Origin of the sequence: Tabrizicola fusiformis, assembly GCF_013328815.1 — a bacterium.
Lineage (GTDB): Bacteria > Pseudomonadota > Alphaproteobacteria > Rhodobacterales > Rhodobacteraceae > Fuscibacter.
On the sequence record NZ_JABUHN010000018.1, the window covers coordinates 1 to 50,823 of the forward strand.

A 50,823-nucleotide genomic window follows, 5' to 3' on the forward strand; every position below is an offset into this window, starting at 1 on the left:
TACGACCGCTGCCCGATCCTCTTCCTCTCCGCCTGCGCCCTCGCCGCGACTGTCATCTATTGGTTGTGAGTCCTGACCCTAGACTGCCCCGAACGAGTAGTTCAGTTACAGTCTTGTCGCTACAGGTGCCCGCATTCTGGTAGGCATCGACATTTCCAAGAATTGAACCGCGTCGGGTTTGCGGGAGGCTGATCTTCGTTGTGCAAACCGCTCGTGCCACGTCGTTCATCAAGTGTGACGAAAGCCAACCCGGGAAGAAGCTCGAGGCCCAATGAGCCGCCTTTCCTGTCTGTCTTTGCCCGGTGCGGTTTTCGCGCGTTTCTGATCCTGCCCGCCTACTATCCCACTGGAATCGCATGCGGAATTCGTCCGTTTGTTGACCTATTGTTGACCTGGGATTTTGAACGCAAGAAGCCGCCTGTGAGGGCGGCTCTTAAGCGATTGAACTGTATAGTATAAGCTGGTTGCGGGGGCAGGATTTGAACCTGCGGCCTTCAGGTTATGAGCCGAACCTATTGATTTTTTTGACTCTTTTGTTTTCAGGGACTTAGTGGACAAGCCTTTGGAATGGCGGATTCTTTTGCGAACTCTCGACGTTTCTCGCCGGATTTGGGCGGATCGACGTGCGCTCAGGAAGGCATTCGCGGGTTGACCAGACGTTGACAAGCGATGCTCATCAACTGTGATAGACCATCACCACGGTCGCATACACCGATCATGACGCGAAGGGCGGAAAGCTGACTCACGCAGTGTTGCCAGCCAGCGTCTGCCCAATTTCGTGTCAACGCAACAAATCGTGACGTTACGTGAGCCAAACCCCAACAAGGGTCACAGCGAGGCCCGCGAACATGACGAATGTGAGCGGCTCGCCGAACAGTGCCCATGCCCAAATCATCGTCACGGGCGGGCTGAGATAGATGGCCGCGCTGACCTTGGCGACGGGGAACAGCCGAAGACTTGTGTAATAGACGGCATAGGTCATGAAAGTGGCGATCAACACCAGCCATGCCATGCCGATCGCAAAACTGGTTGTCATCGGTGGCGCAAGGCCATCGCCCGCAAGCAACGCGCTGACGCCGAACAGGAAAGCGCCGGTCAGTGTCTGGATGCACAGCGCCTGATACCAGGGCATGCGCAGTTCCTCGCGCCCTTTGTGCAGGACCGACGCCAGCGCGAAGATCAGCATCGACGCCACGGTCAGGCCGTAGGCCCAAAGCGGCGCTGTTCCGAAGGTCAAGCTGTGGAACGACACGATCACCACCCCAACAACGGCGATCGCGGTTCCGACCCATTGCCGCCCTGACAGACGCTCGCCCAGCACCGGCTGCGACAGGGCCGCAATCGCTAGCGGCAGGAGGTCCGAGATCAGCGCGACCAGCCCTGTCGGAACACGCTGCTCAATGGCAAGGGCAAAACCGCCAAGGTAGAGAAACACCGAAAGCACCCCGAACGCCATCTGGAACCCGATGGCGCGCAAGCGAAGCCTCGGTCCGAAACACAGGGCGAAGGGCAGCAGGATCAGACCCGACAGAAACGTGCGCCAGAACAGGAGCAGAAAGACGCTGGCCTCTTCATTTGCAAAACGAATGCCGACAAAGCCTGAACTCCAACCGATCACCAGTAATGTCGCCATCACCGGCCACAGGAGGGGGTGCAGGGTCGGAGACGAGGTGCTCAGGGTGGTCATTCCGGTCTTTCCGTTCGGTTGCCTAACTGGAATACGCGGAGCGCCGGGATTGTTGGTATGACAAATTTCGATGAAGCAATGAAAGTTATGTCATTCATGTAATGAGGATTTGCCGTCTTTTAGCTTTTCTGTCACCTTTTGGGCAGAAACACGGGAAGCCGCATGTCTGATCTGTCCACCCGCCGCCTTGACATCGATGCCTTGCGGGCGCTGCGTGCGATCCAGCAGCACGGGGGCGTGACCCGCGCCGCCGAGGCACTTGGGCTGACTCAATCCGCCGTCAGCCATAAGGTGAAGCGGTTGGAGACCAGCCTCGATTGCGACCTTCTGAACCGTCGCGCTGGCGCGCCGATGTTCACCGGCGCAGGACAGGACCTTCTAGACTACGCCGCCCGCATCCTAGGCCTGCATGACGAAGCGCTTCTCAGCCTCACCAAGACCGATCTTGCCGGTCGCATTCAACTGGGCCTCACCGAGGACACCACCTGCACGGATCTGTCGCGCATCCTTGGTCGTTTCCACCGTCTGCATCCGCAGGTCTCGGTGCGGACCAAGGTCAGGATGAGCGTCGTCCTGCGCGGCATGTTGGACAGGGGTGAGCTGGACGCCGCCATCGTCCAGATCTTCGCGCATGAAGTGCGACCAACCGATGTGGTCTTGTTCCGTGAAGGACTGCACTGGGTGAAGCTTGCGGGATCGCCCCTTCCGGTTGACGGTCCGATCCCGTTCCTGTCCTTCGATGACGACTGCTTTTACCGCCATTGGGCATTGGACATTGGACAGGACGATGGTGCGCTTCTGGAAACCGTGTTCGAGTGTTCCAGCGCCGCGGGGATCGTGGCGGGTGTTCTCGCGGGCCTTGGCGTGGCGCTGCTGAGTGATCGTCACATCCGGCCGGAAATGGAGATCATCCGTTCACGCCTTCCTCCGCCGCCCGACCTTGCCTACGTCGTCCGCCGCGCCCGCAAGGCCCGCAATCCAGCCCTCGACAGTCTGATTGCCGAGGTGGAAGCGGAGGTCAGCCGGTACGGTGGGCTATCGCTTGTGGTGTGACGCCTGCAGACGACGCAGCGGCAACCTTTTACCCAGAAGCGGGCGCAGCTAACGGTTGCCTGGAACGCCTGCAAAGGGCCGAAAGCCCCTCCCCTACCCCTTCGGCGTCACATCCTTCATGCCTTTTTGCAGCAACAGCGCCACCTGTTCTGCGGTGAACTTGAACCCCTGGCCGTCCGGGATTCGCTCGGCTGACACCGGGTACTTCGGGCGGCGGGGGTCGATGCCGGTGATGCGGAACTGCTCGCGCCCGGTGCTGAACAGGCGGCCGTAGTCGGCGGGGGAAAGCCCGAAGGCCTCAGCCAGCGCCTCGAACCGCAGCCGCTCGGGGTCGAGGGCTGTGCCATCTGGCAGTGGAATCGAGATGCGGAACGTGGCATCGAACCCCCAGCGCAGGTCGACACCGGTGATGTCGCGCGGCTCGACAACCAGGCCATGACGAGCGGCGACGGCTTCGCAGGCCTTCAGCATCTCGGCTTGCAGGCGCTGACACAGCACGGGCGTCAGGTTTCTCGGGGGCTTGGCGCTGGGCATGGCAGTTTCGGGATAGGGGCGTTCCGACAGGATTACCTCATGCGCAGATCCCGATCAAACCATCGGCGAAGATGGTGGAGTGCGTCCGTCTTTTCCCAACCCCGCGCACTGGGCCAAGTCGCGTAACACCTTGTTTTTCCTTTCCGGAATTTTCCCCCGGCATCCAGTTCCACCTTCCGCCTGTATTCCGGTCCCTGCCCCGTGGTCCGACTTGATAGTGGCGCGGGTCTACGCCTGTGTCGTCAGGCAAGGAGGCGGAATGGATGGTCAAGAGACTGAAACTGAATGAGAAAACCCTGCGCGAGGCGGAGCCGAAGCCCGGCGTCAGCTATCAGATCTTCGACACGGAGGTGATCGGCTTCGCGGCCCGGGTTCAGGCCTCGGGTGCGCGGACCTTCACCATCGACTACCGGCACGCCGGGCGGCAGCGGCGGATGACCATCGGGCGCTGGCCGGAGTGGAGTGTCACGGCCGCACGCGAACGCGCCAAGGAACTGCGCCGCTCCATCGACGAGGGGCAGGATCCTTTGGCGGCGCGCGACGAATGGCGCGGGGCCCCTCGGATCACGGACATGATCGATCGCTACATCGCCGAGCATCTGCCGAAACTCGCCAAGACCAATGCGGGCGACCAGGTGTCGATGTTGAAGAAGATGGTCGAACCGGCCTGGGGCAACCGGCTGGTGACGGAGATCACCAAGTCCGACGTCGCGAAGTTCCTCGATTTCGTGGCCGAGGGGCGGCCTCGCCCCTGCAAGGCGAAGCCCAACAACCGGGCCCGTAAGTTGCAGGGTCACAAGCCCACCCCGATCCGCGCCAACCGCATGGGCGAGGTGCTGCGCAAGATGTTCACGCTGGCGATGGAGTGGGAATGGCGGACGGACAACCCGGCGCAGGGGTTCCACCGGCGCATCGAACATGCCCGCGAACGGTTTCTGTCGCCCGAAGAGCTGACCCGGCTGGCGGCCGTGCTCGATGCCGCCGAGGATCAGCGCGCCGCGGCGATCATCCGGATGTGCATGCTGACCGGCGCCCGGGTGGGCGAGGTCCGGACGGCCCGGTTCGAACAGTTCAACCTCGACTACGCCATCTGGTCGAAACCCGCCTCGACCACCAAGCAGCGCAAGATCCACCGCGTGCCGATCTCGCAGGACGTGGCGGCCATCGTGCGGCTGCGCCAGCAGGCGGTGCCGAGCGGGAACCCGTGGCTGTTCCCCGGCGACACCGTCGGCCAGCCCGTGCGGGAAATCCGCCGCTTCTGGGCCAAAGTGCAGAAGGACGCCGGGCTGGCCGACGTCCGCATCCATGACCTTCGCCACACCTTCGCCTCGCTCTTGGTCAGCGGCGGCGCATCGCTGGAAATGATCGGCAAGCTCTTGGGCCACAGCCAGATGCAGACCACTCAGCGCTACGCACACCTGATGGATTCGCCCCTGCGCGCGGGCGTCGACACGGTGGCCAGCCTCCTGCGCCCGCGGCCACGCCTTGTGCATGACGCGGCACAGGACGGAGCCGACCTGCCGAAGTCGGCCTGAGCATCAGATCGGCTCCTCGCCGCGCAACTTGCTCCAGAGCGAGGTCAGCCGCTTGCGGATGGTGCTTTCATCGGGGACCTCCCCGGACTTCGAGTTCTGCACGAACCAGTCCTGCACCAATGAGACCAGCGCGGTCTTGGTTTCTGGAAGCCCCTTCTCGTGGGCGAACCAGAACAGCCACGCATACATCGCATCCCAGTCGTAGCGCGGCGTGGCACCGATGGTGGAAACCAGACGCGGCAGCAATTCCCGCTCGTCCTCGAACTGATGCAGATTTCCGGCATCCACCAGCAGGTCGAAGGACCGGACCAGCAGGCCCTCGGCCGGGTCCGTGATCGCCAGCCAGGTCGTCGCCCCAAGGGGCATGACACGCTTGAGGCGCGCATGCTCGTCGCTCGGGCCGATCCTTCGAAACAATCCCATGAATTCGGCCATCGGCACCTGCACCATTCCTGCGACGGTTTCCGCTCCGCAGAGCACCGGGGGAATGCCGGTCACAACGTTCAGGTGCCCCGCCGCCGCCCAGCCCGCGACGTCGGCCGGATGACGGTTCCAGCGAAAGGCCAGCTCATAGATCGAATGGAAGGCAACAGGCGGCAGAGGCATCGGGAAACGCCTTTCAGACATGCGGCATCCTTCGGCCAGGGCCGTCGGCATGCAGGTTACAAATGACCCGCCGTGCCGAGCACGTGGGCAGACTGGGGTTCAGAGCACGTCGTCGAGGAAAACCGCCTGTAGGCCAGAGGCACACCGTGACCGGCGCGCACATCCGACTGTGTTCGTCTTTTCGATTCTTATGGACTGCTCAACCATGAATCTATGCATCCGGAAGGCGAGCACGCAACCACAATCCTGTGCTGTTCGTCACGAACAAAGAAAGAACCTGTGGATATCGTCGAGTGCCTGCGGAACCCGACCGGAACGACCTATTCCGGTCGTTCCGGTCCCCTCGGAAGCGCCGAATCCGTCCGAAGGCCGGTCAAAGCGCCCTCCCCGGAGAGAGCGGTGACGCTGGTGCATGGATCGCCGCCCGGAACCGCCTCAGATGACGGCCGCGGAGGCGTTTGCCTGGGGTGGCTCCGACTCACAGAATCCAGAAAAGTCCAATGAAACAAGGGGTGGAATAGGTCGGAGGACTGCAATTCCACCTTCCGCCTGTCTTCCGGTCCTCGCGCTCTGCTTCGCTGACCCGGCCCCCGCCAGAGGTGCGAAAGGCGAATGGAGCAGCCCATGAAGGACATTCAGACCGATCTTGACGAGGACATTCCCGACTTGCTGTCCGACTGGATCAGCCGGGAGCAGCTGGCCCGGGCGCTGGGCCTGACGGCCGACACGCTGTCCCGGTGGGAAGCCCGCCGCCAGGGGCCGCCCTGCACACGCATAGGTCGCAAGACCTTCTATCGCCGCGCCGCCATTCAGGAATGGATCCGCGCGCAGGAACAGGCCCATCCGGTGCGCAAGACGCGGGGGCGGTCATGACCATCCAGCCCCGCACACCCGCCTGGCCCGCCGACCGCGTGGCCGAGGCCCGCGCCGTCATGGCCGATGTCGCACATCACAGCGATCTCCTGATCCGGCTCGCCTGCAACGTGCTGGTCCAGCATGGCGAGACCTCGTCCGAGCGGGCCGAGGCGCAGCGCCTGCTGGTGGTGATCGAAGCGCGGCGACCGGTCAGCCGCGCCCAGCGCGAGGATCAGGGGAGGGCCGCGCGATGATGCGCCGTGGCACCCCCGAGGCCGATTTGCAGCGTACCGTCGTCCAAGCGCTGCGCATCGCCCTGCCCCGCACCGCCATCATCCATCACTGCGCCAACGAGGTCACCGAGTCCGGGCCCCGCGGGGCCAAGCGCCAGGCGATCCTCGTCGGCATGGGCGTCCATGCCGGGTTCGCCGATCTGATGGTCCTGTGCGATGGGCGCGTCCTGTTCCTCGAGTTGAAGGCTCCGAAGGGGCGGCTGCGGCCGGAGCAGGAGGCATTTCGCGATGCCGTCCGGGCGCAGGGTTTTGGCTGGGCGCTGGTCCGCAGTCTCGACGATGCGCTGGGCGCGCTGGCCGATTACGGCTTCACCACGCGCATCGCCGCTGCCCCACGGAGGCCCGCGCCATGAGCCACGAGGCCACCAACTGGGCCATCAAGCAGCGCGGGCTGAAGCCGACGACCAAGATCGTGCTCTGGCACCTCTGCGACCGGTTCAACCCGGATTACGGCTGCTTTCCTTCGCAGGACCGGCTGGCGCATGACTGCGAGATCAGCCGGTCCACGCTGAACGATCACCTTGGCCAGCTCGAGGCGGTGGGCCTGCTGCGGCGGGTGCCGCGGCTTGACCCCGTGACCAAGCGCCAGCTGCCGACACGCTACATCCTGGGGTTCGAGCCGGGCTTCACACCTGTGGCTGTGGTGCCGTGTCCGGAAATCGGGCACGGGGACGACGGTGCCGCGGAAAGCCTCGACGATGCCTATGGTTGTGATGTCGATGGAATGGCCGATGCCTTGCCGTGTCCGGATTTCGGACACGGCACCGATGCGGAAGCCGTGTCCGATTTTCAGGCCGAGCCGTGTCCGGAAAATGCCGAAAGCCGTGTCCGGATTTCGGACACTAACCCTGTAAGGGAACCTCTAAGTAAACCAGTAAAGGAGGAGGAGGGCGCGCAGGCGCGCGAGGCGATTTCCGATGAGGTTTTCGGAGACCTGCTGGCAGCGCTGGGCCTCGACCCCGCCGCCCTGCCCGGCTGGTGGCAAGGCTGGCCGCCCCGGCTGCACGTCCAGCGCTGGCGCGACGAGTTGGGCCTGACCGAGGCGGAGATCATCGCTACGGCCGAGGCCAGCCGCGAGGAGCATCCCCAACCACCCGATGGGCCGAAGGCACTGGACCGGGTGATGCAGCGCGCAGCCCAGCGCAAGGTCGAGGCTGTGGGCCGGAAGCGCAGGACGCCCAAGACACCCCCTGCCCCGGCCGCAAAGCCGATCACCGACTTGCCCGCCTTCTACGCCGATCTGGTCAATTCCGACCGGTACTTGCCGGTCAGCGCGATCAGCAACACGATGCGCGATGCCATGCTGGCCCGCGGGCTGGTCACAGCCGAACGCCTGCGCGAGCGCGGGGTGCGGTGAATGACATGGTGTCACGTCCCCGGCACGGATTGTCCCTCTGCGCAGGCGGCGGAGGCCTTGATCTGGGCCTCATGCTCGCCGAACCCGGCTATCACACCCGCGCCTTCGTCGAATGGGAGAGCTGGCCAAGGGCGGTGCTCATCGCCGCCCAGCGCGCGGGATACTTCGCCCCGGCCCCGATCTGGACCGACCTGCGCAGCTTCGATGCCCGGCCCTTCCGCGGCGCCTTCGATGCCGTCCTGGCCGGATACCCTTGCCAGCCCTTCAGCGCGGCCGGGAAACGTGGCGGCGCCGACGATCCTCGCCACCTTTGGCCCGACGTCGCCCGGGTCATCGGAGAATGCCGTCCCGAATGGGTCTTCCTCGAGAACGTCGCCGGTCACGTCACCCTCGGCCTCGAGACCGTCCTGCGAGAGCTTTGGGGATTGGGCTATACGCCTGCGGCGGGCCTGTTCTCGGCGGCTGAGGTCGGCGCGCCGCATGAACGGCTGCGCATCTTCATCCTGGCCCACACCGATGAGCCTGCATCCCGGCACCGACCGCTACAACCCGGCCGGGAACAGCGACTTTACCCGGAAGGCCGAGGCGCTGGCGCTGGGCATCGCGAAGGCGTTGCCAAACCAGTGGCCGACGCCTGCGGCGCAGAACTGGAAGGGCAGCAGCGCGGACAGCATCACCCGCATGGACGGCAAGTCCCGGATGGACCTGCTTCACTACCGAGCGGAGCAGGGCTTCACCCGCCCGCGCCCGGTGACCTTGCAGCATGGGCAGCGGTCCTCGCCGCACGCCCCGATCTCGCGCCCGCTCTGGGCTTCGATGATTGCCTCGCATGGGCGCGCTGTCTCGCGGCGGATCCTGAAGGGCCGGTCGCGGCGGCGGCTGAACCCGCTCTTCGTCGGATGGCTGATGGGCTGGCCCATCGGGCACGCGCTCTGCGCCTGCTCGGCAACGGAGTTCACCCTTTGGCAGCAGCACATGCGTGGCGCTCTCTCGCAGCTGCCCACGGCCTCGGGCCCGTGGATCTGGCAACCGACCGATGCGGCCCAGCGCCCGGCGCAGATGGATTTCCTTGAAGGATTGCAGACATGAGTTTCCACGGCCGCGTCAGCGGCACCAGGATCAAGCGCGCGCTGGGCGTGCAGGCGGCGCTGGAATGGGCGTTCCGAATCGAACAGGCGCAGCTGGAACTGCCCCTGCCCCCGGACGTCACCGAGGAAGGCTTCGGCTTCGGCCTCGAATACGTCCTCCTCCAACGCGCCGTGCTGGGCTGCAAGATCGACGGCGGCCAGCACAAGATCGGCGGCTACACCCACGAGGACGCCGAGGTGATCGCCGCCACCGTCGCCGGGATCCCCGACAGCCTCGGCGGCAAGCGCATGGCGATCCGCGTCGCCGAACTGGCCCGCGCCGGGCTGACCCCGGACTGGATGCCGGGCGCTGTGCCGCGCTGCGTGCCGACCATCGTGAAGCAGAACCAGCATGGCACGCATGCGGGAACCATCATCGTGGGCGTCGAACGCATCCGCGTGCGCGGCGCGAATGCGCGCGCCACTTGGAAGACAATCGACATCCTCGCCTGCCCGGTCACATTCTCCCCCCACCCGCAGCAGATCGAGGCCGCCCGGCGGGGATATGACGACTGGCGGCAGGCGCTGGGCTGGGTTCGGGACGGGCTTATCGCGGGCGGGATGCTGCGAGAGGTCGAGGTGACAGGGGCGATGCCCCGTCCCGCCCCTTGGGCGAGGGTGCGTCCGTCCGGGTAACGGATCGCCATTGCCTTTTGGCACATAATGACTATATTGATGCCAAAGGAGAACGACCATGCAGTTCGCCACGGTCCAGCCGATCATCGCCCGACCCGACCTTCCTGTCATCACCGACGAGGAAGCGGCGGCGCTGGCACGCACCACCGTCAACCTGTTCCGCGCCTGGGGCCTGACGGACGCTGAGGCGCGCGTGCTCTTGGGCGACATGACCCAGCGCACATGGGCGCGCTGGAAGGTTGGCGACATCGGGCGCATCGACCGGGACCTGCGCGCGCGGATGGCGATCCTGATGGGCATCCACAAGTCGCTGCGGTATCTCTTCACCGAACCTGCCCGCGGTTATGCGTGGATCCGCAAGCCCAGCACGGCCTTTGGTGGCCGCAGCGCGCTGGACATCATGTTGCGGGGCGAGATCACCGACCTAATCGACCTGCGGGCCTATCTGGATGCCGAACGGGGTGCCTGGTGAATGTGCCTGTCCGCCGCGTGACATGGCCACGCACTGTCCGCATCATCCGCTCCATCCATCCGCCCATCGACCTGTTCGAGGACATCGCCGACCCCGCCGATTGGGAGGCGTTGGCCTCGGCCGAGGCCAAGTTCAACCCGCGCATCCGCGACAGCATCGGTGATCTGTCGAAGGTGCCGGTCGCGCGCCGCGTGACCGGGCCCGGCGCGAGCTGGGTCATGGCGCCTTTCGTCCATTGCTCGCCCCTGCGGCCGGGGCGGTTCTCAGACGGCAGTTTCGGCCTCTATTATGCGGGCGACCGCACCGAAGTGGCCATCGCCGAAACCATCCACCACCACGCCCGCTTCATGCGTTCCACGAACGAGGCCCCCGGCTGGACGTCGCAGTTCCGCGAACTGATCGGGTCCATCGATGCCGATCTGGACGACGCCACCGGCCGTGCCGATCTACTGGATCCCGACGATTACCGCGCCTCGCAGGTCTTCGGGGCCGAGCGGCGCGCAGCCGGGTCAAACGGCATCACTTGGCCCAGCATCCGCTATCCCGATGGTCAATGCATCGCCGTCTTTTGGCCCGACGTGATCCCTATCCCCACCCAAGGCGCGCATTTCGCCTATCACTGGAACGGGACGGCTGTCGACTATGTCAGGAACATCGAAACCAAGGAAATCATTCAAGTTGCATAGCACACCCTTTAGCAGTTCTGTTGCGCACCCATGACTCGAAAGAGCTTGTCCAGCACATCCGTAAATCCAAACCAGCTTGACGCTATTGAGGCTGTGGATGGACCCGTACTAATCATCGCGGGCCCAGGTTCGGGCAAGACATTCACCTTGGTGGAACGAATTGTTCATCTGATCATTGAGAAGAAGATCGCCCCGGAAAGCCTGCTCGTCGTCACATTCACTGACAAGGCGGCCCGAGAGCTGACCACCCGGATATCGAACCGGCTCTCTGAACTGGAAATCAGTTTCAATCTGAATGAGATGTACCTCGGGACATTTCACATCAAATCCGCCGCGGTCCGGGCGACGGAAGGCCGCGGCAGGGCCGCCCCCTAACGGTTGCCGTCGATCCATTTCGACATCAGCCCCTTGTCGCGGAAGCATTCCTCCGGCACCGCGCGGCGCTTGATCCGGGCCAGCCGCTCGGCGAAGGCCACCTGCTTGGAACTGGGCAGCCGATCGGTGGGCGACAGCGGCCGCAGCCGCGCCTGCGCGTCGATCCAGGCCGAGAGGCTGCGGCGGTCGCGCTGCACCTCCCAGGGCAGGAGCGTCTGGTTCCGCAGCGCGAGCGAGCGGGCATAGGCCATCTGCCGCGGGGTGGGGGACAGGGGGAAATCGGGGTCTTCCATGGCGGAACTCCCTTTGCTGATCGGCCCCCTGATATAGAACGAACAGGGAACATTTTCAAGCCGCAAGGGAACAGTCCCGGCAGGAGGCCGGAAAGCGGCCCGCGCACCCCAAGGGCGCGCGGGGACCGGGGTCACTTCATGGTAGCCAGGTAGGCGGCCACGTCCTCGTTGCCCTTGTTCAGCTTGAAGGTCATTTTCGACTTGGCGGCGTCATCGCCGGTCTCGGCCTTCAGCCAGGCGGCGGGGTCCTTGGTGTATTCGACCAGCGAAGCCTCGTCCCAGATCTTGCCGGCCGCGCCGACCGACAGGATGGAGTCGCCGTATTTGAAGTCGGGGTCCGAGGCCACCTGACGGCCGACGACACCCCAGAGGTTGGGGCCGGTCTTGCCGCCCTTGACGACCGCGTTGCCCTCGGGATCGACGATGGCATGGCAGGACTTGCACTTGTTGAATTCCTTGGCGCCTTTCTCGGCGTCGCCCTGGGCAAGGGCCGGCAGGGCGAGGGCGAGGAAGGCAAGGGTCGTGGTGCTGACTCGGAGGATCATGGTTTGGTCCTTTCAGGCTGGCGTTATGGATTCGGGTCTGGTTTCGGCGAATTTCTCGCATAGGGTTTCGATGCCCGCCTTGACTTCCATCAGGCAGGCGGCGGTGGACAGCGCGTCCGCCAGCGCGGCGGAGGGGGCCGAGATGCTGACCGCCCGCCAGACCGGGACGGCGGGGGTGCCGGTGCGCGGGTCGAGGATATGGCCGACCCGGCCCGCGGCATCGAAGGTGGTGCCGAGCGGGGAAGAGGTCGCCAGCGCCCGGCCGCGCAGGCCGACCTGCCCTCCTTCGGCCAGATGCACCGGCCAGTCGCCGCCGCGCGGATCGCCGCCGAGGGCGCGGAACTCGCCGGTGTCGATCAGGATGTCGGCCAGCCCTTCGGCCTCCAGCAGCGCGGCCACCCGGTCGGCGATGTAGCCCTGCGCGATGCCGTTCAGCGTCAGCGCCATGCCGGGCGCCAGCGCGATCCGGTCGGGGCCGATCCGCAGGTTCTGCCAGCCGGTCCGCGCCAGCGCAGCCTTGCGTTCGTCCTCGGTCGGCAGGCGGCCCTGCACCGCAGTTTCGGCGTAGAGCGCCCACAGCGGCTGCACCGTCGGGTCGAACAGCCCGCCGCTGGCGGCATGGACCGCCCCGGCCAGCGTCAGGCATTCCAGCAACTCGAAGGGCGGGACCTCCAGCGTGCCGGAGGCATTCAGCCGCATCAGCGCCGAATCAGTGCGGTAGAGGCTGAACACCTGCTCCAGCCGGGAAATCTCGGCCAAGGCGCGGGCGGCGATGGCGGCGGCGTCGGGATGCGACAGCCGCAGGGTGACGCGGGCGCCGAGCGCCTGCCCGGTGGCGACATGCAGTTCTTGCGCCAGCGCCGGCACGGGCAGGCAGCAGGCGGCGGAGATGGCAAGGAAGCGGCGGCGGCTCAGCATCGGGTCATCCTCCGGTCTGGTCGGACAGGTCGCGCAGGCGGCGTTCGTAATCCGGGTCTTCGCCGGTATCCGGCTGTTCGGGCGGGATCACCAGCGCGTCGGGAATCTCGGCAAGCCGCATCACGCTGCCGCCGTTGGCCTCGGCGAAGGCGCGGGCCTCGTCGCGGTCGGCGAAGGGGACGAATTCCTGTTCGCCCATGCCGCCCTCGATGGCGGCGCCGACGACATAGAAGGCAGTCGTGGCGTCGATCCAGTTGGCGGCGCCGGGGTCGTCCCAAGTCGCGCCGGGGGCGCCCATGTCGCTGACCCAGAGGGCGAGGATGCGGTGGCTCTGCTCGGGCATCCGCACATAGGCCACCACGTCGCGGATCTGGCTGAAGAACAGCGGCGTGCCGGGCAATCCTTCAAGATGCGCCTGCCCCTTCGGGCCGGGATGTTCCAGCATGTTCATCTGGCAGAAGTAACCCACCGCCTCGGGGGTAAGTTCCACCGGATCGGTGTTCTGGGTCACTTCCTCGCGGCAGGCCGCCAGCGCCAGCACGAAGATCAGCGCGCGTTTCAGGGTCATGGGATCACCTTTCGGAAGGCGGCGATGGCCAGCGCCAGCGCCAGCACCGGCCAGAGCAGGATCGAGGTCAGGGATTGCCAGACCGGCACCGTGGCCGCCGCGCCGCCCACGCCCGCCGCCGCCGCCGTCGCCTCGGAGGCGGACAGGTTGTAGAGCCGGAAGGCATCGGCCGGGTTGGCCAGCAGGGCGGCGGGGAAGCCGTGGACGGTGAACCAGCCGCCGTTGTCGGCGACGATGGCGGCAAGGAGGCCGAGGTCGTAAAGCACCACCAGCCCCAGCCACAGCCCGACCGCCAGCCCGGCGGCGCCGGAGGGGCGGCGGGACAGGGCGGAAAGGGCGTAACCGATGCCGATGAAGGTGGCCCCCAGCAGGACCGAGGTTGCCAGGAGCCGCAGCATTGCGGGCAAGCCGGCGCTGGCCGCGGGATCGGCCCAGAGGGCAGCGGCGGCGGCCAGCCCGTAGCCCACGGCGCAGGCCAGCGCCAGCACCGCCAGATGGGCGATCAGCTTGCCCGCCAGCACCTCGGCCCGGCTGACGGGATAGGTCAGCAGCAGCGGCAGCGTGCCGCGCTCCAGTTCCCCGGCGATGGCGTCGAAGCTCATCAGCAGCGCCAGCAACGGCACCAGATAGACCGCCAGCGAGGTCAGCGAGGCGACGATGACCGACAGCCTGTCCACGCCGAGGCCCCCGGTGGGGGCCGATCCGGCGGCGGCCAGCACCAGCGAGAACAGCGCCATCAGCACCATGGCGATGGCGACCCAGCGGTTGCGCAGCGCGATGCGGAATTCGGTTCCGGCGGTGGCGAGGATGCGGCTCATTGCCCGTCCCTCTTGCTGAAATGGCTGTAGAGGTCCTCCAGACTGGGCGGGGCCACGTCCAGGTCGGCGACCAGATCGCCAAGCGCGGCAATGCGCGCCAGCATCGCCAGCTTCTCGCCCTGCCCGCAGGACAGAACCAGCCCGTCGGCCCGGGGTTCCGCCCCCGGCAGCGCGGCGGCGACGGCCTCGCCCGCGCCCGGACGCGGGGTGACGTGCAGCATCACCGGCAGGTCGGCGCGGCGGCGCAGGTCGGCCAGACTGCCCTCGGCCACCATCCGGCCCTTCGACAGGATCAGGATGCGGTCGGTCCGCGCCTCCACCTCGGTCAGCGCATGGCTGCTGAGCAGGATCGAGGCCCCCCGCGCCGCCAGCCCGTCCAAGAGCGCGTAGAAGTCGCGCCGCGAGACGGGATCGAGGCCCGAGGTCGGCTCGTCCAGAACCAGCAGTCGCGGCGTGCCGATCAGGGTCTGGGCCAGGCCGACGCGCTGGCGCATCCCCTTGGAATAGGTGCCGATGCGGCGGCGGGCGGCAGGACCGAGGCCGACCTGCTCCAGCAGCTCCATCGCCTTCGACGGGCTTTCGCCGCGCAGCGACAGGTAGTGCCGCATCTGCTCCAGCCCGGTCAGGGCGGGGTGGAAGGCGGCGTTCTCGGGCAGGTAGGCCACCTGCCGCCGCGCCCCGGCGCTGCCCGGCGCGGCGCCGCAGACCTCCACCTGCCCGGCGGTGGCGGGGATCAGGCCGAGGATGATCTTCATCATCGTCGACTTGCCTGCGCCGTTGTGACCCAGAAGCGCCACGCGCTCGCCGGCCGCGACGGTCAGCGACACCTCGGTCAGCGCCGCCACCTCGGCGAAGCGCTTAGTGAGTGCCGAGATTTTCAGCGTCGATGTCATCGAAATTGCCTTGCGCCCAACGGCCGGCCACCAGGGCCTCCATCGCGGCGATGTCTTCTGGAACGGGGATGGCGATGGGTGCCATCAGCGGGTGGCTGTCGACCACGCCGCCGGGCAGCGTGGCCGGGAAATTCGATTGCGACCAGCGGATCAACTGCACCGAGGGCGCGCCGGTCAGCAGCTTGGCCGCGGGCTGGGACCACAGGATATGGTCCATCAGGTCGTTGGGGCGGAACACCCCGTCGGCGATGCCGTCGCCGTTCAGGTCGAAGGCCGGATGGTCCGACCAGTAGTTGCCGCGGCCCTCGAAGCTCCACTCCAGGAAACGGGTGCCGACGTATTTCACCTGCTCCTGGTTGCCGAGGAAGGCATTGCCGGTCAGCACGTTGCGTTCCGACCCGGCGGTGAAATGGATGCCGATGCCGCAGTCCTGGAAGCGGTTGCCGACGACAAGGTTCTTGTGGGCGTTGTAGACGAACAGGCACTTCTTGGTGCCGCCCCGGACCAGGTTGCCGGTGACATCGGAATTGTTGGTGTAGTTGAGCATCACCCCGTGCTCGCGGTCGCCCAAGCTGAGGTTGCCGCGCACCACCGCCCGGTCCGAGTTCATGATGGCGAAGCCGAGGTGGTTGCCGATCGAAATGTTGTCGATCACCTCGGTGCGGTGGGTATACATGAAATGGACGGCAAAGCGCAGGTCGCGGAACAGGTTGCCGCGGTAGGTGCTGTCCTTCGAGGTGTTCGAGAAGATGCCGTCGCGGCCCCAGCGGATGTCGTTGCCCTCGACCAGCGCGCCGGGGCTGTTCCAGACATAGACGCCGTTGCCGCGTTCGTTCATCCGCGGGTCCTGCCGGCCCTCGATCACATTGCCGGCGACGCGCACGTCGCGGCCGCCGTGGATGTCGACGCCATGCATGTTGTCGGTCAGGTAAAGCCCTGTCACCAGCACCCGGTCGGCGCCCTTCAGGATCTTCACCCCGGCGTCGAGGTCGGCGTTCACCTTGCCCGATCCGGTGACGGTGAAGCCTTCCAGCACCACGTCTGGCGCGGTGACGGTGATCACGGTGCCCTGCCCGCCGCCGTCCACCACGGCGCCGCGCGGGCCGCGCACAGTCAGGCTGCGGTCGATGGTGACGGGGCCCGGATAGGCCCCGTCGGAGAGGATCAGCACATCGCCGGGGGAGGCCCCGGCGACGGCTTCGGCCAGCGCGCCCGGCCCGGGCACGACCTGCAGGTCCCGCGCCCAGGCGGGCGGGGCCAGGCAGGCCAGCGCAAGGATCAGGGCGCGCAGCATCGGTCTCAGGCGTCCCTGGGTTCCACGAACATCCGGCCGCGCATCTCCATGTGCAGGGCATGGCAGAACCACTGGCAGTAATACCAGTAGACGCCCGCCGACCCCGCCACGAAGGTGACCGAGGAGGTCATCTGCGGCCCGATCTCCATCGCCACGCCATGGTTGCCCATGGTGAAGCCGTGGGTCAGGTCGTCGATGTCGTCGAGGTTGGTAACGACCACCGTCACCTCGTCGCCTTCCTTCACGGTGAACTCTTCCAGCGCGAATTGCGGCGCCTGGCTGGACATGTAGACCCGGACCTTGTTCGGGTCGTCCTTGTCGCGGATCACCATGTCCTGCCAGTCGTCCAGGTTCACCCCGTCCGCCTCGGCCTGCTTGCGGGTCTCGGCCCACATCGGGTCCTGGCGGTCCCAGACCGACTTGATGTTCGACAGGATCGACGGGTGGACCGAGATCGCGTCATGCGGCTCGGCGAAGGTCGGGCCGTCGTGGACCAGCACCATCTTGTCGCCCGAGATGTCGATCAGCTGGTCGTTCTCGGCCTTCAGCGGGCCGACGTTCAGGAAGCGGTCCTTCGAGAACTTGCACAGGCAGACCAGCCAGTCGTTCGCCGCATCCAGCGTCTCGCCCATCACGGTCTTCAGGTGGCCGGGCTGGTAATGCACGTCCAGCTTGTCCTTGATCGGGTCGATCTGCTCGCCGGCATAGGCCTTGATCGCGTCCTCGATGTTCCACTTCACCACCTGGCTGTCCAGGAACAGCGAGGTATAGGCATTGCCGCGCCCGTCGAAGGCGGTGTGCAGCGGGCCGAGGCCCAGTTCCGGCTCGGCCACCACGACGCTGCGCAGGTCGACCTCGGCCTCGGGCTTCTCGAACAGGGCGTCGAACTTCGTCACGTCAAGCACGGTGGCGGTCGGCGAAAGCTTGCCGTTGATGACAAGGTGCTTCCTGTCCGGCGCCATGTTGCAGCCGTGCGGGTTGTTGGCGATCGGCACGTAGCGGGTGAACTGGCTTTTCGCGTCCTTCCGCCCGTCCAGCACCTTGACGCCGTTCACTTCCTCGAACCGGCCCTCGGCCACCGCCTTCTCGATCTCGGCGATGTTGAAGATGACCACATGGTCCATCTCGGCCGCGGTCATGTCGGCCAGGTTCATCCCCATCTCCGAGTTGTAGGAGGTGGAGAAGGCCCATTTGCCCTCGTAGTCGGCATCGGTGTTGTCGAGGTTGCCCGAGACCATGACCTGCCAGGCCACGTCGAAGCTTTCGGTGTCCACGGCGGTGAAGATGTTCACGTAGGTGGAGACATCGGTCATCGTCGAGCCGTCGTTGACCAGCGGCGCCTCGTCCTCGCCGTTGCAGAAGATGTAGTTGGAGCTGGGGAATTTCCGCGGCCGCATCCCGTGGATGCCCTTGGCGTTCGGGATCTCCAGGATGGCGTCGCACTTCATCACGTCGCAGCGGACGCGGGCGACGCGGGTGTTCGCCTTGTCCTGCATGAACAGGTATTTCCCGTCATACTTGCCCTCGGTGTAGGACATGTGGACGTGGTGCAGGTCGCCGTTGTCGTGGATCTTCTTGCCGTTGGCTTCCAGCAGCTTCTTGGTCTTCTCGGTCATCGACCGCTGGTGGATGCGGATCGATTCGTTGGTCTGGCCCCAGCCGGTGGCCGAGCAGCGGTTGAACACCGGCACCCGCATCAGCTCGCGCATCGAGGGGATGCCGAGGATGCGCATCTCGCCGGTCTGGCCCGAGGACCAGAAGCCGTAGTAGTCGTCCAGCTGGCCGGGCGCGATGCCGCCGTCCGCGCCGGCCGCCAGCGCGGCGGTCGAGCTGCCGGCGGTCAGGCCGGCCGCGGCGCCCAGGCCCAGGGCCGCAGGGCCGAGCGCGAGGCGCCCGCCAAGCGCGCCCAGGGCGGCACCGCCGGCGCCGGCGCCAAGCAGGCCGCGGCGGCTGAGACCTTTCGTATCCTTCGATTCCATGATCGAACTCCTTCGGTTGAATTTTGTCAGACTGCGGTGCGGGCGGCGTTGGGATGCCCGGCAGGCGGCCGCCCCAGAGTCGGCGGAGTGCTTTCCGCCAGTTTCTCCCGCCGCTTCAGCTTTCTGATGACGACGGGGCATTTGGTTTCGGACTGATACAGCACCTGGCAATGCAGGCAGTTGATGCACTCGTTCGGGTTGATCTCTCCGGTCGGGTGGATCGACTGGACCGGGCATTCATGGGCGCAGGTCTGGCAGGGGTTGCCGCATTCGTGGTAGCGCTTCAGCCAGTCGAACATCCGCAGCCGCGCCGGGATCGCCAGCGCCGCGCCCAGCGGGCAGAGATAGCGGCAGTAGAACCGTTCCACGAACAGCCCGGCGATCAGCAGCGCGGCGGCATAGGCCACGAAGGGCCAGGCGCGCATGAACTTCAGGATGATCGCGGTCTTGAACGGCTCCACTTCCGCCAGATGCTCGGCCTGCTCGATGCTGACCAGCGACGCGCCGAAGAGGCCGAGGAAGATCATGTATTTGACCGGCCAGAGCCTTTCGTGCAGGCCCCAGGGCAACGTCCATTGCGGCACCCGCAGCTTTCGGGCGATGTGGTTGGTGATCTCCTGCAAGGCGCCGAAGGGGCAGAGCCAGCCGCAATAGGCCCCGCGGCCCCAGAACAAGAGCGCAGCGGCGACCGAGAACCACAGGATGAAGGTCAGCGGGTCGAGAAGGAACGCCTGCCAGCTGAACCCGGTCATCAGGCTGCCGAACAACGCCATCAGGTTCACCACCGAAAGCTGGGCGTTGAACATCCAGCCCAGCACCACCAGCGTGACCGCCAGATAGGCCATGCGGAACCAGTAGAACCGGCGTTCGTGCCTGACCGCGAAGCTCTGGAAGAAGAACACTCCGGTCAGCACCGCCAGCATGGCGCCTAGGACGGCGATCTTCAGCTTGGAATCGGTCCAGATCCGCTTCCACAGCTCGGCCTGCGCGGTGTCCTCGTCGCGGTCGGCGACGGCGGCGGCCACTTCGGGCACCTCGGCGGGGGCGGTGGCCGCCACGGCGCGCAGGTATTGCGGCGGCAGCTGGTAGCCCAGGTCGAAGGTGGTGAACAGCTTCTCGATCGGCCCGACCTCGCGCTGCACCAGAAGCTGGATGCGGAACGGCTTGGTCGGGTCGAAGCCCACGTCGGCCGGGATCTTGAACAGGTCGGCCTCGGTGAATTCCGGGTGTCCCTCGGCCGCGATGCTGCCCAGCCGGCGGTGCTGGCGGTCGCGGAAGCGGACCGACACGTCGTCCTGGATCAGCACGATCCGGTCGAAGATGCCGCCGCGGACATAGCCCGAGCCCTTGAAGCTGTAGAGCCCGCGGCCGACGACGACCAGCGCATGTTCGCCCGGTTGCAGCCAGTTCTGCAGGTTGGCCTGTTCGGCCTCGCCCAGCATGGCCTCGCCGATGGCGGGAACCGAGACCAGCGCCGCCTGCATCTCGATGAAGGTGGTTTCCGGCGCCTCGGTCAGCGCGCGCTCGGCGGCGCGCTTGTCGTCCAGCGCGGCGAAGGCGGCGTTGACCTGGCCCACGTCCAGCGACAGCCGGCGCAGGGTGCCGTCGCCCTCCATCTCCATCCAGCTGGCGGGAACCGGGGCATCGGGGTTGATCTCGAAGGCCGGCCCCTGCGCCGCCGACTCGGGCTGCAACCCGCCAAGGCCAAGCGCCCGCGCCGCCTTCAGGCCGGACCGCACGATGGAATCGTCGATCACCATCACCGTGACGGTGGCGCCCGAGATGATGTCCACGTCATGCGCGGTGCCGCCCGAATTCGCCTCGGCCACCAGGTCGAGACCGATGTAGCTGTCGACCAGCGCCTTGATCTTGGCCTCGGGGATGCCGATCAGCACGATCGGCTCGGAATGCTTGACCAGATCCATGCCGATGATCCGCGCCTGCGGGTCCACCGCGACGAGGGTATGGATCGGCTTGCCGGAATAGCCGGTGGTGCCGACGAAATCCGAGGTGACGAAGGCCCAGCCGATGGTCTCGCCGCCCTTCAGCACCGGGGCGACCGGCAGGTCCTCGCGGATCGGGCCGTAGCCGTCGGCGCCTTCCACCAGTTCGGCCGCGGGCACCTTGCCCAGCCATTCGGGCAGCACGCTTTGCGCCAGCGCGGGCAGCGGACACAGCAGGGCGAGGACAAGGAGGATCAGTCGGACGAGCGTATTCATAGGGCAACCCGTTGGCGTTGCCCGCTGCCTGCCATCGCACAGGGACCGATGGCTTGACCAAACTCAAGAGGTTCGGCGAAAGCCCGGGCCTGCGGCAAGGAGCCGCAGAATTGACCGGGATCAAGCGCTTGGACCTGCGCAGCCGGGGGGCCGCGGGACAAGGGGCGAAGGTGGATCCGGGGCGCGGGCAAGACGGCCGGGGCCAGCATCCGGGCCGGGCGCGGCGGGGCCTTTTCCGCTGCGGGGCCGGCCGGCAGTCCGAAAGCCAGGACAAGGCAGTCCGGGCAGTGGAAGCAGTCCGAGGAATCGACCGGATCGCCCTTGGCGTCCAGCAGAACGGTGGCGATCCCGCCCTCGGAGCAGATGACCATCTCCATCGCCGGTCCCCTGGCCACCATGGCGCCGGCCGCCGCGCCGTAAAGCGCGACCGCCAACAGGGCCAAAAGGCAAAGGAATCGGGTCAGGGCACGGGTCATGGATCGATTGTTAGCGGTAGGGGGAAAATATGAAACTGATATAGACCGACATTCCCCAAGTGGCCTGCCGCTTGACTTCAAGATCGCCTGATTTTGCTCGCTGGGCAAGCGTTTCTCGCCCCGAGCGGTGTCTGTCGTCGCGCAAACGGCCGAAGTCGGGTGGATCAAGCCTCGAACCCGCAGCATTCTGGCCCGGCAGAGCCGCTTTTCCGCGCGGCAGACGGACCTGTCCTGCCGCTTTCGTTCAGCTTGGGCATGGATCGTGGTCATGCGCATGACGGAGGCGTTCGAAGACGGCGGATGGCGGCAAGGACGGCCCGCACCATCGGGCCGGTGACGGCGACCTCGGCCAACTGGAAGGTAATGGCGCGGGCGTGGCGGACGACGCGGGCGCCGATCTTGATCAGCTTGAGTTGCAGGCTGGTCAACGACCAGTCCGCCATGGCCTCGGGCAGTTCGATGCAGCGCAGGAAGGTTGCCAGGTTGTAGGCCAGCGCGTGCAGTTGCAGCCGCACCTCGTTGTGCCGGAACTTCCGGCATGACAGCCGCGTCCAGCGAAAGGCATATTTGCCTTCCTTGATGTGCTGCTCTGCGGTGCCGCGCTGGTTGTAGAACCTCACCACCCAGTCTGGCTCCATCGGCAGGTTGGTGACGATGAAGCCGACTTTGGGGAACAGCTCGCCCGGATGCCATTCGATCTTGGCGATGACGCGGCGCGGCTTGTCCCAGGACGCCGCCTGATACTCGAAGTCCTCGAAGAACCGTTTGACCTTGGTCAGCGAAGGCCGTCCCACGGGCCGTGTCAGCCGATGCGCGATCTTCTCGCGCAAGACGGCGTTGGCGGGCAGACGGATGGCGTAGAAGAACCTGGCTTCTTCCAGCCGCATATAGATCGCGGGGATCGCGTAGGCAGCGTCGGCCCGGAAGAAGCGTCCACCAAGGTCGCGGCCAGCATATCGGGCAATGACGGGATCAAGGACATCCCGCCAGCCATCGGCGCTGTGGACATTGCCGTTACGCAGGGCGCAGCGCTCCAGCATGCCAAACTGGTTGAACAAGAAGATGGGGTGATAGCAGGTGCAGTCGAAATGCCCGTTCCAGGCAGCACCTTCCTGATCGCCGTGGGTGGGGCTGACCGAGCTGTCCATGTCCAGCACGATGTATTGCAACCCGTTGCGGTCATGAAACCGGTCGATCCATTGGCCGTTCAGATCGGCCAGCGCCGCCCGGTTCGCGGCCAGAGCCAGCGTCTCGGTCTCGAACCGTCCCAACCGACGCTGCACGTGCGTCCTCGAGCCAAACTTTCGACCTTACTGAGCGCCGAAAGAAACGAGTGTACTCACAGATCAGCTTGGTAGCTGAGATCGCCCGATATCTGAACCAATCGCCATTCAGCATAGAGGAATTGCTGGAAACAACAAAGGAAGGCAGTGCAAAGCTCGTTGAAATCGTAAACGATTTTAACGAGCTGCTCTATGACGAGGTAATACCGCGCCTGTTTGCCAAAGTTTTCGAATTGGATGAAACAAGCAAATCAGAAGAACATGAAGTGGAACTCATAAAGGTCCCATCAAGTGGGTACTATGAGGTTACCGCGGCAAAAGACAAGATTGTTCGCAGGGCCGACGCCATTGTCAAAGACAATGAAAGAGAAAAGAGCTTTCACCTTGATGCATACTGCTTTGATTCCAATTCTGAGAGAACCCTCTTTTGGGACCTTCTTCGAGAAAAACGCGTAAAGCAAATCTACTTCACTGGCATGCTGACACATGGCCAGTCTGATTTCTTTGTTCAATATATTGACCCTGAAAGCCGCACAGTTCGGAGCTACTACCCTGACTTCATCTTCTTGAGAGAGGAGCCAGATGGTACCGAGAAGTATGTCATTGTGGAGGTAAAGGGGGATCATCAGGTTGATGATGCCGTCGTTCAAGCCAAGAAGGACTTTGCGCAGCAGATCGCTGCGGCCAGCGGCATGGAGTATCAAATCATCAAATCCACTGATGCCGACCAGAACAGGTTCAGGATGTTGTTGTAATCCCCCCTCCTCTGGTTCCTCCCCGGTCCAGAACGTATGCGGGGGGGCGCAGCGCGGCGGTTCGCTAGCGTGAGGCAGTTTCACCGGGGAAGCCAGGCGGAAGCCACCTGTTGGACAACACCGTTGAAAGGTAAGCCTTATCATAGACTTACAGAATCACGACCGTGGCGCGCTGGATTCTTTTGTGGAATCCAGGGAATCCACCTCTCGGAAGCCAGCTTGGCAAGAATCCAGACTGTTGAAGCCACCCTTTTCGATCCGTGATGGATTGGCCAAGGCCACGCCTGAGCACGGACGTCAGCTGCCGTTCTGATCCAAGATGACAGCTTGCGCACCTGCTTCAAACACCAGTTCGGGCAGGACCACCTCCCACTCGTCGCGGCGGAGCAGGTGGTTGTACTCCTCGTCGCCATCCTCGCGCCGCCAGTTCAGGATGGCAGAAACCTCGCCGCGCACGAAAGTGCTGCCGTCGGGCGGGGCAAAGGCCCGGGAGAGGCGGGCAAGGGTCTGGCCCTGGGCGTTGTCGATCCGCCAGCGGTCGCCGTCGCGGATCAGATGAACCGGGTCGCCGGGGCGGGCAGCGGCGATGGCCTTCAAGGCAGGATCAAGTTCACGAAGGCGCCCGGCGAAAGACAGGTCCACCAGCTTTGGGTCCGGCGGCAAATAGCGCAAGCGGGCCCGCGGCAGGGCTGTGGTATCGGGGGTGACGCGGCGGGCAAGCACCGCATCGTCAGGGCGAACAAAGAGATGGGGGCCGTCGGTCAGGACGGTCAGCGTCGATCGCGCCCGTGTCATGGCGACATAGAACAGGCGCCGAGGGGCATCGGCATCCTCGCTGCGCGATGGGCGATCCCAGCCACCGTTCAGGATTGCCACATGATCGAACTCAAGTCCCTTGGCGCGGTGTGCGGTCATCAGAAGAAGGCCCCGCTGTTCGCCCCGCACGTCCCGGGCCCATTCGCCCAACCATTGTACGACATCGGGCACCGGTGCCGCCTTCTCGACGAGCTCGCGTGCAAGAGTGCCGATGCCTTCGCCAATCAGGTCAGTCCAGCGCGATTGCGGCTGGGCGTTCAGGATTGCGACCAGATCGGGTATGGTGAGCAGCCGGGTCCGATCTGTCAAAAGGGCGCGGACAAATCCCTGCATTTCGCGCATACGCCACAGGGTGAGCGGCTTTTCGTTGGCCATGTCGATGGGGATGCCCAGTGCCTCGGCATAGGCGCGAACAGGTTCCAGTCGCCGCCAGTCGCGGGCAATCACGGCGGATCGGCGCCAGGACCAATCGGGGTCCAGCCGTGACAGGCGAAGCAGTTCGTCCAGTGCAGCCACCGCTTGCGCCGCATCGCCCCCTGCCTCCAGCAGGGTGACGCGCCCTTGCGCCACCGGGTCCAGCGCCGCCCAATCTCCGCCCGGCATCGATTTGGCACGGGCGCGGTTCACGGTGATGTCATGGCCCGCCTTCATTCGCTCGGCGGCGGGCGCGATCACGGCGTTTGCCGCAGCAATGATATGGGCGGTGGAGCGGTAGTTCTCGGTCAGCCAGACCGGCTTGGCGGCATAGTCGGCCTCGAACCGGCGGATGAAGTCGATGCTGGCCCCGGCGAAGGCGTAGATGTTCTGATCGTCATCGCCTACGGCAAAGAGGCTGATGCGCAGGTCATCTTCCAGCGACCGCCCCGCCACGGCGCCAATCAGGGCGTATTCCTCGGGGCCGATGTCCTGATACTCGTCCACCAAGAGCCAGCGATAGCCCTGAATCAGCGTCTCGCGCAGCGCCTCGGCCTCTAGCTTACTCAAACCATCGCCACGCAGCAGGGCCACGGCCTGCATGACAATGCCGTCAAAGTCGCGCGGGCCCTCGTGATCGCCAGCAAAGCTCGCCCCCATCAGCCGCATCGCCAGCGCGTGGCAGGTCGACACCGTCACCCCCGCCGCATCATCCCCGATCAGGCGGCGCAGGCGTTCGCGGATCTCGGCAGCGGCGTGGCGGTTGTAGGTCAGAACCAGAATGCCGCGCGGGTCCTCACGCTTGACCCGGATCAGGTAGGCAATCCGGTGCACCAGCACCCGCGTCTTGCCCGACCCCGGCCCGGCAAGCACAAGCACGTTCGTCTGTTCGCGGTCATCGCGCACGATCTCGGCCTGCACAGGGTTATCCAGTGCGTCGACAATCGTCCTCCACGACGTGCCGGTGGTCTGTCGCCGGATTTCCGTGCCGCGCCCCGGCAGCCAGCGGCGCAGGAAAGCGTCGCGGTCCAGCACGAAGTAATCTTCGGAAAGGCGCTGGGCCTGATCCATCGCCTCCAGCCCCTTTTCGGCATAGGCGGCCATCACATGGGTCTGGATCGTTGTCTCGCCGTAATGCTCTTCGAGGGGCGCGAAGTGCTGCACGGTGAAGGGGCCACCCTTGGGGTTCAGATGCACAGTGATCGCCGGGCGGAACACCGTCAGGCCCCGGCCCAAGGTGGCGACTTGCTGTTCGTGCAGCCACAAGAGCGCGCGGTCCATCAGGCGGGTCATGTCCTTGACCTCGGCCCTCAGAAGGGCATCGCCGTTCAGCGCGTCCAGCATCGCGCCGAGGGTGGTTTCGACCTGAACATCCTTGCCACGCGTGCCCTTCGCCACTTTTCCGGTGAGATGTGCCAAGAGCGCCCGCGCCCCCTGCCGCCGCAGATCGGCGGTGCGGGCGACAACGGGCCATGACCGCTCAAGCCGCACGAAGATCGTGTTCCGGCTGACCTTGCGCAGAGTGAGGTTCCCCCGCCCGCCATCCTGATCGCGCCCATCCTGCGCCATGCCGCGCAAGGCCGTTTCCACCAGATCGGGCCGCACCTGCACATGCCCCTTGTCACGCAAGGCCTGACAGGTCTCGGTGAGATTCAAAGGTTGCGCCTCGGACCCTTCGGCATCCGGCACGGCCTCTTGCATCATGGCGATCAGGTCAGCCTCCAGCCGGGCCACGTGATCCAGACGGCGGGCCGAGGCATCCTCGACACCTAGATGAACATAGACCGTGATGCCTGTGTCGTTGCTGGCGATCCCCAGCGCCTCAAGATCGGCAAAGGCCCGGTGCAACTCGCGCCCCGACAATCCACAAGCGCCCGTCAGATCGTCCGTCGAAACCCCAGCGTCGACCGGCGCATTCATCACATGGCGAACAAGGTCCATCAGTTGCGTGCGCCTGACCCCGGTGATACGCGCCTTTTCCAGGATCGCCGCCGCCTCATCCACCGACCGGATGCGCAGTGAGGATGGAAACACCTGCACCCGGTTTTCCTCGCGGCTCAGCAGCGTCGCCTCCTCCAGCCAGGCCACGGCGGTTTTCACGCGGGTGTCGTCGGTGGTCTTGTCGCGCTCGAACTCCTGATCCTTCTCCTCGCGTACGATCTCGCCCGGGGTGGCGACCACCTCGCCCGACTTGTGTTTTTCCATCCGACGCAGCGCCTTCAGGATCGCGCCGATCTCTTGCCGTGCCAGACGCGAGCGGGCGGAAAGCGAGAATTGCCGCTCCACATCCTCGGGGCTGAACAGCAGCACACAATTGGCGGGCGCGCGATCCCGCCCGGCGCGGCCCGCCTCTTGCAGGTAGTTTTCCAAGGACCCCGGAATATCGCCATGCACAACCAGCCGGATATCGGGCTTGTCGATCCCCATGCCAAAAGCGTTGGTCGCGGCGATCACCCGCAACTGGCCGGTGCGAAACGCCTCTTGCACATCGCGTTTGCGGTCGGGCGGCAGGCCCGCATGGAAGAAGTCCGCCGCCAGCCCCTGCCCTTTCAGGAACTCAGCTACCTTTTCGGTCGCCCCGCGTGTTGCACAATAGACCACAGCCCCCGAGGCGCCTTCGGGCGGCAGGTTCGCCTCGATTGCCGACAGGATGTCCGTCAGCTTGGTCGCTTTCTGCGTGGGCAGCACCGCGAAAGAGAGGTTGGTCCGCACGGCACCGCCATCCAGCAGCAGCAGGTCCACCCCAAGGCGCGTCTGGAAGTGGTCACGGATGTCGCGCACCACTTCCGGCTTGGCCGTGGCGGTCAGGCACAGGACGGGCGCTGGGCTATCGCCCGAGAATTCCTTGATGAAGCGGCTGACATAGCGGTAGTCGGGCCGGAAATCGTGGCCCCATTTGCTGACGCAATGCGCCTCGTCCAGCACCCAAAGCCCGACTTCGCGCTGTTGCAGCACGGTGCGGATCGACGGTGACCGCAACTGCTCGGGCGAGATCAGCAGCATCGCCGCATCGCCCATCCGCACCTTTTCCAGCGCGTCATGACGTTCCGGCAGCGACAGCATACCGTTCACCGTGACCGCCGCCGATATCCCGGCCCGTGCCAACCCCTGCACCTGATCGGCCATCAGCGCGACCAGCGGCGAGATCACCACTGTCAGGGCACCGGTCTTGTCGAACCGCGACAGCGCCGGGATCTGGTAGCAGACCGATTTGCCTGTGCCGGTGGGCAGGATGCCCAGCACCGATTTGCCTGCCATCGCCTCGGCCACGATGCGTTCCTGCAACGGGCGGCCCATTTCATCGACCGGCTGGGGGCGGAAGGACGGAAAGCCGAACCACCGCTCCAGCGCGGCATTCGGGTTGTTTTTCTCGACGCACCAGGCGCAGCCCGGATCGCCGCAGTTGGTATCGCGCAAGTGCCGCACGATCCGCCCCGCCTGGGGAAACTGTAGCCGCACCCAGGGCGGCATGACCGAGTCTCCGCCCGCAACCGAAATCCACGACAGCGCATAGGCCATCGGCCAGCCGTTGCGCGGGTCGGACAGGCGGCCAAGGGTCTGGTCCAGCCGGTGATTGCAGGCGCGGCCATCCAGCAGGCGACGGATGGCTTCATGGGCAGCGGCCTCACTGGGCGCTGCGCCGCGCATGAACCGGAACAGTGCATCGAACCCGCCAGAGGCTTCGCCCCGAATTGTCAGGTGATGATAGGCCAGCAGCGCGTCCGGCGCATCCTGCCCCAGCCGGGAAAAGGCCTCGATCTGATCGGCCAGAACCTGCAGCGCCAGCCGCGCATCCTGTTCGGGGTCATTCACATGCCCGACCTGCAGCCGCCCGTCCTGATAATGTTTAACCAGATGGTGGTAAGGATTGCGCGGAAAGGCCAAGGGGTTCAGCCAAAGAGTATCGATCGGCGCCACCCCCAACCCCGCCAGCCGCGCTCGGTTCGCCACCAGATGCGGCAGATCGTGCCGCAGGATGTTGTGGCTAACCAGATGCGCAGCCCCTTCACAAAGCGCCTCCAGCCGGTCCAGCGCGGGCTCCAACGCCGCGCCCTTATGGACCAGCGCCCGTTCACCTCGCACCGCCGCAAAGGCAAAAAGCCGCGCAGATTTCGGGTCGACCTCCAGATCAACCGAGACGCAGCACGATAAGAAAGGGGCGGGATCGAGGGTCAAATGCTACGCGCCCGAATTCAGGTGACAACACGGCAGTTGCAACCCATTGATAACTCTGTTGCCTACGGAAGCAATGCTGCCGATTCATCCATGATCCGGCGTTCATACCGCAAAGTACGGATCGCACGCGAGAAGGCGACACCGTTTCGCATACTCCCGCATGTCAACTTCAGGCCCGGCGCTCTGAGCGGAGTCGAAAGCCGCATTTCGCTGTATCCCGGTCTGCAAGCAGGCCAGCCTGGACAGTCCGCTGCTGGTCAGAGCGCAAGGTGTCTGTAGACAGTTCCCCTGCCCTCAACCTTCTCGGCACTGATAGGCAAGCCCAGTTTCTTCTTCAGGGCGCCCGAGATCGAACCCCGGACTGTGTGGGCCAACCATCCGGTGGCCTCGACCATCTCGGCGACCGTCGCCCCCTCGGGGCGCTGGAGCATGGCGATGATCTGCGCCTGCTTGGTGCCCGTGCGGATGGTGCCGGGTTTCGCGGTGTCGGCGTCGTCGCGCGTCTGCGTCGGTTCCGGATTCGCCTTCCGCGTGCTGGCGACCGCGCTGGCCACCAGCGGCTCGATCCCGATGGCCTCCAGCCCGGCCTCGGTGGCGATCAGCGTGGTGCCGTGGCCGTCGCCGGTCTCGCGCCACATCGGCTCGCCGCGGCGCAAGTTGGCCTCGATCTCCTCGAGCCAGCCGCGGGCGATCATCTTGCCGACCACCATCTTGGCCGCGGCGCCGACCAGCCCCTCGGGCAGCGGCAGGGCGAGGTTCCCCGGCCGGGACGCGGCGCGGGAAAGGATCAGGGACTGGGTGTCGGAAGGGGTGGTCATGGGGGTCTCCGTGGCTGTGGGCGCGCGGTGTGCACGCCTTCTACGGAGGCAAGCCCCATCCTCGGACGGGGAGGGCGTCACGCCGTGTGGACGCTTCAGGCGGCGTGTTCGCCTTCCTTGAAGGCGCTGTCGGTGATCTGGCGCAGCAGGCCCGCGTAGTGCTCCAGCGTGCCGACATGCCCCCAATGGATCTCGTCGGGGTGGGTCGCGAAGTGGTCGTCGCTCAGGTCCTGCAGGCGGTCCAGCATCAGGTCGATCTCGACCTTGGCGGCCATGAAGGCGTCGAGGGCTTTGGTGTTATCAGTGGAGCGACGGGTGGTCATGGCGGTGGCGTCTTTCGGTGAGTTGAATCGTTTCCTTGCGATCAGACTCGCTCTGCCGCGCGCCTCGATCAACTGAATATAAAGCGATATCATCAGTTTGATTGGGCTATCCCAACCATGAAAGGCATGAGCAAACGAGAGTATGCAGCCCATTCGGACCTCTCCCACGGTGGTGTGCAGAAGCTGCGAAAGATCGGGCGGCTGGTGTCTACGACGACGGGTCGATGAACGCCGCGGCCCCCGACTGGCCACGCCGGTCCCTTGGCGGCAATACCCTCGCATACGATGCAGGCGGGACCGAGTACTACATCAAGGCGCGCACTCGGCTGCCAGTCTTCGCGACCATAGACTGCCTGCACCATTGGATGACGCTTGCGATGTCAGTCGGCAGGGCAACCGCTTCATCGCCTGCAAATGCCAGGAAGGCTGCAAGGTTCAGGCCGTTCACTCCGACGAGAACGGGAATTCCCAGATCAACAGCATCGCCGATGACCGGGACCAACCCTTTTCCCTCGGCTTCGCGCTTGCCGAACTTGTTCACAATAAGAATGTCTGAGCCCGACAGTCGCTGCTGAACCTCGGCAACTGACTGCTCAAGCGCGCCAGGGTCGAGGGTGCAGCCCCGGGCAAGGTCGCCGCGATCCTCGCTGATCCGGACCACAGGACCTTGAGGAAGGATCAACAGATCCATGTCGCACTTGCGACGATCGGGACGTTCGATGTTGGACTGAACAGTTCCAGAAAGTCGAAACCCATCCATCAGCAGCTGGTCGACGACGGCTGCAATGAGCGCATCGGTGCGACCGCGGCCTTGAAGTGTCACGTAAGCAAGTCTCACGGCTGCCTCCCCTGCGCCATGGAAAGTCTTGCGCCGCCGACCCTAGGATCGGCGGCGCAAGTTCAGATCAAAGTTCCACTTCCCACGACTTGTAAGAGACCCGTGCCGCAGCCGGGGTGGCATCCGAAATCTTGCGGATGTTGGCCCAGGTCTGCTTGTAGTTCGGCAGGATCAACTCGTTCGTGCCGGCATTGATCACGTTCCCCTGCGTACCGTTCGGCGCACCGAAGATCATGAAGGTCTCGTTCCTGCGAGCCGTGGGCTCAGGGTAGACAAGCGCCTGAGTGGCCCCAACGTCATTGTAGACTTCGACCATATCGCCCGGTTTCAGGCCAAGATCAGCCATGTCTTCGGGATTGATCTGGATGAAGGGCACCGGGAAGCGGTCCATGACGAAGTCGTTTTTCTGATCAAGGAACCAGTTCTGCCAGTTCAGGTTTGCCCGCCCGTTGTTGATCAGGAACCGGTGGTTCGCTTGCTGTTGGGCCTTGCCTGGGGCCTGAAGCCCACGCCAGGATCCCATGCAGAACAGCGCCTTGCCATCCTCGCGCCCGTGACGGGTAAAGACGCCGTCCTCATAGAGCCGCGGGGTGCCGACCAGAGCGCCATTTTCATAACCCCTAACCGGTTCCTGCACACCGTCATTGCCGGCCGCACGCAGGCGTTCATAGGTCACTTCCCGATTGCCCGAGTTGTAGCCGTCCATGAAGGCGTCTTCCTCGGTCTGCCAGTCGAAGCCTTTGAACTGGTCGGCATACTCGGCCCGACCTTCCTCGCGCAGCACGCGTTCCAGATGATTGGCCAGCCGGGCCGCGATTATGCAGTCGGGCTGAGCTGATCCAGGCGCGTCCATGTACTTCTCGACCAGCCGCAAGCGGCGTTCACCGTTCATCGAGGTCAGGTTCATTTCACCTGACTCGACTGCGGGCAGGATCACATGTGCGGCCTGACCGATTTGGCTGTGGATGATGTCGACATTGACCGAGAAGATACCCCCCGCGTTGATCGCGCTGACGATCGCATCGACCAGCTCCTCGCGCGTCGCACCGGCGCGGGCGTCCATGGCTTCCTTCACCATGTTGGTCCGACGGTTATAGACGCGCTTGAACTCGGCCGCGTTGAGCGTGGTCTTGTAGTGGTCATTGGCCCAAATGTGATGGACCTTGCCTCCCCCCGCAATAATGAGCTGATCGATATAGGGAGCAGGACGGCCGACATGCGCGTCCGACGGGCGGAAGTAGCCTTCCTGGTGCCCGCCCAGACGGCAGACGCCACCGCCTTCGCGACCGATGTTGCCGGTCGAAAGGCCAATGTTCACCAAGGCGCCGATGACCCGATAGTTATCGTTGCCCCAGATGATGCCTTTTTCGTAGCCGGTGACCGTCTTGCGACGGCTGCCATCGTCCTTGGGCTTGGCGATCCATTCGGCCGTCTGGATGATCTGGGCCTCGGTCAGGCCGGTGATGGCCGCCCCGTCTGCAACGCTCATCTTGCAGGCCGCACGCGCCGCCTCGAACGACCCCAGCGACGCCGGATGCGCAGCGTCCTCAGGCACGGCAACATCACCCTGGAAGGTCGAGTTGGTGATGAAGTCGGCGTCCACCCAGCCCTGATCGGCGATATACGTGAAGAGCGTGTTGAAGAGCGCGAGGTCCGATCCCGTCGCGATGGCCAGGTGCAGGACGTTTTCTGCACCTGCGACCTGTTCGCAGCTATCCACCGTCACAGTGCGGCGGGGATCGACGACAATCACCTTCGCCCCGTTCTGCATCCCCTTCACCATGTGGTTCAGAAACAGGTTGGTCTGGCACTCCATCGGGTTGGTGCCGACCAGCATGATCGTGTCGGCGACCTGATAGTCCGAATAGGAGTAGTTCAGTTCATCCACGCCCATGTCGCGAGTGCTGTGCACTTCGGAGTTATAGGCCGGGCGGTTGTGGATCCGGCAGTGCTTCACCTTCATCGAACCGAAGTAGAGCTTTCCGGTGCCCCAGGTGTTCTCATAGCCACCTGCGGAGCCGCCATGGTCGAACATCGAGACATAGAGGTCGTTCTCATCATCCTTGTCGATCACGCGCGCGGTCACGCGGGCCACGAGGTCCAGCGCATCATCCCACGATGTCGGCTGCCAGGTGCCATAGCGCCAGACCATCGGTTCTGTCAGGCGCTGCGCCTGCGTTCCGGTGATGTCGGATCGACGGTTCTCCGCCATGCGAGCCCCGCGGACCGAACCGAGCCCGGAGTTGACCACGCAATTGACGTCCGGCTTGATGACCAGATGCACGTCCTGGCCATTTTGCTTGACCACGTTGTACATGGACGGGGCATACCAGGCTTCGGTCTCGGCGCCTTGCTGCTTGGACAGGTCTTCGCCGATCCAGTTGCTGTCGGTCGTGCCCTGCTTCTTCAGCGGCCAAGTGTAGGCTTTGTAGCCGCAGCCGACGATGCAGTAGTGGCAGGTGACGTTGTGTTCCTTGGCCCCCGCGGGAATGATCGGCAGGCGGTCGATGTTACGTTTGTAAGCCATGATCGCCCCCTTACCCTTGCAGCACGTTGGAAAGGCGGCCGTAGATCAGCTCGTCCGCGCCTTCGGCGTAAATGTCGCCCTTGTCGTCCACACGCAGCGCGAACTGTGGCAAGTTTTGCGTGGCATGACCCCAGATCTGCTGGCCGCCCTTTTCACAGTCGAAGCGGGAGAAGTGGCCAGGGCAGTTCAGGGTTTTGTCGGCAGCGTGGTAGCTCATGTAGAAGCCCTTGTGCGGGCACAGAACCGAGTAGGCGACGATGTCGCCATCAGGCCCGGCACCGCCTTCGACAGCCGTGCCCAATTTCAGAAGGATGCCGGGGCTTTCCGCATCGGGGTAGCCGATATCCATCGGCTCGTTGACCTTCAGATCAGCGATGTTCGCCAGTTTCGTGGACGGGTAGTCCAGCATCGCTCGCGCGGTTTGCGCTTGAGCCTGCCCTGCAGGCATGACCGTCGCCGCCGCAGCTCCTGCAACGCCGAGGACACCCCCGCGCAGGAACTGACGGCGGCCGACATCGACCAACCGGTTGCATTTCATGGTTGCTAATCCTCCCGTGGCTTCCTTTGGCCAAGGTTAGCAGGGGAAAGCTTCGGTCGGGTCGGTAGAACGCCCTACCCATCGTTTCGCAACTTTCTTAAAAATATAGCAAATTTTTGGGTGTTCGGTTTTCCGAACATGCCGCTGATTTCAAGCCTGGCGTTTGTCCGATCAAAGACCGAGCTTCTGCATCTTCTCCCAAAGCGTGGTTCGGGAGACCTGCAGAAGCTTTGCAGCCTCTCCGACTTGGCCACCTGTTCGCTCGAGTGCAGCCGCGATTTGTGACCGCTCAGCCGCATCTCGTACCTCGGCAAGTGACCGCAGTCCTGCATCGCTGGCGCGCTCCGGAAACAGGTCCGACGTAAGAACAAGATCTCCAACTGCGGCCTCGACAGCGCGCAGCAATCTCGCGCGAAGCTCGCGTCCATTGCCCGGCCAGTCATGCGCCCGAATGGCCTCTTCGGCGGAAGCGGCAATCCCGGTCACCGGACTTGCCCTACGGGCATTCATCGCGGGAAAAAGCCGGGCCGCAAGCCAGACGGCATCTTCCGGACGCTCGGCCAAAGCTGGGATGGCGATTTCATGGGAGATAAGGAGCGACTGGAGGTCGGACCGAAAATGGTCAGCCCCCTTTTCTTCAACCCGTAGGCCGGTAGTAGCGATGAGACGGAAGTCCGCCTTTCTGAGCGCGGCAAGCAGCAAGTCCTGGCAATCTGAGGTAAGGCGACCAATGCCGACGATGATCAGGCACCCCTCACCAGCACTGGAGATGGCTCCGGCGAGCGCGGCTGTGTCCACGGTTTCGCCGAGTGCGTCGATGACCACGGCCGGGGCTGCCCGCCGGTCGGAGTGTTCGTGAATGCGATGGGCAAGCCTGACCTTGCCAAGCCCCGGACCACCGCGCAGCAGAACGGGCGTTTCGCGACCTGCTGCATCAGCCACTTGCCGGTCAATGGCACGGGCCAGTTCGGAGATCCCGGATTCCGGGGGCATCTCCTGTTCGGCGCGTGGCTGCATGACCTGGGTCAGTCGGATCAGAAGCTGCGCGATGTCAAAAGGCTTTGCGATATAGTCCATGGCGCCAGAGCGGATCAGGCGCACGGCCTGATCAATCGATCCTTGACCTGTGATGAAGAGAAATGCCGGCGGGTGACCGGTCCGCGTCAGGGTTTCATAGAGCTCTTCGCCGGTGCCATCCGGCAGCCGGATATCGCAGATGACTGCATCGACCGGTTTTCGGGGTGTCCGAATTGCGGGCAGAGCACGCAGAATCTGACGGTGCCACTGAACTTCGGCCCCTTCCAGCTCCAGGCGCTGGACAAGCGAGGCCCCCATAATCTCGTCGTCCTCGACCAGAACGATCCGCCTGCCTTCAAGCATGGCTGGCGTCCTTCAAGGGCAGAGTGACTCGGACATATGTCTTGTCCCCGACGCGATCATGTTGGATCTCGCCTTCAAGCTGGGACACCAGATCGTGCACGAGGCGCAGGCCTACCCCACCACCCGGTGGAAGCGGACCCGATGCCAGCAGCCGACCAAGATCGGCCTGCCCCAAGCCGGGGCCAGTGTCGGTGATTTCAATGAGGAACTGCCCCTCGCCTGCCGTAACATCCAGACCGACCTGGCCGTGCTGACCGGCCGCAGCGCCCGCATTGAGGAGGAGGTTCAAGACGATTTGCCGGACGGGCGCAGCAGGAAGACCTTTCAGGCCTGCCAATCCCGCTTCGACATTCCAATGCAGCCTTTGCGCGCGGCTGGCAACCTCGGGCTCGAACAGCAGCTTGAGGTCTTCAAGGTCTTCAGGGCGCAGAGCCTGGCCAACGCGGTCAAGGCGGTTTTCATCCAGAATGGCCCGGGTCACATCCCGTAGATGCGAGAGGCCTCGCTGCATCAGCTCTGCCGATTGCCGCACGACTTCGGGCCGGTCTGAATAGGAGAGGATGGTGTCGGCCGCATTGAGCAGACCGCCCAAGGGGTTGTTTACCTCATGTGCAAGCGATGAGGACAGCCTTCCTAGGCTGACAAATCGTTCGCGCTCGGCAAGCCGACGCTCGGCCTCGGCGCGGCTTTCGACAGCCGTGGTCATGCGGTTGTAGGTGGAGATCAGCCGTGACAGCCCCGGGTCGCCACGTGGAATATCTGACTCAGCGATAGGCCTCGGCGCGCCCTGTGAGTCGTCCATGGCCGATACCAAAGCGCCGACGGGCCGAAGGATTTTCGCAACGGCCAGCCAACCGCCAAAGGCGAGGAGCGCCGTGGCCGCCGCATTTCCGAACAAGAGCCACATCGAGACATTCCGGCGCTCGGCGAGAAGATCGGTCACATCCAGTTCGGTCACGATCTGACCGATCTGACGGCCCTGAAAAAGCAGCGGTGCCGCGACCCGCAGCACAGGGTCACCGGTCATGCGAACGGCATCAGGTGGCGCGGCGCCCTCCTCGAACTCTGCGACGGCTTCGCCCACAGGCGCGCGACGCGGGTCCGTAGCGGCGAGGATGCGCCCGCGTTCGTCGGCGACGATCGACAGGAGCAATCTCTGTCCATCGTAGGCTGAGCGGGCTCGGTCCAGAATGTCGTAGACCTCCCAGACATCCTGCCGAAGTACAGATGGGCCAAGAGCGACGGACAAGCCTTCGACATGCAGCCGCGCGGTTTCGGACAGGCGGGCGTCCTGTACCTTGCCCAAGGCCGACAGGACACTCTGGCTGGCCAGAAATCCAAGCAGGATCATCAGGCCCGCCATCACCAGCGGCACACGCAGGGTCACGGGCAGGTTGCGAAAGCGCGGCAAAGGTCTCATCCGCCCGACAAGACAGCAATGCGGGCGGCGATCCCGTCGAAGAGGGCGTCCTCCCCCGGCTCGATCGCATCCAGGCTCAAGAGTTTGAGTGCCTCCGTCCCCTGCGCTGTGGCCGAAAGACCCAGTAGCGCTGCCTTGCAGGCCATCACAGATGGCTCATCCATGCGATCTGCCCGGGCAACCATAGGGGGGAAGCCCAACCACTCCGAGCGCACAATGACCTTTGTCCGTGCTGTCAGATCCGGTTCCGCGGAACTGAGTGCCTCCCAGACGTAACCATCCACGCTGCCTGATCGCGTCAGGCCGCCTGCCACCGACCGGACCACGTTGCGGTGGCCATAGGTGAAGATGACGCGTGAAAAGAACTGGTCCGGGGTTTGGCCATCCCGCGCGAGGTCAGACGCAGTGACGAGGAAACCGGAGTTGCTGTCGGGGTCCGAAAAGGCGTGAGCGCCGCCACGCAGGTCCGATAGCGCGGTCGCGGGATCATCCTGGGCGACGATGAGATAGGACTGGTAAAGCGGCTGCCCTCGCCAGACGGGTACGCCGAGCAGCGAAAGTTCGGTCTTGTGCTGAAGATAGGGATAGCCGCATGTCCAGGCGGCATCCACGGAGCCGTCGAGAAGCGCGCCTGAGATCTCCTGATACGTCCGTCTCTGGACGAGCTCGATGTCTTGGCCCATGCCTTCGGCCAAAGCAGCGCGAAGGGCAGAAATGACTGCCGCGTCGTTGTCGAGAAAGACTGGCGTCAGAGCAAATCTGAAGAGTGCCGGGCCCTGGGCCCAGCCTCGAGTCACGACGAAGGGCGCGGCCGCGGCCGCCAGCCCCATCAGCAAAGCGCGACGCCTGCTTTTCATCCTTTTCCTCCCGGGGCGCGTCTCCCGCGCGCCGCCTACGATCTCAAGCGCCACAAACTTGCTTGTCCAATGGCGGATGAAATCGTAAATCGACGATATACGGAATCTTAGCGGTTTGGAAAGCGCGCAGATGGCAACGGACGAGACAACGACGGCCGCCTTGGCAAAGGCCCTCGCACATCCGGCGCGGATCCGGATCCTACGATTGCTTCAGGCCACGCCAGGCTGCATCGGAGGCGATATCGTGGGCGCAGTCGGCCTTGCTCAGTCAACAGTGTCGGAACACCTCCGTATCCTCAAGTCCGCGGGCGTGATCACTGGCGAGATCGACGGACCCCGGATTTGCTATGCGCTGAACCCGGCGTCATTGGCACCGCTCGCCGATTTGATCATGGGTCTCACTCCTCCGCCCGAAGGGGCCTGCTGCATTCCTGGAAAGAAGAAATCTGCATGAGCCTGTTCGAACGCTGGCTGACCCTCTGGGTCGCCCTTTGCATCCTTGTGGGGCTTGTGCTTGGCAACCTTATGCCCGGCCTGTTCACTGCGCTCGCAGGGCTGGAATATGCCTCAGTCAATTTGGTCGTGGCCGTGCTGATCTGGGCAATGGTCTATCCGATGATGATCGCCATCGACTTCGGTTCGCTGAAGGATGTGGGGCGGCGACCGAAGGGCCTCATCATCACGCTGGTCATCAACTGGCTGATCAAGCCCTTTACGATGGCCGCGCTGGCGGTGCTGTTCTTCAACCACCTGTTCGCGGGGCTGATCGATCCGACCAAGGCACCGGAATACATCGCAGGGCTTATCCTGCTGGGTGCCGCGCCCTGCACGGCGATGGTCTTCGTCTGGTCGCAGCTGACGAAGGGCGATCCGAACTACACGCTGGTGCAGGTCAGCGTGAACGACCTGATCATGGTCGTGGCCTTCGCGCCGATCGTGGCGTTCCTACTCGGTGTCACCGACATCACCGTGCCGTGGGAGACGCTGATCCTGTCCGTCGTCCTCTACATCGTGATCCCGCTGATCGCCGGGGCGCTGACGCGGCGTGCCCTGATGGCGCGCGGGGCCGAAGCCGCGGTTTCGGAGTTCACCGCGCGCATCAAACCCGGGTCTGTCCTCGGCCTGCTCATGACAGTGGTGCTGCTCTTCGGCTTCCAGGGGCAGGTGATTATCGCCCAGCCTCTGCTGATTGCGATCATTGCCGTGCCGATCATCATCCAGTCCTACGGCATCTTCGCGCTTGGCTATGCCTGGGCTTTTGCGTGGAAGCTGCCCCACAAGGTCGCAGCGCCCTGCGCCATGATCGGCACGTCGAACTTCTTCGAACTGGCGGTTGCCGTTGCCATCGGGCTCTTTGGCCTTAACTCCGGTGCGGCGCTCGCCACGGTCGTCGGTGTGCTGGTCGAAGTGCCGGTGATGCTGACGCTGGTCGCCTTTGCCAACCGCACGCGCGACAGGTTTCCGGCATGATCGATACGCCTAACATAGACGACGCTCTGTTTCCCGGCATCGACAGCGACCGGCTGTTTGCGCCTCCCCAGTCCACCCATTCACCACGTATCCTGATCCTTTATGGCTCGCTCCGTGCCCGCAGCTTTTCCCGGCTGGCAGCCGAAGAGGCGGCCCGTATCCTGACCCGGCTCGGGGCCGAGATCCGGCTTTTCAACCCTTCTGGTCTGCCGCAGGTCGATGACGGCGTGGATGCGACACATCCCAAGGTGCGCGAGTTGCGAGACCTCACCACCTGGTGCGAGGGGATGGTCTGGTCCAGCCCCGAACGCCACGGGGCGATGACCGGCTTGATGAAAACTCAGATCGACTGGATCCCGCTTTCCGAAGGGGCGGTTCGGCCAACCCAAGGCAAGACGCTGGCGGTCATGCAGGTGTCGGGCGGATCGCAAAGCTTCAACGCGGTCAACCAAATGCGCGTCCTCGGCCGCTGGATGCGGATGCTGACGATCCCCAACCAGTCCTCGATCCCGAAAGCGTTTCAGGAGTTCGACGAGGCCGGGCGCATGCGGCCTTCGCCGCTCTACGACCGGATCGTGGATGTGATGGAGGAGCTGATGAAGTTCACCCTGCTGACGCGCGACCGGGCCGATTATCTGGTGGACCGCTATTCCGAACGCAAGGAAAGCGCCGAGACCCTGATGAAGCGCGTGAACCTGTCAGCCGCGACCTGAGGCACGGCGGAGCGTGCCTTCCAGCGGCACAGCACCAGACAGCGTGTTCGAGATCGTTCCGTATTTCAGGATGTTGCGGTGCAGCAGATCAAGGCGCTGGTCCGTCTCGGCGCTGTCCACGATGATCTCGTAGCGGATTAGCGTCAGTTTGGGTGGCGCGTCCTGGCGCACGGCTTCCAGCCGCACCTCGGCCCCGTCGATCTGGAAGTGCAGCATCGGCGTCACCCGCTCGATCCCTTTCAGCATGCAGGCCGCTAGGGCCGACAGCAACAGTTCCACCGGGTTCATCGCATCGCGCCGCCCCGCCAGATCGGTGTCGAGCGTGACCTCGGCCTGCTTGGCGGTGGCCAGGCTGCCATGCGCGTCGATGCGGCGGGCGTGGACGCGATACTCCATCAGAGGAGCCGCCCGATTTCTTCGGCGCTCAGCACCTTGCCGGTCGAGACGACTTTCTCGTCCACCACCAGTCCCGGCGTCGACATCACCCCATAGGCGGCGATTTCGGCGAAGTCGGTGACCTTGACGATCTCGGCCTCCTTGCCTGCTGCCGCTGCCGCGGCCTTGGCGTTTTCGCCCAAGGCCACGCATTTCTTGCAGCCCGAGCCGAGGATCTTGATGATCATGATGCGGTCCTTTCTCAGATGAACCAGTTGGAAATCGCGTTGAAGATCAGCCCGATGGACAGGATGCCAAGGGACACGACACCGGTGAAGGTGACCAGGAGCGGCATCTTCACCACACGCTTGAGCATGATGAGCGAGGGCAGAGACAGCGCCGTCACCGCCATCATGAAGGCCAGCACCGTGCCAAGGCCCACTCCCTTGCCCACCAGCGCCTCGGCAATCGGCAGGGTGCCGAAGATGTCGGCATACATCGGAATGCCCACCAGCACCGCCACCGGGACCGACCACCACTTGTCCTGCCCCAAGAGGGCCGAGATCACCTCGGCCGGCACCCAGTTGTGGATCGCCGCCCCGATACCCACGCCGATCAGCACATAGGGCCAGACCCGGTGGACGATCTCGACAACCTGATCCTTGGCATAGGCCAGCCGTTCGGCCCGCGTCATCGTCGCGGCCTCGCCGGTCACGGGCACAGTGCGGACGAAGGCCGCCACCTGATCCTCCATCCCCAGCCGCCCGATCACCGTGCCACCGACGATGGCCACCACCAGCCCGACAACGACATAGGCCAGCGCAATGGGCCAGCTGAAGATCGAGGCCAGCAGGATCACCGAGGCCAGATCCACCAGCGGCGAGGAGATAAGGAAGGAGAACGTCACCGCCAGCGGCAGGCCAGCGGCAGTGAACCCGATGAAGAGCGGGATCGACGAGCAGGAACAGAATGGCGTCAGCGTGCCCAGAAGGGCCGCGAGCGTATTGGCGCCTAGGCCGGATCGTCCGCCCAGCATGGCGCGGGTGCGTTCCGGTGGGAAATGGCTTTGGACATAGGAGATGGCGAAGATCAGCACCGAGAGCAGGATGAAGATCTTGATCACGTCATAGACGAAGAACTGCACTGACCCGCCGATCCGCGAGGCAGGGTCCAGCCCGATGGCCGCCACGCCCGCGCCCACCAGATCGTTGAGCCAGGTCATCCGCAGCAGTTGGTCGTTCAGCCAGCCGAACACGCTCATGCCGCCCGCTCCGTAACCATGATCGGCCGCTCGAGGGCAGCGTCAACAAGGCGGGCGAGTGCCAGCGGCAGGTCCGGGTTGATCCGGTAGCGCACCCATTGCGCGTCGCGCCGGTCCAGCACCAACCCAGCCTGCTTCAGCACCAGCATGTGCCGCGACATCCGGCTTTGGGTTGCACCCAGCTTCCGCATCAGCTCGCAGACGCAATGCTCCGACCCGTCCGCCAGAAGGCGCATGGCTTCAAGACGGGTCGGTTCGGCAAGGGCGGACAGAACGGCTAGTATCATTTGCGGTGCTCCACTTCATGCGCATCTGCGCATACGCGGGCGTGATGTGCCGTGATCTGGATCAAGCAACTCAGGTGCATGCACGTCCGGTGTCATGAAACCTTCATTGGACGGCTCCATTTATTTCCTATAATCGGGAAATATGGAACAAAGCCGCGCCATTCATGCCTTCGCCACGCTCGGACATCCCGGCCGGATGGCCGTATTCCGCCTTCTGATGCGCTTTGCACCGCAGGGCGTTCGCCCGACCGAGATCGCCGAAGCGCTCGGGATGAAACAGAACACGCTGTCGCATCATCTCGCCGACCTGACGGCGTCTGGTCTTGTTCAGGTCACACGGGTCGGCCGGTCGCTTTACTACGCCGTCGATCTCGACACGACCGAGGGGTTGATCGGCTACCTCGCCCTCGACGTGGGCCGCGCCCGGCCCGACCTCCTTGCCCCCCTGCTCTCCGCCCCAAAGGACACCGTTCAAATGGACCGGACACTTCCCGATACCGACTTCGACGTGCTCTTCATCTGCTCAGGCAATTCTGCCCGCTCGATCTTTGCCGAAGCACTCCTGCGCGATCTGGGCAAGGGCAAGTTCCAGGCATTCTCCGCAGGCACGCGTCCCAACACCGAGTTGAACCCCTTCGCGCTGGAAATCCTGAAGCGCAACGGCCACGACATCTCTGGCTTGCGGTCCAAGCACCTCTCGGAGTTCCAGCAGCCCGGGTCCATCGTCAAGGATTTCGTGTTCACCGTCTGCGACACGGCGGCGGCTGAAGAATGCCCGCCCTGGCCCGGCCAACCAATCACCGGTCACTGGGGACTACCCGACCCGGTGAAGGCCATCGGAACCGATGCCGAGAAGGCGCTGGTCTTCGCCCAGACCTATGCCGCGCTGCGCCGGCGGATCACGGCTTTCGTCGAGTTGCCGTTCGAATCGCTCAGCCGGATGTCCCTGCAATCCCAGGTCGATGCGATCGGCTCTGACCCGCAAGCAAAGACTTGATCCCCATGACACGTATTGCCCTGAACGGCCTTGGCCGCATCGGAAAACTTGTCCTGCGCGATCTGATCGACACTGGTGCCGCAGGCGAGATCGTCCTCTTGAACGACCCCGTTGGGGATGCCGAACAACATGCGCTGCTGATGGAATTCGACAGCGTCCATGGCCGGTGGCGCACGCCGGTCGCGGCAGGCGATGGAGCGCTTGTCCTGAACGGCCAGACCATCCGCCTGACGCATGAGAAGACCATCGAGGCGCTGCCGCTGGCGGAACTGGGCGTCGATCTGGTGATCGACTGCACGGGCATTTTCAAGACTGCGGCGAAGGTCGCGCCCTACTACGCCGCCGGGGTGAAGAAGGTGGTCGTCAGCGCCCCGGTCAAGGATTGCGGCGCGCTGAACCTCGTCTACGGGGTCAACCATCACCTTTACGACGGCTCGCAGGCGCTGGTCACGGCGGCCTCCTGCACCACCAACTGCCTTGCCCCGGTGGTCAAGGTGATCCACGAGGCGCTTGGCATCCGCCACGGGTCGATCACCACGATCCATGACGTGACCAACACCCAGACCATCGTCGACCGTCCGGCCAAGGACATGCGCCGCGCGCGGTCGGCCCTGATGAACCTGATCCCGACCACGACCGGCAGCGCCTCGGCGATCACGCTGATCTATCCCGAACTGAAGGGCCGCCTGAACGGCCATGCCGTGCGGGTGCCGCTCTTGAACGCCTCGCTGACCGACTGCGTGTTCGAGGTAGAGCGGGCGACCACGGCCGAAGAGGTGAACGCGCTGTTTGCCGCCGCCGCCGAAGGGTCGCTGAACGGGATTCTCGGTTTCGAAACCCGGCCCCTGGTTTCCTGCGACTTCACCAACGACCCGCGCTCGTCCATCGTCGATGGGCCGTCCACCATGGTCATCAACGGCACGCAGGTGAAGATTTACGCGTGGTATGACAACGAATGGGGCTATGCCTGCCGTCTGGCCGATATCGCGCGGATGGTCGCGGGCTCGCTGTGACCGACGCCGCGAATCCCGCCGCCCCGCCGCCCAACCCGCTGCGTGCCTATACCGCCGTGACGGCGGCTTATTGGACCTTCATGCTGTCCGACGGCGCACTGCGGATGCTGGTGCTGCTGCATTTCAACAGCCTCGGGTTTGCGCCGATGCAACTGGCGTGGCTGTTCCTGCTCCACGAGGTCGCGGGCATCGTCACCAACCTCGCCGCCGGCTGGCTTGCCGCGCGTTTCGGGCTGGCTGCGACGCTTTACAGCGGCCTCGCGCTGCAAATCGGCGCACTGGTGGCGCTGGCGCAGCTTGACCCGTCCTGGGGTGTTGCCGCGTCGGTTGCTTTCGTGATGGCGGTGCAGGGCGTGTCGGGCGTGGCCAAGGACCTGGCCAAGATGTCGTCCAAATCTGCCGTCAAGCTGCTGGCGCCCAAGGAAGACGGCGGTTTGTTCCGTTGGGTCGCTCTGCTCACCGGGTCGAAGAATGCTGTGAAGGGCTTGGGCTTCTTCCTTGGCGCGGCGCTTCTGGCGCTGGCGGGGTTTCAGGCGGCAATCTGGGGTATGGCGGCGGTGCTGGCTGTGATCTTGGTCGCGGTGGTCCTGTTCCTGCCCGCCGGCCTGCCGGGCCGGATGAAATCCGAAGAGGCCTGGGGTGGCTGGCGGTCAAAGGACCCGCGTGTCAACCGCCTGTCGCTGGCGCGCATGTTTCTGTTCGGCGCGCGTGACGTGTGGTTCGTCGTCGGCATTCCGGTCTACTTCCAGGCGGTCCTGTCCGACGGCACCTCCGAAGGCCGCCGCGAGGCTTTCTTCCTGATCGGCAGCTTCCTCGCGCTCTGGATCATCGCCTATGGCGCAGTGCAGGCCGTCGCCCCGCGACTTCTGGGGGCAAAGGGCCAGCCCGAGGCCGAGACGACCCGCAAGGCGATCCTTTGGGCCGGACTTTTGGTGCCAATCCCCTTCCTGCTGGCCGGGGCCGCCTGGGCGGCAGGCGAGCCAGCACCATGGCTGACGGCTACCCTGATCGCGGGCCTGTTGCTGTTCGGTTTTGTCTTCGCCGTCAACTCCTCGGTCCACTCCTACCTGATCCTGGCCTTCGGATCAGCAGAACGGATCACGCGGGATGTGGGGTTCTACTACATGGCCAATGCGGCGGGGCGGTTGATCGGAACGCTGCTGTCCGGGCTGAGCTATCAGATCGGCGGTCTGCCGTTGTGCCTTGCGACGGCGGGCGTGATGGCTTTGGCCAGTTGGCTGGCCGCTAGGCGTCTCAGGTCCGTCTGACGACAAGCAGCGCAATCGTCGCCAGCACACCAACACCGGCGGTCAGCCAGATCGCATTCAGCCCCCAAGCGGCAAGGGCCGCGCCGAAAACCAGCGGCGCGGCCGCCTGCAAGATACGAGCCGGAGCATTCAGCCAACCCAGCCGCGCCCCATATCCGGAGGGTCCGAACAGGGCGAGCGGCATGGTGCCTTTGGCAATGGTCAGGATGCCGTTCCCCGACCCGTGCAGAATTGGGAAGGCACACGCCGTCGGACCGCCAAAGGCCACGATGCAGATGTTGGACACCGAGTGTGCCAAGGCCACCATTGGCGCAAGCTTCGCCATCGTCACTGGCGGCGCACTGACCCTGTTCATCGCCGCCCCGCCAAATGGCACATCGGTCTGGGTGCGCGTGGTGGACGAGGTTTCGGACGCCGTCTTCGAACAGGAAATCACTGCCGATCTGCCTGCCAGCACCCAGTTCCCGTCGCCTTGGCTTTACATGAACTACGGCGCGATCGCTGCGGCAGTCGCCTAGGACTGCGCCGGGGTCTATGTCGAAACGGATTTCCAAGGCGGCGGGCGCATTCACCTTCGGCGGTGAATGCGCCCGCTTGTTTCAATGGCCGGACACCGACCATTGGGCCGGTGAAAACTCAAACCAGCCTGGCGGGCTCCGAGCGGGTTCGCCGCCATCCCCGCCGCCGCACTTGATCCGGCCCTCTGTCCGGCGTCTCCTGCGGTCCCCGCGCTTTCGGGTCCGGGTCCCCATCGTCGAAAGAAGGAAAGTTGCCGAACTACTCGGTCTCGATCCTCCTCGCTTCCGTCGTGGACGCAGGCTGCACGAGGCCCGCCACGATCTGGCGAAACTCGCCGAGGATTTCACCGTGGTTCTTGTCGAGGTAGCGGGCGAGACGGTCATTCTGCAAAAGCCGCTCGACATAGCGACCGGCCACCACCAGCCGAAGGTGATCTGGCCCAAGGGTGCCTTCGATCAGCTTTATGTTCTTTTGCAGGTTGGCCATCTCGGCCTTCATTCGCTCGGCTTGTTCGCGCGTTACGCCTGCAGGTGGCTTCTTTGCAGCCGGTTCTACCAGGTCAGCGGCGTCAGATGCTGCAAGGATCGCCTCGACATAGGGCACAGTGTAGTTGTTGGCCGCGATCATCAATTCCGCCGCCTGAATCTGCCGCAGGGGCTTCATCTTGCGCAGGGAGCGGAAGCTGTTGATCGGACAATGCCGGGCCTTCAGCAGTTCGGCCGCTTCGGGGCAGATGCCGTTCAGCAGGGTCCGCTTCTGCCGGATCAGCGCAATGTTCACATTCAACGCGGCAGCGATGCGGGCTTCCGACACGCCTCGTTCAACCGCGCGCAGGATCATCTTGTGCTCCTGGATCGTGGCGAGGCGGCTGATTCGCTTGTTGTAGGTGAAGGATTCATCGTCGGTCGCCACCAGGCAGGTGACGGTCGTCTCGCCCATTTCCTTCAGAACATGCAGCCTAACATGGCCATCCAGAAGGATGAAGGATCCGTCCTGCCCAGCCGCGCGGGCGACCACCGGCGGTTCGATCAGCCCGACCTCGCGGATCGACGCGGCGATCTGCCCATATTTCTGGCTCTTTGGCACAGTGACTGGCAACTGCTTGACCGGCAGGATCGCAGCAATCGGGATCGTGCGCAGGTTCGCCTCGAATCCCGGGCTCTTCGGCGGAGGCATTTTTCCTGTCTGTGTCATGCTCTTGGTTCCCGCAACCCGTCGATGATGATGCGCGGCAAGCTGTCGAGGCCCTCGGCACGGAGCAGCGTCAGAAAGTTCTCGTCCTTCAGCAGAGACTGAAATGCCGCATCGAGAAACAGCAGGCTGCTGCGCGTCGACTGCGCCCTGCGGACCATGTCCTGCTGACGCTCGGCCTCGGCGCGATAGGCTTTGACCAGCGCGGCAGATGTCATTCGCGCTCGTGGCTGTTTGTTGCGCGCACCACCTCGCTGCTTGCCGTGGCGCTGGCGCAACTCAACCAGCCGCCGCGCCTCCAGCAATTTCTTTCCGCGCAGTTCACCGGAGGCATAAGCAGTCTCGAGCGCCTTCTGCACGTCCTTCTCCTCGGCCCGCGTGATGTAGAGCGCGACGCTGAGCGGCATCTGCCCGGTCTCGACCGCGACCAGCAGGCGTTCCTCACCGTTGGCAATCAACTCGCCGATTTCATGGACATAGGCGAGGGAAAGCCCCGTCTTGTCGGCGATCTGATGGTCTGAATATCCCCGGTCGCGCAGGATGGCGATGTCCTGCAACAGCTCGAGCGGCCGCTGCTGGCGGCGAGCGATATTCTCGATCACGCTGCGCAGAAGGCGCTCGGCCTCGCTCGCATCCACGACGATGGCCGGGATGTGGGTTTCCCCAAGGGCGACATAAGCCTCCATCCGACCCTGACCGCAGACCAGACGATAGGACACTCCCGCCCCTTCATCGACCCGGGCGACGGTGATCGGCTTTTTCAGCCCGACCTTGCCGATGCTGTCGACCAGCGCGCGGAAGGTCTTTTCCGACCGCTCGCGCGGGTTTTCCACGGTGATGGCAGAAATCGGGATGATCTGCACTTCGTCCCGCATCTCGACTTCGGTCACCATGGTGCCACCTCGGAAACCGGCACGCGGCGGGCCATGTCGAAGAAGAAATCCAGCGTTTCAAATCGGAAAGCGTCCAGCATCAGGCCATTCTCCTCGGCAAGCCCCAAGGGTTTTGTCCGCATCTCGAATTGGGGCAGCAGATAAAAATCGAGCGCGGCGGTGTTGGTGCGGTCCATCCGGACGGCAATGGTGATGTCGGGCGCGAGGCCGGTGTCGAAGCGGATTTTCCAGCGCAAGCCGCCCGTGGAGGTTTCGCGGCAGCGGGCGACGACGACGGAGGCGGTGAATTCGCCATTGATCGTCAGCAGGTCGGTCGCCGGATTGCGCGTCACGGTGCCGCCGAGTCGGGTGATCTCGCGGATCACACGCTCCACCTCGTCGCCGTGGAACAGCCGCAGCAAGCGGTTCACTTCGATGTAGTGGTAGTCCCGGTCCGGTGTGAAGCCGACGAGGGAATAGGCCCGGATCAGGCTGCCGAACCGGTGGGCATAGGCGCCGCTGGACGGCATTCCGTCGGCCTCGTCGATCACCAGACCGGATATGTAGCCGTGGCGCTGGAAAAGCCGGGTCAACCGATCCAACATCTCGTCGTCCGAGAATCGGCGGTTGCGGGCGGCTATGATCGCCTGCACCTTCTGAAACTGTTTCGGCTCGACGATGGCATCGAACGCCCCTTCCGAACGGATCCACATCTCAGGGCCATTCGCGACCCGCTTCTGCTTCAGCTTGAAGGAGCGCCGGTTGTAGACGTTGTTGCCGATGTATTTCTCGTTGGTCAGGATCTGATGAACGGTAGCGCGGGTCCAGGCCCGGCCAAGATCGGTCAGGATTACGCGCTCGTTCAGTTCGGCCGCGATTTCGCTTTCCGAACGGCCGTGCTTGAGGAATCGGTTGTAGATCCAGCGCACGGTCCGGACCTCGGCGTCTGGCCCGGGCACCAAGATCACCCGGTCTGTCTGCAAGCTCTTGTGCTCACCACGCTTCAGCTCGGCCTTCACCTCGCCGCGTTCGTCAAGCAGGACCCGGCGAAGGCCAAACCCCGCCGGGCCGCCCTGACGGAAGCCGCGTTCGATCAGGCGGCACTGTCCGATGAAGACCTTGTTGGAAAGTTCCCGGCTGTATTCCCCGGCCATCGCGCGCTTGACGCTCTTGACGATGGTGGCAATCGGGCCGCCGTCATTTTCGAATTGCTCGGCGCAATACTCGACCTGCTTGTTCACGCGTCGGCAGATGTATTCGTAATAGGCGGATTCATCGGCATCCTGAAACCGGCCCCACCGGCTGACGTCATAGACGAGGATGACATCGAAATCCGCGGTGCCATCCTGCACATCCTGGATCAGCTGTTGCAGCGCTTCACGGCCCTCGATCCTCAGGCCACTCTTTCCAGCATCGGCATAGGAGCGGACCAATTCAAAGCCGCGTTCCTCCGCGTATTTGCGGATCGCATCCGACTGGTTTTCGGTCGAGTATTTCTGATGGTCCGTCGACATGCGGACATATTCAGCCGCACGGCGTTTTGGCGGGGAGTTTGCCGGTTCTTTTCTTGAGGGCAGCTCTCTGCCTGCCATTCCCGTCTCCGGATCAGTTCATGCAGGCGTCTCCGTCTGGTCGGACCCGGGATATTGGCTGGGGCGCAAAATGGAATCTGCCGCTGTGTTGTCTTCTCCACAGGTTTACCGGAGGAGGACGCAGCGATGCGGATCAAGATGGGCACATCTGTGCCGAAAATGGGCACAACTGTGCACCTAGACGCGGATCAGGCCGCCTATCGCAAGGCCATTGCCGACACCCTGCGGCGCGAACTGGGGCCCACGCATCAGGCCATCAAGACGGTGATGCGCTGGACCGGAGCGAGTGAACGGACGGCCAAGTACTGGCTGTCTGGCGGACGCGGGCCGAGCGGGGAGCATCTGATCCGGCTCGCGCAGCATTCCGATGCGGTGTTGATCACCATCCTGACCATGGCCGAGCGACTGTCGGACAAGCAGAGGCACAGATGTCCAAGCTGTCCAGAACGGCTTCTTGTGTTACAAAACCTCGGACAGGATGACCCGAAGTCCGAGGGATCATCACAGCTTTAGGTGCATCAATTGGTCAGGGCAAATCGGAGATGCGGAGAATAGGCCCATCATTCTCCGCATATCTTGCGGTGTTTCCCCTTGCGCTTGCGGAGAATGCGACCCACAATCGCCGCACTTAACGCGGAGAATATGGTGTACATCTGGGAGCAACCAGACTGGCCAAGGCTGACCTGGCAGGATGGCAGCATTGCCGCCCCCCTGGCTGCAGTCCGTCACGAGCAAGGGCGATTGATTGGCCGGATGGAAGCGCTGGGGTTCAAGCTTCGTGAAGAGGCGGTCCTGCATACCCTGACGCAGGACGTCGTCAAGACAAGCGAGATCGAGGGCGAGCAGCTGGATGCCACACAGGTGCGGTCATCCCTCGCGCGAAAGCTTGGCATCGACATCGGCGCCCTGCCTCCGACCGATCGCAATGTGGAAGGCATCGTCGAGGTGATGCTGGATGCGACGCGGAACTTTCAGGCCCCGCTCACGAAGGAACGCCTCTTCGGCTGGCATGCGGCTTTGTTCCCCACCGGGCGCAGCGGCATGACGAAGATCATCGTCGGGGACTGGCGCGACGACAGCACCGGCCCGATGCAGGTTGTGTCGGGGCCTTACGGACGGGAGAAGGTTCATTACTCGGCCCCACCCGCACTGCGGGTCGCGGCGGAGATGGAAGCCTTCCTTACATGGTTCAACGCGCCTTTGGCCACGGATCCGGTGATCAAGGCGGCGCTGGCGCATCTTTGGTTCGTGACGATCCACCCTTTCGAGGATGGGAACGGCCGCATCGCCCGCGCCATCGCCGACCTGGCGCTTGCCCGGTCGGAGGGAAGCTCGCAGCGATTCTACAGCATGTCCGCACAGATCAGGGCCGAGCGGAACGCCTACTACGACCAGCTGGAGCGCACCCAGAAGGGCGGCACGGACGTCACGTTGTGGATCCTGTGGTTTTTCGACTGCCTCGGCCGTGCCATCCACTGCGCAGATGGCGTTTTGGCGGCGGTCGTCGCCAAGGGGCAGTTCTGGGAACGCGCTGCGGCGCTGGCGCTGAACGAACGCCAGATCAAGGTGCTGAACCGGCTGCTCGACGGATTCGAGGGCAAGATGACGTCATCCAAGTGGGCGGTGATCGCCAAGTGCTCGCAGGATACTGCGAACCGTGACATCGCAGCGCTGCTCGAGCTCGGTTTGCTCCGGAAGGGCGAAGGCGGCGGGCGCAACACGCACTACGAGTTGGTGCTGTGAGGGTCGCGACGGCGATCATCCGCACCCTCGATGGGGGGCTCGTAAAACGTTGACCAGGTGTTGACAAGAATTTCAAAAGCAAAAACCCGACTGTTTAGGTCGGGTTCTATCTATTTGATATGTTTGTTAGATTTGGTTGCGGGGGCAGGATTTGAACC

At 64.2% G+C, this 50,823-nt stretch carries 52 protein-coding genes and 1 pseudogene; 22 read left to right on the forward strand and 31 right to left on the reverse strand.

From position 1 onward, the window contains the following. Nucleotides 1-802: 802 nt before the first annotated feature. On the reverse strand, nt 803-1,687 hold the full coding sequence (locus tag HS053_RS19430; RefSeq protein WP_174212916.1) for a DMT family transporter: 885 nt from the start codon (nt 1,685-1,687) through the stop codon (nt 803-805). A gap of 162 nt (nt 1,688-1,849) precedes the next feature. Between HS053_RS19430 and HS053_RS19435 the strand changes: the two genes are divergently transcribed. Continuing rightward, nucleotides 1,850-2,740: a LysR family transcriptional regulator gene (locus HS053_RS19435; RefSeq protein ID WP_174212917.1), complete on the forward strand. Its 891-nt coding sequence runs from the start codon at nt 1,850-1,852 to the stop codon at nt 2,738-2,740. A 93-nt stretch (nt 2,741-2,833) separates the two neighbouring features. On the opposite strand, the gene HS053_RS19440 is transcribed toward HS053_RS19435, so the two are convergent. Then, nucleotides 2,834-3,274: a hypothetical protein gene (locus tag HS053_RS19440; protein ID WP_174212918.1), complete on the reverse strand. Its 441-nt coding sequence runs from the start codon at nt 3,272-3,274 to the stop codon at nt 2,834-2,836. A 263-nt stretch (nt 3,275-3,537) separates the two neighbouring features. Between HS053_RS19440 and HS053_RS19445 the strand changes: the two genes are divergently transcribed. Continuing rightward, entirely contained in the window at nt 3,538-4,809 is a 1,272-nt protein-coding gene (locus HS053_RS19445; RefSeq protein WP_174212919.1) for a tyrosine-type recombinase/integrase, read from the forward strand. A gap of 3 nt (nt 4,810-4,812) precedes the next feature. On the opposite strand, the gene HS053_RS19450 is transcribed toward HS053_RS19445, so the two are convergent. After that, nucleotides 4,813-5,436, reverse strand: a complete 624-nt coding sequence (locus HS053_RS19450) for a hypothetical protein (protein WP_241699951.1) — start codon at nt 5,434-5,436, stop codon at nt 4,813-4,815. Between the two features lie 603 nt (nt 5,437-6,039). Between HS053_RS19450 and HS053_RS19455 the strand changes: the two genes are divergently transcribed. From HS053_RS19455 to HS053_RS19495, 10 genes and pseudogenes are all read left to right on the forward strand, one after another. Beyond that, nucleotides 6,040-6,288, forward strand: coding sequence for a helix-turn-helix transcriptional regulator (locus HS053_RS19455; protein ID WP_174212920.1), 249 nt, complete (start codon nt 6,040-6,042; stop codon nt 6,286-6,288). Continuing rightward, nucleotides 6,285-6,524: a hypothetical protein gene (locus HS053_RS19460; protein ID WP_174212921.1), complete on the forward strand. Its 240-nt coding sequence runs from the start codon at nt 6,285-6,287 to the stop codon at nt 6,522-6,524. The genes HS053_RS19455 and HS053_RS19460 overlap by 4 nt, the downstream gene beginning before the upstream one ends. After that, complete coding sequence (locus HS053_RS19465) at nt 6,521-6,916, forward strand: VRR-NUC domain-containing protein (RefSeq protein WP_174212922.1); 396 nt, start codon at nt 6,521-6,523, stop codon at nt 6,914-6,916. The genes HS053_RS19460 and HS053_RS19465 overlap by 4 nt, the downstream gene beginning before the upstream one ends. Next, on the forward strand, nt 6,913-7,920 hold the full coding sequence (locus HS053_RS19470) for a helix-turn-helix domain-containing protein (RefSeq protein WP_174212923.1): 1,008 nt from the start codon (nt 6,913-6,915) through the stop codon (nt 7,918-7,920). The genes HS053_RS19465 and HS053_RS19470 overlap by 4 nt, the downstream gene beginning before the upstream one ends. A gap of 71 nt (nt 7,921-7,991) precedes the next feature. Then, nucleotides 7,992-8,387: pseudogene (locus HS053_RS22405) on the forward strand (DNA cytosine methyltransferase); the annotation flags it as partial. A gap of 49 nt (nt 8,388-8,436) precedes the next feature. After that, nucleotides 8,437-9,009 (forward strand): DNA methyltransferase, encoded by a 573-nt coding sequence (locus HS053_RS22410; RefSeq protein ID WP_241699952.1) that lies wholly within the window; start codon nt 8,437-8,439, stop codon nt 9,007-9,009. After that, entirely contained in the window at nt 9,006-9,683 is a 678-nt protein-coding gene (locus tag HS053_RS19480; RefSeq protein ID WP_174212925.1) for a hypothetical protein, read from the forward strand. Before HS053_RS22410 ends, HS053_RS19480 begins: the two co-directional genes overlap by 4 nt. 58 nt (nt 9,684-9,741) lie before the next feature. After that, nucleotides 9,742-10,155, forward strand: coding sequence for an MbcA/ParS/Xre antitoxin family protein (locus tag HS053_RS19485; RefSeq protein WP_174212926.1), 414 nt, complete (start codon nt 9,742-9,744; stop codon nt 10,153-10,155). Further along, nucleotides 10,152-10,841: an RES family NAD+ phosphorylase gene (locus HS053_RS19490; protein ID WP_423295310.1), complete on the forward strand. Its 690-nt coding sequence runs from the start codon at nt 10,152-10,154 to the stop codon at nt 10,839-10,841. The genes HS053_RS19485 and HS053_RS19490 overlap by 4 nt, the downstream gene beginning before the upstream one ends. A gap of 45 nt (nt 10,842-10,886) precedes the next feature. Next, nucleotides 10,887-11,216 (forward strand): UvrD-helicase domain-containing protein, encoded by a 330-nt coding sequence (locus tag HS053_RS19495; RefSeq protein ID WP_206677640.1) that lies wholly within the window; start codon nt 10,887-10,889, stop codon nt 11,214-11,216. On the opposite strand, the gene HS053_RS19500 is transcribed toward HS053_RS19495, so the two are convergent. The 11 genes from HS053_RS19500 to HS053_RS19550 all read right to left on the reverse strand — a co-directional run bounded on the left by HS053_RS19500 (nt 11,213) and on the right by HS053_RS19550 (nt 22,502). Next, nucleotides 11,213-11,509: a hypothetical protein gene (locus tag HS053_RS19500; RefSeq protein ID WP_165016634.1), complete on the reverse strand. Its 297-nt coding sequence runs from the start codon at nt 11,507-11,509 to the stop codon at nt 11,213-11,215. The two genes, HS053_RS19495 and HS053_RS19500, sit on opposite strands and share 4 nt — an antisense overlap. Before the next feature lie 131 nt (nt 11,510-11,640). After that, nucleotides 11,641-12,054, reverse strand: coding sequence for a c-type cytochrome (locus HS053_RS19505; RefSeq protein ID WP_174212927.1), 414 nt, complete (start codon nt 12,052-12,054; stop codon nt 11,641-11,643). Nucleotides 12,055-12,066: 12 nt separating this feature from the next. Next, on the reverse strand, nt 12,067-12,972 hold the full coding sequence (locus tag HS053_RS19510) for an FAD:protein FMN transferase (protein ID WP_174212928.1): 906 nt from the start codon (nt 12,970-12,972) through the stop codon (nt 12,067-12,069). A gap of 4 nt (nt 12,973-12,976) precedes the next feature. Next, nucleotides 12,977-13,534 carry a nitrous oxide reductase accessory protein NosL gene (locus tag HS053_RS19515; protein ID WP_174212951.1) on the reverse strand — a complete coding sequence of 186 codons (558 nt, stop codon included), beginning with the start codon at nt 13,532-13,534 and terminating at the stop codon, nt 12,977-12,979. A 2-nt stretch (nt 13,535-13,536) separates the two neighbouring features. After that, nucleotides 13,537-14,358 (reverse strand): ABC transporter permease, encoded by an 822-nt coding sequence (locus HS053_RS19520; protein ID WP_174212929.1) that lies wholly within the window; start codon nt 14,356-14,358, stop codon nt 13,537-13,539. Further along, complete coding sequence (locus HS053_RS19525) at nt 14,355-15,251, reverse strand: ABC transporter ATP-binding protein (RefSeq protein ID WP_174212930.1); 897 nt, start codon at nt 15,249-15,251, stop codon at nt 14,355-14,357. Before HS053_RS19525 ends, HS053_RS19520 begins: the two co-directional genes overlap by 4 nt. Beyond that, nucleotides 15,217-16,545 (reverse strand): nitrous oxide reductase family maturation protein NosD, encoded by a 1,329-nt coding sequence (locus HS053_RS19530; RefSeq protein WP_174212931.1) that lies wholly within the window; start codon nt 16,543-16,545, stop codon nt 15,217-15,219. The genes HS053_RS19525 and HS053_RS19530 overlap by 35 nt, the downstream gene beginning before the upstream one ends. A 5-nt stretch (nt 16,546-16,550) precedes the next feature. Beyond that, the gene (nosZ, locus tag HS053_RS19535; RefSeq protein ID WP_174212932.1) at nt 16,551-18,524 is read right to left on the reverse strand and encodes a TAT-dependent nitrous-oxide reductase; all 1,974 of its coding nucleotides are present in this window, start codon (nt 18,522-18,524) and stop codon (nt 16,551-16,553) included. A gap of 26 nt (nt 18,525-18,550) precedes the next feature. Continuing rightward, nucleotides 18,551-20,743 (reverse strand): NosR/NirI family protein, encoded by a 2,193-nt coding sequence (locus HS053_RS19540; RefSeq protein ID WP_174212933.1) that lies wholly within the window; start codon nt 20,741-20,743, stop codon nt 18,551-18,553. Next, nucleotides 20,740-21,120, reverse strand: a complete 381-nt coding sequence (locus HS053_RS19545) for a hypothetical protein (protein ID WP_174212934.1) — start codon at nt 21,118-21,120, stop codon at nt 20,740-20,742. Before HS053_RS19545 ends, HS053_RS19540 begins: the two co-directional genes overlap by 4 nt. Before the next feature lie 365 nt (nt 21,121-21,485). Further along, on the reverse strand, nt 21,486-22,502 hold the full coding sequence (locus tag HS053_RS19550; protein ID WP_299912662.1) for an IS1380 family transposase: 1,017 nt from the start codon (nt 22,500-22,502) through the stop codon (nt 21,486-21,488). A gap of 68 nt (nt 22,503-22,570) precedes the next feature. Between HS053_RS19550 and HS053_RS19555 the strand changes: the two genes are divergently transcribed. After that, the gene (locus HS053_RS19555; RefSeq protein ID WP_206677641.1) at nt 22,571-23,257 is read left to right on the forward strand and encodes a TnsA endonuclease N-terminal domain-containing protein; all 687 of its coding nucleotides are present in this window, start codon (nt 22,571-22,573) and stop codon (nt 23,255-23,257) included. A gap of 297 nt (nt 23,258-23,554) precedes the next feature. Here HS053_RS19555 and HS053_RS19560 read toward each other — a convergent pair whose 3' ends face one another. From HS053_RS19560 to HS053_RS19600, 9 genes are all read right to left on the reverse strand, one after another. Further along, the gene (locus HS053_RS19560) at nt 23,555-28,570 is read right to left on the reverse strand and encodes a RecQ family ATP-dependent DNA helicase (RefSeq protein WP_347233357.1); all 5,016 of its coding nucleotides are present in this window, start codon (nt 28,568-28,570) and stop codon (nt 23,555-23,557) included. Between the two features lie 350 nt (nt 28,571-28,920). Next, a complete protein-coding gene (locus HS053_RS19565; protein ID WP_174212936.1) occupies nt 28,921-29,481 on the reverse strand; it encodes a DUF3489 domain-containing protein in 561 nt (186 codons plus the stop codon). Between the two features lie 95 nt (nt 29,482-29,576). Continuing rightward, a complete protein-coding gene (locus tag HS053_RS19570) occupies nt 29,577-29,804 on the reverse strand; it encodes a hypothetical protein (protein ID WP_174212952.1) in 228 nt (75 codons plus the stop codon). A 304-nt stretch (nt 29,805-30,108) separates the two neighbouring features. Next, a complete protein-coding gene (locus HS053_RS19575; RefSeq protein ID WP_174212937.1) occupies nt 30,109-30,642 on the reverse strand; it encodes a DUF2478 domain-containing protein in 534 nt (177 codons plus the stop codon). A 67-nt stretch (nt 30,643-30,709) separates the two neighbouring features. Next, a complete protein-coding gene (locus HS053_RS19580; RefSeq protein WP_096518221.1) occupies nt 30,710-33,169 on the reverse strand; it encodes an arsenate reductase (azurin) large subunit in 2,460 nt (819 codons plus the stop codon). 10 nt (nt 33,170-33,179) lie between these two features. Beyond that, entirely contained in the window at nt 33,180-33,707 is a 528-nt protein-coding gene (locus HS053_RS19585) for an arsenate reductase (azurin) small subunit (protein ID WP_096518220.1), read from the reverse strand. 171 nt (nt 33,708-33,878) lie between these two features. Beyond that, entirely contained in the window at nt 33,879-35,087 is a 1,209-nt protein-coding gene (locus HS053_RS19590; protein ID WP_096518219.1) for a sigma-54-dependent transcriptional regulator, read from the reverse strand. Further along, a complete protein-coding gene (locus HS053_RS19595; RefSeq protein WP_347233358.1) occupies nt 35,080-36,474 on the reverse strand; it encodes a sensor histidine kinase in 1,395 nt (464 codons plus the stop codon). The genes HS053_RS19590 and HS053_RS19595 overlap by 8 nt, the downstream gene beginning before the upstream one ends. A gap of 29 nt (nt 36,475-36,503) precedes the next feature. Then, entirely contained in the window at nt 36,504-37,364 is an 861-nt protein-coding gene (locus HS053_RS19600) for a PhnD/SsuA/transferrin family substrate-binding protein (protein WP_174212939.1), read from the reverse strand. A gap of 130 nt (nt 37,365-37,494) precedes the next feature. Here HS053_RS19600 and HS053_RS19605 point away from each other — a divergent pair, with 130 nt between their 5' ends. The 3 genes from HS053_RS19605 to arsH are packed head-to-tail and all read left to right on the forward strand — an operon-like array spanning nt 37,495 to nt 39,547. Next, nucleotides 37,495-37,818 (forward strand): ArsR/SmtB family transcription factor, encoded by a 324-nt coding sequence (locus tag HS053_RS19605; RefSeq protein WP_123130460.1) that lies wholly within the window; start codon nt 37,495-37,497, stop codon nt 37,816-37,818. After that, nucleotides 37,815-38,834 (forward strand): ACR3 family arsenite efflux transporter, encoded by a 1,020-nt coding sequence (gene arsB, locus HS053_RS19610; protein ID WP_174212940.1) that lies wholly within the window; start codon nt 37,815-37,817, stop codon nt 38,832-38,834. The genes HS053_RS19605 and arsB overlap by 4 nt, the downstream gene beginning before the upstream one ends. Next, nucleotides 38,831-39,547, forward strand: a complete 717-nt coding sequence (gene arsH, locus HS053_RS19615; RefSeq protein ID WP_174212941.1) for an arsenical resistance protein ArsH — start codon at nt 38,831-38,833, stop codon at nt 39,545-39,547. Before arsB ends, arsH begins: the two co-directional genes overlap by 4 nt. Here the strand turns inward: arsH and HS053_RS19620 are convergent. Genes HS053_RS19620 through HS053_RS19635 form a run of 4 tightly spaced genes read right to left on the reverse strand, consistent with a single transcriptional unit; the run spans nt 39,533 to nt 41,470 of the window. Then, on the reverse strand, nt 39,533-39,943 hold the full coding sequence (locus HS053_RS19620; protein WP_206677642.1) for an OsmC family protein: 411 nt from the start codon (nt 39,941-39,943) through the stop codon (nt 39,533-39,535). The genes arsH and HS053_RS19620 overlap by 15 nt on opposite strands. Next, the gene (locus tag HS053_RS19625) at nt 39,943-40,170 is read right to left on the reverse strand and encodes a thioredoxin family protein (protein WP_035714398.1); all 228 of its coding nucleotides are present in this window, start codon (nt 40,168-40,170) and stop codon (nt 39,943-39,945) included. The genes HS053_RS19620 and HS053_RS19625 overlap by 1 nt, the downstream gene beginning before the upstream one ends. 14 nt (nt 40,171-40,184) lie before the next feature. After that, complete coding sequence (locus HS053_RS19630) at nt 40,185-41,183, reverse strand: permease (protein WP_035714400.1); 999 nt, start codon at nt 41,181-41,183, stop codon at nt 40,185-40,187. Further along, entirely contained in the window at nt 41,180-41,470 is a 291-nt protein-coding gene (locus HS053_RS19635) for an ArsR/SmtB family transcription factor (RefSeq protein WP_035714403.1), read from the reverse strand. Before HS053_RS19635 ends, HS053_RS19630 begins: the two co-directional genes overlap by 4 nt. Nucleotides 41,471-41,612: 142 nt before the next feature. Here HS053_RS19635 and HS053_RS19640 point away from each other — a divergent pair, with 142 nt between their 5' ends. From HS053_RS19640 to arsJ, 3 genes are read left to right on the forward strand one after another with little or no spacing between them, the layout of a single operon-like run. Then, nucleotides 41,613-42,467: a metalloregulator ArsR/SmtB family transcription factor gene (locus HS053_RS19640; protein WP_174212942.1), complete on the forward strand. Its 855-nt coding sequence runs from the start codon at nt 41,613-41,615 to the stop codon at nt 42,465-42,467. A 5-nt stretch (nt 42,468-42,472) separates the two neighbouring features. Next, on the forward strand, nt 42,473-43,480 hold the full coding sequence (locus HS053_RS19645) for an ArsJ-associated glyceraldehyde-3-phosphate dehydrogenase (protein WP_174212943.1): 1,008 nt from the start codon (nt 42,473-42,475) through the stop codon (nt 43,478-43,480). Beyond that, on the forward strand, nt 43,477-44,748 hold the full coding sequence (arsJ, locus tag HS053_RS19650; protein ID WP_347233359.1) for an organoarsenical effux MFS transporter ArsJ: 1,272 nt from the start codon (nt 43,477-43,479) through the stop codon (nt 44,746-44,748). Before HS053_RS19645 ends, arsJ begins: the two co-directional genes overlap by 4 nt. Here arsJ and HS053_RS19655 read toward each other — a convergent pair. Further along, nucleotides 44,735-45,034, reverse strand: coding sequence for a hypothetical protein (locus HS053_RS19655; protein WP_174212945.1), 300 nt, complete (start codon nt 45,032-45,034; stop codon nt 44,735-44,737). The genes arsJ and HS053_RS19655 overlap by 14 nt on opposite strands. Here HS053_RS19655 and HS053_RS19660 point away from each other — a divergent pair. Beyond that, a complete protein-coding gene (locus HS053_RS19660; RefSeq protein WP_241699953.1) occupies nt 45,024-45,266 on the forward strand; it encodes a hypothetical protein in 243 nt (80 codons plus the stop codon). The two genes, HS053_RS19655 and HS053_RS19660, sit on opposite strands and share 11 nt — an antisense overlap. Nucleotides 45,267-45,525: 259 nt before the next feature. On the opposite strand, the gene HS053_RS19665 is transcribed toward HS053_RS19660, so the two are convergent. Genes HS053_RS19665 through HS053_RS19675 form a run of 3 tightly spaced genes read right to left on the reverse strand, consistent with a single transcriptional unit; the run spans nt 45,526 to nt 48,922 of the window. Then, the gene (locus HS053_RS19665) at nt 45,526-46,461 is read right to left on the reverse strand and encodes a plasmid partitioning protein RepB C-terminal domain-containing protein (RefSeq protein ID WP_174212946.1); all 936 of its coding nucleotides are present in this window, start codon (nt 46,459-46,461) and stop codon (nt 45,526-45,528) included. After that, nucleotides 46,458-47,351, reverse strand: coding sequence for a ParB/RepB/Spo0J family partition protein (locus tag HS053_RS19670; RefSeq protein WP_174212947.1), 894 nt, complete (start codon nt 47,349-47,351; stop codon nt 46,458-46,460). The genes HS053_RS19665 and HS053_RS19670 overlap by 4 nt, the downstream gene beginning before the upstream one ends. Then, nucleotides 47,345-48,922: a recombinase family protein gene (locus HS053_RS19675; RefSeq protein ID WP_277817081.1), complete on the reverse strand. Its 1,578-nt coding sequence runs from the start codon at nt 48,920-48,922 to the stop codon at nt 47,345-47,347. Before HS053_RS19675 ends, HS053_RS19670 begins: the two co-directional genes overlap by 7 nt. A gap of 126 nt (nt 48,923-49,048) precedes the next feature. On the opposite strand from HS053_RS19675, the gene HS053_RS19680 reads away from it, so the two are divergent. Both HS053_RS19680 and HS053_RS19685 read left to right on the forward strand, forming a co-directional pair. Continuing rightward, nucleotides 49,049-49,435, forward strand: coding sequence for an XRE family transcriptional regulator (locus HS053_RS19680; RefSeq protein ID WP_174212948.1), 387 nt, complete (start codon nt 49,049-49,051; stop codon nt 49,433-49,435). Nucleotides 49,436-49,528: 93 nt separating this feature from the next. Next, nucleotides 49,529-50,665 (forward strand): Fic family protein, encoded by a 1,137-nt coding sequence (locus HS053_RS19685; protein ID WP_206677643.1) that lies wholly within the window; start codon nt 49,529-49,531, stop codon nt 50,663-50,665. Nucleotides 50,666-50,823 lie beyond the last annotated feature (158 nt).

What these genes read in the sequence shown, in the direction of transcription:
- arsH (WP_174212941.1), top strand. Translation starts at nt 38,831, where the DNA reads ATGATCGATACGCCTAACATAGACGACGCTCTGTTTCCCGGCATCGAC.
- arsB (WP_174212940.1), top strand. Translation starts at nt 37,815, where the DNA reads ATGAGCCTGTTCGAACGCTGGCTGACCCTCTGGGTCGCCCTTTGCATC.
- HS053_RS19685 (WP_206677643.1), top strand. Translation starts at nt 49,529, where the DNA reads ATGCGACCCACAATCGCCGCACTTAACGCGGAGAATATGGTGTACATC.
- HS053_RS19430 (WP_174212916.1), bottom strand. Translation starts at nt 1,687, where the DNA reads ATGACCACCCTGAGCACCTCGTCTCCGACCCTGCACCCCCTCCTGTGG.
- HS053_RS19525 (WP_174212930.1), bottom strand. Translation starts at nt 15,251, where the DNA reads ATGACATCGACGCTGAAAATCTCGGCACTCACTAAGCGCTTCGCCGAG.
- HS053_RS19485 (WP_174212926.1), top strand. Translation starts at nt 9,742, where the DNA reads ATGCAGTTCGCCACGGTCCAGCCGATCATCGCCCGACCCGACCTTCCT.
- HS053_RS19460 (WP_174212921.1), top strand. Translation starts at nt 6,285, where the DNA reads ATGACCATCCAGCCCCGCACACCCGCCTGGCCCGCCGACCGCGTGGCC.
- HS053_RS19470 (WP_174212923.1), top strand. Translation starts at nt 6,913, where the DNA reads ATGAGCCACGAGGCCACCAACTGGGCCATCAAGCAGCGCGGGCTGAAG.
- HS053_RS19645 (WP_174212943.1), top strand. Translation starts at nt 42,473, where the DNA reads ATGACACGTATTGCCCTGAACGGCCTTGGCCGCATCGGAAAACTTGTC.
- HS053_RS19630 (WP_035714400.1), bottom strand. Translation starts at nt 41,183, where the DNA reads ATGAGCGTGTTCGGCTGGCTGAACGACCAACTGCTGCGGATGACCTGG.
- HS053_RS19590 (WP_096518219.1), bottom strand. Translation starts at nt 35,087, where the DNA reads ATGCTTGAAGGCAGGCGGATCGTTCTGGTCGAGGACGACGAGATTATG.
- HS053_RS22410 (WP_241699952.1), top strand. Translation starts at nt 8,437, where the DNA reads ATGAGCCTGCATCCCGGCACCGACCGCTACAACCCGGCCGGGAACAGC.
- HS053_RS19505 (WP_174212927.1), bottom strand. Translation starts at nt 12,054, where the DNA reads ATGATCCTCCGAGTCAGCACCACGACCCTTGCCTTCCTCGCCCTCGCC.
- HS053_RS19510 (WP_174212928.1), bottom strand. Translation starts at nt 12,972, where the DNA reads ATGCTGAGCCGCCGCCGCTTCCTTGCCATCTCCGCCGCCTGCTGCCTG.
- HS053_RS19670 (WP_174212947.1), bottom strand. Translation starts at nt 47,351, where the DNA reads ATGGTGACCGAAGTCGAGATGCGGGACGAAGTGCAGATCATCCCGATT.
- HS053_RS19635 (WP_035714403.1), bottom strand. Translation starts at nt 41,470, where the DNA reads ATGATACTAGCCGTTCTGTCCGCCCTTGCCGAACCGACCCGTCTTGAA.
- HS053_RS19640 (WP_174212942.1), top strand. Translation starts at nt 41,613, where the DNA reads ATGGAACAAAGCCGCGCCATTCATGCCTTCGCCACGCTCGGACATCCC.
- HS053_RS19580 (WP_096518221.1), bottom strand. Translation starts at nt 33,169, where the DNA reads ATGGCTTACAAACGTAACATCGACCGCCTGCCGATCATTCCCGCGGGG.
- HS053_RS19435 (WP_174212917.1), top strand. Translation starts at nt 1,850, where the DNA reads ATGTCTGATCTGTCCACCCGCCGCCTTGACATCGATGCCTTGCGGGCG.
- HS053_RS19520 (WP_174212929.1), bottom strand. Translation starts at nt 14,358, where the DNA reads ATGAGCCGCATCCTCGCCACCGCCGGAACCGAATTCCGCATCGCGCTG.
- HS053_RS19450 (WP_241699951.1), bottom strand. Translation starts at nt 5,436, where the DNA reads ATGTCTGAAAGGCGTTTCCCGATGCCTCTGCCGCCTGTTGCCTTCCAT.
- HS053_RS19625 (WP_035714398.1), bottom strand. Translation starts at nt 40,170, where the DNA reads ATGATCATCAAGATCCTCGGCTCGGGCTGCAAGAAATGCGTGGCCTTG.
- HS053_RS19565 (WP_174212936.1), bottom strand. Translation starts at nt 29,481, where the DNA reads ATGACCACCCCTTCCGACACCCAGTCCCTGATCCTTTCCCGCGCCGCG.
- HS053_RS19445 (WP_174212919.1), top strand. Translation starts at nt 3,538, where the DNA reads ATGGTCAAGAGACTGAAACTGAATGAGAAAACCCTGCGCGAGGCGGAG.
- HS053_RS19605 (WP_123130460.1), top strand. Translation starts at nt 37,495, where the DNA reads ATGGCAACGGACGAGACAACGACGGCCGCCTTGGCAAAGGCCCTCGCA.
- nosZ (WP_174212932.1), bottom strand. Translation starts at nt 18,524, where the DNA reads ATGGAATCGAAGGATACGAAAGGTCTCAGCCGCCGCGGCCTGCTTGGC.
- HS053_RS19480 (WP_174212925.1), top strand. Translation starts at nt 9,006, where the DNA reads ATGAGTTTCCACGGCCGCGTCAGCGGCACCAGGATCAAGCGCGCGCTG.
- HS053_RS19455 (WP_174212920.1), top strand. Translation starts at nt 6,040, where the DNA reads ATGAAGGACATTCAGACCGATCTTGACGAGGACATTCCCGACTTGCTG.
- HS053_RS19530 (WP_174212931.1), bottom strand. Translation starts at nt 16,545, where the DNA reads ATGCTGCGCGCCCTGATCCTTGCGCTGGCCTGCCTGGCCCCGCCCGCC.
- HS053_RS19675 (WP_277817081.1), bottom strand. Translation starts at nt 48,922, where the DNA reads ATGGCAGGCAGAGAGCTGCCCTCAAGAAAAGAACCGGCAAACTCCCCG.
- HS053_RS19665 (WP_174212946.1), bottom strand. Translation starts at nt 46,461, where the DNA reads ATGACACAGACAGGAAAAATGCCTCCGCCGAAGAGCCCGGGATTCGAG.
- HS053_RS19440 (WP_174212918.1), bottom strand. Translation starts at nt 3,274, where the DNA reads ATGCCCAGCGCCAAGCCCCCGAGAAACCTGACGCCCGTGCTGTGTCAG.
- HS053_RS19500 (WP_165016634.1), bottom strand. Translation starts at nt 11,509, where the DNA reads ATGGAAGACCCCGATTTCCCCCTGTCCCCCACCCCGCGGCAGATGGCC.
- HS053_RS19465 (WP_174212922.1), top strand. Translation starts at nt 6,521, where the DNA reads ATGATGCGCCGTGGCACCCCCGAGGCCGATTTGCAGCGTACCGTCGTC.
- HS053_RS19660 (WP_241699953.1), top strand. Translation starts at nt 45,024, where the DNA reads ATGTTGGACACCGAGTGTGCCAAGGCCACCATTGGCGCAAGCTTCGCC.
- HS053_RS19545 (WP_174212934.1), bottom strand. Translation starts at nt 21,120, where the DNA reads ATGGAGATGGTCATCTGCTCCGAGGGCGGGATCGCCACCGTTCTGCTG.
- HS053_RS19570 (WP_174212952.1), bottom strand. Translation starts at nt 29,804, where the DNA reads ATGACCACCCGTCGCTCCACTGATAACACCAAAGCCCTCGACGCCTTC.
- HS053_RS19585 (WP_096518220.1), bottom strand. Translation starts at nt 33,707, where the DNA reads ATGAAATGCAACCGGTTGGTCGATGTCGGCCGCCGTCAGTTCCTGCGC.
- HS053_RS19600 (WP_174212939.1), bottom strand. Translation starts at nt 37,364, where the DNA reads ATGAAAAGCAGGCGTCGCGCTTTGCTGATGGGGCTGGCGGCCGCGGCC.
- HS053_RS19540 (WP_174212933.1), bottom strand. Translation starts at nt 20,743, where the DNA reads ATGAATACGCTCGTCCGACTGATCCTCCTTGTCCTCGCCCTGCTGTGT.
- HS053_RS19620 (WP_206677642.1), bottom strand. Translation starts at nt 39,943, where the DNA reads ATGGAGTATCGCGTCCACGCCCGCCGCATCGACGCGCATGGCAGCCTG.
- HS053_RS19680 (WP_174212948.1), top strand. Translation starts at nt 49,049, where the DNA reads ATGCGGATCAAGATGGGCACATCTGTGCCGAAAATGGGCACAACTGTG.